At 65.3% G+C, this 57,671-nt stretch carries 48 protein-coding genes (2 of these 48 cut by a window edge); 31 read left to right on the forward strand and 17 right to left on the reverse strand.

What is annotated here, in order from left to right; genetic code table 11:
• From ABC383_RS00770 to ABC383_RS00785, 4 genes are all read right to left on the reverse strand, one after another.
• A protein-coding gene (locus ABC383_RS00770) for a VirK/YbjX family protein (RefSeq protein ID WP_413011083.1) crosses the window boundary here: on the reverse strand, window positions 1-535 show its 5' portion. Its footprint begins 503 nt before the window's first position; 535 of the gene's 1,038 nt are visible here — the first part of the coding sequence; its start codon is at window positions 533-535; the stop codon falls past the left edge of the window.
• A 65-nt stretch (window positions 536-600) separates the two neighbouring features.
• Window positions 601-3,681, reverse strand: coding sequence for an efflux RND transporter permease subunit (locus ABC383_RS00775; protein ID WP_413011085.1), 3,081 nt, complete (start codon window positions 3,679-3,681; stop codon window positions 601-603).
• The gene (locus ABC383_RS00780) at window positions 3,671-4,843 is read right to left on the reverse strand and encodes an efflux RND transporter periplasmic adaptor subunit (protein ID WP_413011087.1); all 1,173 of its coding nucleotides are present in this window, start codon (window positions 4,841-4,843) and stop codon (window positions 3,671-3,673) included. Before ABC383_RS00780 ends, ABC383_RS00775 begins: the two co-directional genes overlap by 11 nt.
• Entirely contained in the window at window positions 4,840-6,132 is a 1,293-nt protein-coding gene (locus ABC383_RS00785; protein ID WP_413011089.1) for a TolC family protein, read from the reverse strand. Before ABC383_RS00785 ends, ABC383_RS00780 begins: the two co-directional genes overlap by 4 nt.
• A 208-nt stretch (window positions 6,133-6,340) precedes the next feature.
• On the opposite strand from ABC383_RS00785, the gene ABC383_RS00790 reads away from it, so the two are divergent.
• The 3 genes from ABC383_RS00790 (at window position 6,341) to ABC383_RS00800 (ending at window position 10,242) form a co-directional block, all read left to right on the forward strand.
• Window positions 6,341-7,006, forward strand: coding sequence for a response regulator transcription factor (locus ABC383_RS00790; RefSeq protein ID WP_194712780.1), 666 nt, complete (start codon window positions 6,341-6,343; stop codon window positions 7,004-7,006).
• Between the two features lies 1 nt (window position 7,007).
• Complete coding sequence (locus ABC383_RS00795) at window positions 7,008-8,405, forward strand: sensor histidine kinase N-terminal domain-containing protein (protein WP_413011092.1); 1,398 nt, start codon at window positions 7,008-7,010, stop codon at window positions 8,403-8,405.
• A gap of 688 nt (window positions 8,406-9,093) precedes the next feature.
• On the forward strand, window positions 9,094-10,242 hold the full coding sequence (locus ABC383_RS00800) for an IS481 family transposase (protein ID WP_413011093.1): 1,149 nt from the start codon (window positions 9,094-9,096) through the stop codon (window positions 10,240-10,242).
• A 225-nt stretch (window positions 10,243-10,467) separates the two neighbouring features.
• Here ABC383_RS00800 and ABC383_RS00805 read toward each other — a convergent pair whose 3' ends face one another.
• Window positions 10,468-10,638 (reverse strand): hypothetical protein, encoded by a 171-nt coding sequence (locus ABC383_RS00805; protein ID WP_413011095.1) that lies wholly within the window; start codon window positions 10,636-10,638, stop codon window positions 10,468-10,470.
• A gap of 99 nt (window positions 10,639-10,737) precedes the next feature.
• On the opposite strand from ABC383_RS00805, the gene ABC383_RS00810 reads away from it, so the two are divergent.
• From ABC383_RS00810 to ABC383_RS00840, 7 genes are all read left to right on the forward strand, one after another.
• Window positions 10,738-11,610, forward strand: a complete 873-nt coding sequence (locus ABC383_RS00810; RefSeq protein WP_413011097.1) for a phosphate/phosphite/phosphonate ABC transporter substrate-binding protein — start codon at window positions 10,738-10,740, stop codon at window positions 11,608-11,610.
• A complete protein-coding gene (locus ABC383_RS00815; RefSeq protein ID WP_413011099.1) occupies window positions 11,607-12,482 on the forward strand; it encodes a PhnE/PtxC family ABC transporter permease in 876 nt (291 codons plus the stop codon). Before ABC383_RS00810 ends, ABC383_RS00815 begins: the two co-directional genes overlap by 4 nt.
• 80 nt (window positions 12,483-12,562) lie before the next feature.
• Entirely contained in the window at window positions 12,563-13,522 is a 960-nt protein-coding gene (gene arsS, locus ABC383_RS00820; RefSeq protein WP_413011101.1) for an arsenosugar biosynthesis radical SAM (seleno)protein ArsS, read from the forward strand.
• A complete protein-coding gene (locus tag ABC383_RS00825; protein WP_413011103.1) occupies window positions 13,468-14,502 on the forward strand; it encodes a metallophosphoesterase family protein in 1,035 nt (344 codons plus the stop codon). The genes arsS and ABC383_RS00825 overlap by 55 nt, the downstream gene beginning before the upstream one ends.
• Before the next feature lie 52 nt (window positions 14,503-14,554).
• On the forward strand, window positions 14,555-16,705 hold the full coding sequence (locus ABC383_RS00830) for a dihydrolipoyl dehydrogenase family protein (RefSeq protein WP_413011105.1): 2,151 nt from the start codon (window positions 14,555-14,557) through the stop codon (window positions 16,703-16,705).
• 17 nt (window positions 16,706-16,722) lie between these two features.
• Window positions 16,723-17,406 (forward strand): TIGR04283 family arsenosugar biosynthesis glycosyltransferase, encoded by a 684-nt coding sequence (locus ABC383_RS00835; RefSeq protein WP_413011106.1) that lies wholly within the window; start codon window positions 16,723-16,725, stop codon window positions 17,404-17,406.
• Complete coding sequence (locus tag ABC383_RS00840; protein ID WP_413011108.1) at window positions 17,403-18,035, forward strand: TIGR04282 family arsenosugar biosynthesis glycosyltransferase; 633 nt, start codon at window positions 17,403-17,405, stop codon at window positions 18,033-18,035. Before ABC383_RS00835 ends, ABC383_RS00840 begins: the two co-directional genes overlap by 4 nt.
• Window positions 18,036-18,077: 42 nt before the next feature.
• On the opposite strand, the gene ABC383_RS00845 is transcribed toward ABC383_RS00840, so the two are convergent.
• Window positions 18,078-19,502 (reverse strand): amidohydrolase family protein, encoded by a 1,425-nt coding sequence (locus ABC383_RS00845; RefSeq protein ID WP_413011109.1) that lies wholly within the window; start codon window positions 19,500-19,502, stop codon window positions 18,078-18,080.
• A 195-nt stretch (window positions 19,503-19,697) separates the two neighbouring features.
• On the opposite strand from ABC383_RS00845, the gene ABC383_RS00850 reads away from it, so the two are divergent.
• The 3 genes from ABC383_RS00850 (at window position 19,698) to ABC383_RS00860 (ending at window position 22,357) form a co-directional block, all read left to right on the forward strand.
• Window positions 19,698-20,729, forward strand: a complete 1,032-nt coding sequence (locus ABC383_RS00850) for an ABC transporter substrate-binding protein (protein ID WP_413011110.1) — start codon at window positions 19,698-19,700, stop codon at window positions 20,727-20,729.
• Window positions 20,730-20,798: 69 nt separating this feature from the next.
• Window positions 20,799-21,584: an ABC transporter ATP-binding protein gene (locus ABC383_RS00855; RefSeq protein WP_413011112.1), complete on the forward strand. Its 786-nt coding sequence runs from the start codon at window positions 20,799-20,801 to the stop codon at window positions 21,582-21,584.
• Between the two features lie 11 nt (window positions 21,585-21,595).
• A complete protein-coding gene (locus ABC383_RS00860) occupies window positions 21,596-22,357 on the forward strand; it encodes an ABC transporter permease (RefSeq protein WP_413011114.1) in 762 nt (253 codons plus the stop codon).
• A gap of 230 nt (window positions 22,358-22,587) precedes the next feature.
• On the opposite strand, the gene ABC383_RS00865 is transcribed toward ABC383_RS00860, so the two are convergent.
• Complete coding sequence (locus ABC383_RS00865; protein WP_413011116.1) at window positions 22,588-22,824, reverse strand: hypothetical protein; 237 nt, start codon at window positions 22,822-22,824, stop codon at window positions 22,588-22,590.
• 623 nt (window positions 22,825-23,447) lie between these two features.
• On the opposite strand from ABC383_RS00865, the gene ABC383_RS00870 reads away from it, so the two are divergent.
• From ABC383_RS00870 to ABC383_RS00925, 12 genes are all read left to right on the forward strand, one after another.
• A complete protein-coding gene (locus ABC383_RS00870; protein WP_413011117.1) occupies window positions 23,448-24,992 on the forward strand; it encodes a glucan biosynthesis protein G in 1,545 nt (514 codons plus the stop codon).
• Entirely contained in the window at window positions 24,992-27,514 is a 2,523-nt protein-coding gene (gene mdoH / locus ABC383_RS00875; protein ID WP_413011119.1) for a glucans biosynthesis glucosyltransferase MdoH, read from the forward strand. The genes ABC383_RS00870 and mdoH overlap by 1 nt, the downstream gene beginning before the upstream one ends.
• A gap of 633 nt (window positions 27,515-28,147) precedes the next feature.
• Complete coding sequence (locus ABC383_RS00880; protein ID WP_413011121.1) at window positions 28,148-28,516, forward strand: hypothetical protein; 369 nt, start codon at window positions 28,148-28,150, stop codon at window positions 28,514-28,516.
• The gene (gene atzD, locus ABC383_RS00885; RefSeq protein ID WP_413011123.1) at window positions 28,450-29,571 is read left to right on the forward strand and encodes a cyanuric acid amidohydrolase; all 1,122 of its coding nucleotides are present in this window, start codon (window positions 28,450-28,452) and stop codon (window positions 29,569-29,571) included. The genes ABC383_RS00880 and atzD overlap by 67 nt, the downstream gene beginning before the upstream one ends.
• Window positions 29,568-31,058 (forward strand): amidase, encoded by a 1,491-nt coding sequence (locus ABC383_RS00890; protein ID WP_413011125.1) that lies wholly within the window; start codon window positions 29,568-29,570, stop codon window positions 31,056-31,058. Before atzD ends, ABC383_RS00890 begins: the two co-directional genes overlap by 4 nt.
• Window positions 31,055-32,287, forward strand: a complete 1,233-nt coding sequence (locus ABC383_RS00895; RefSeq protein ID WP_413011127.1) for an FAD-dependent monooxygenase — start codon at window positions 31,055-31,057, stop codon at window positions 32,285-32,287. Before ABC383_RS00890 ends, ABC383_RS00895 begins: the two co-directional genes overlap by 4 nt.
• On the forward strand, window positions 32,284-32,790 hold the full coding sequence (locus tag ABC383_RS00900; RefSeq protein WP_413011129.1) for a VOC family protein: 507 nt from the start codon (window positions 32,284-32,286) through the stop codon (window positions 32,788-32,790). Before ABC383_RS00895 ends, ABC383_RS00900 begins: the two co-directional genes overlap by 4 nt.
• Window positions 32,791-32,799: 9 nt before the next feature.
• Complete coding sequence (locus ABC383_RS00905; protein WP_413011130.1) at window positions 32,800-33,771, forward strand: ABC transporter substrate-binding protein; 972 nt, start codon at window positions 32,800-32,802, stop codon at window positions 33,769-33,771.
• Window positions 33,772-33,839: 68 nt separating this feature from the next.
• On the forward strand, window positions 33,840-34,622 hold the full coding sequence (locus ABC383_RS00910; protein ID WP_228527193.1) for an ABC transporter ATP-binding protein: 783 nt from the start codon (window positions 33,840-33,842) through the stop codon (window positions 34,620-34,622).
• The gene (locus ABC383_RS00915; protein WP_413011132.1) at window positions 34,619-35,386 is read left to right on the forward strand and encodes an ABC transporter permease; all 768 of its coding nucleotides are present in this window, start codon (window positions 34,619-34,621) and stop codon (window positions 35,384-35,386) included. Before ABC383_RS00910 ends, ABC383_RS00915 begins: the two co-directional genes overlap by 4 nt.
• 34 nt (window positions 35,387-35,420) lie before the next feature.
• Window positions 35,421-35,795: an oxalurate catabolism protein HpxZ gene (gene hpxZ, locus ABC383_RS00920; RefSeq protein WP_413011134.1), complete on the forward strand. Its 375-nt coding sequence runs from the start codon at window positions 35,421-35,423 to the stop codon at window positions 35,793-35,795.
• Window positions 35,796-36,001: 206 nt separating this feature from the next.
• Window positions 36,002-39,103: a hypothetical protein gene (locus ABC383_RS00925; RefSeq protein WP_413011136.1), complete on the forward strand. Its 3,102-nt coding sequence runs from the start codon at window positions 36,002-36,004 to the stop codon at window positions 39,101-39,103.
• A gap of 59 nt (window positions 39,104-39,162) precedes the next feature.
• Here ABC383_RS00925 and ABC383_RS00930 read toward each other — a convergent pair whose 3' ends face one another.
• Window positions 39,163-39,585 carry a hypothetical protein gene (locus ABC383_RS00930; protein ID WP_413011137.1) on the reverse strand — a complete coding sequence of 141 codons (423 nt, stop codon included), beginning with the start codon at window positions 39,583-39,585 and terminating at the stop codon, window positions 39,163-39,165.
• Between the two features lie 36 nt (window positions 39,586-39,621).
• A complete protein-coding gene (locus tag ABC383_RS00935) occupies window positions 39,622-39,900 on the reverse strand; it encodes a hypothetical protein (protein WP_413011139.1) in 279 nt (92 codons plus the stop codon).
• A 165-nt stretch (window positions 39,901-40,065) separates the two neighbouring features.
• Between ABC383_RS00935 and ABC383_RS00940 the strand changes: the two genes are divergently transcribed.
• The gene (locus ABC383_RS00940) at window positions 40,066-41,265 is read left to right on the forward strand and encodes a hypothetical protein (RefSeq protein ID WP_413011141.1); all 1,200 of its coding nucleotides are present in this window, start codon (window positions 40,066-40,068) and stop codon (window positions 41,263-41,265) included.
• Between the two features lie 29 nt (window positions 41,266-41,294).
• On the opposite strand, the gene ABC383_RS00945 is transcribed toward ABC383_RS00940, so the two are convergent.
• From ABC383_RS00945 to ABC383_RS00960, 4 genes are all read right to left on the reverse strand, one after another.
• Complete coding sequence (locus tag ABC383_RS00945) at window positions 41,295-41,768, reverse strand: hypothetical protein (RefSeq protein ID WP_413011143.1); 474 nt, start codon at window positions 41,766-41,768, stop codon at window positions 41,295-41,297.
• Between the two features lie 462 nt (window positions 41,769-42,230).
• Window positions 42,231-44,486, reverse strand: a complete 2,256-nt coding sequence (locus ABC383_RS00950; protein WP_413011145.1) for an Orn/Lys/Arg family decarboxylase — start codon at window positions 44,484-44,486, stop codon at window positions 42,231-42,233.
• A 219-nt stretch (window positions 44,487-44,705) separates the two neighbouring features.
• On the reverse strand, window positions 44,706-45,275 hold the full coding sequence (locus tag ABC383_RS00955) for a DUF4337 domain-containing protein (protein WP_413011147.1): 570 nt from the start codon (window positions 45,273-45,275) through the stop codon (window positions 44,706-44,708).
• A gap of 18 nt (window positions 45,276-45,293) precedes the next feature.
• Window positions 45,294-45,929, reverse strand: a complete 636-nt coding sequence (locus tag ABC383_RS00960) for a dihydrofolate reductase (protein WP_413011149.1) — start codon at window positions 45,927-45,929, stop codon at window positions 45,294-45,296.
• A 56-nt stretch (window positions 45,930-45,985) separates the two neighbouring features.
• Between ABC383_RS00960 and ABC383_RS00965 the strand changes: the two genes are divergently transcribed.
• Window positions 45,986-48,109 carry a putative bifunctional diguanylate cyclase/phosphodiesterase gene (locus ABC383_RS00965; protein ID WP_413011151.1) on the forward strand — a complete coding sequence of 708 codons (2,124 nt, stop codon included), beginning with the start codon at window positions 45,986-45,988 and terminating at the stop codon, window positions 48,107-48,109.
• A gap of 167 nt (window positions 48,110-48,276) precedes the next feature.
• Here the strand turns inward: ABC383_RS00965 and ABC383_RS00970 are convergent, their stop codons facing one another.
• Window positions 48,277-50,496: a YgiQ family radical SAM protein gene (locus ABC383_RS00970; RefSeq protein ID WP_413011153.1), complete on the reverse strand. Its 2,220-nt coding sequence runs from the start codon at window positions 50,494-50,496 to the stop codon at window positions 48,277-48,279.
• 219 nt (window positions 50,497-50,715) lie between these two features.
• Between ABC383_RS00970 and ABC383_RS00975 the strand changes: the two genes are divergently transcribed.
• Window positions 50,716-51,642, forward strand: coding sequence for a 3'-5' exonuclease (locus tag ABC383_RS00975; protein WP_413011155.1), 927 nt, complete (start codon window positions 50,716-50,718; stop codon window positions 51,640-51,642).
• A gap of 18 nt (window positions 51,643-51,660) precedes the next feature.
• Here the strand turns inward: ABC383_RS00975 and ABC383_RS00980 are convergent, their stop codons facing one another.
• Together ABC383_RS00980 and ABC383_RS00985 are read right to left on the reverse strand one after the other, a co-directional pair.
• Window positions 51,661-52,023, reverse strand: a complete 363-nt coding sequence (locus tag ABC383_RS00980; protein WP_413011156.1) for a hypothetical protein — start codon at window positions 52,021-52,023, stop codon at window positions 51,661-51,663.
• A 129-nt stretch (window positions 52,024-52,152) separates the two neighbouring features.
• Entirely contained in the window at window positions 52,153-52,470 is a 318-nt protein-coding gene (locus ABC383_RS00985; protein WP_413011158.1) for a hypothetical protein, read from the reverse strand.
• 16 nt (window positions 52,471-52,486) lie between these two features.
• Between ABC383_RS00985 and ABC383_RS00990 the strand changes: the two genes are divergently transcribed.
• Window positions 52,487-52,996 carry a hypothetical protein gene (locus ABC383_RS00990; protein WP_413011160.1) on the forward strand — a complete coding sequence of 170 codons (510 nt, stop codon included), beginning with the start codon at window positions 52,487-52,489 and terminating at the stop codon, window positions 52,994-52,996.
• A gap of 293 nt (window positions 52,997-53,289) precedes the next feature.
• Window positions 53,290-55,293: an acetoacetate--CoA ligase gene (locus ABC383_RS00995; protein ID WP_413011162.1), complete on the forward strand. Its 2,004-nt coding sequence runs from the start codon at window positions 53,290-53,292 to the stop codon at window positions 55,291-55,293.
• Window positions 55,294-55,326: 33 nt separating this feature from the next.
• Here ABC383_RS00995 and ABC383_RS01000 read toward each other — a convergent pair whose 3' ends face one another.
• Window positions 55,327-57,252, reverse strand: a complete 1,926-nt coding sequence (locus ABC383_RS01000; protein ID WP_413011164.1) for an AsmA family protein — start codon at window positions 57,250-57,252, stop codon at window positions 55,327-55,329.
• 247 nt (window positions 57,253-57,499) lie between these two features.
• On the opposite strand from ABC383_RS01000, the gene ABC383_RS01005 reads away from it, so the two are divergent.
• Window positions 57,500-57,671 carry the beginning of a hypothetical protein gene (locus ABC383_RS01005; RefSeq protein ID WP_413011165.1) on the forward strand. 1,331 nt of this gene lie beyond the right edge of the window, so only the first 172 of its 1,503 coding nucleotides appear in the window; its start codon is at window positions 57,500-57,502; the stop codon falls past the right edge of the window.

Raw genomic sequence — 57,671 nt, forward strand, 5'->3', positions numbered from 1 at the left:
TTCTGTCGCCGCAGGAAAATGCGGTCTTGAGCAGGGTGAAGCCGTCGCCTTCCAGGCGCAGCATCAACTCGCCTTCCTTGGGCAGGTCGCGCGCCGAGCACAGTACCAGCCGGTAGCTGGCCCCGCTCTTGCCGGCGAACTCGGCCAGAACGACATCGGCCTGCATGGCCGCGAGCAGCAGCCGGGCCCCGGGCTGGCGCAGCAGGAACTGGTAATGCGATATCAGCTGGCCGGCGCGGGCGCTGGCGCCGAGGCTTTTGTAGCCATAGGGACGGTGGATTTTCTCGGCAAGGTAGGGATGCTGCCGCAACAGTGCCAGCAGCGGCTTGCTGTTCCAGAGGCAATCCAGCACCCGCGTCGTCGGGCCGAGCTGGGCAAGCGAGCGCATCAGCATCTTGCTGCGCCGGTAACGCGCGGTGCCGGGGTCAGCCGCCGGGTAGAGCCATTCCGCGGCAGTGCCTATCCGCTGCGCGGCCGCGCCGCCCGCCAGAGCACGCACGGTCCACAGCAGCATCGTGTCAAGAAGGGCGTACATGTATCGTCTCTCATACACTTATCGATTTTTATTAGTGTTCCCAGCGCCGTTAATGCTCCAGCGGCTTATTCCTGCGGCGTGCGCGCGAAGTAGCCGTAGGCCAGCGGCAGCAGCAGGGTGAAGAAGGTGGCCGACACGATGCCGCCGACGATCACCACCGCGAACGGCCGCTGCGTTTCCGAACCGACGCCATGCGACAGCGCCGCCGGCAGCAGTCCCAGGCCGGCCATCAGCGCCGTCATCAGGATCGGACGCAGGCGCGCCACCGCGCCTTCGACCGCGCTTTGCAGCGAAGCCGCGCCATTGCCCGCCAGTTCCATGATCTGCTCGACCATGATCACGCCGTTCTGCACCGAGATGCCGGCCACGGCGATGAAGCCGACCGCCGCCGACACCGAGAAGTGCAGGCCGGCCGCGGCCAGGCCGGCAATGCCGCCGATCAGGGCGAACGGCACGATGGACAGCACCAGCGTGGCCTTGCCGACCGAGCGGAAGGCCCAGAACAGCAGCGAGAAGATCAGGAGCGCCGTCACCGGCACGATCACCGTCAGCCGGCGCACCGCGCGCTGCTGGTTCTCGAACTGGCCGCCCCAGGTCATGGTGTAGCCGGCAGGCAGCACCACCTGTTCCCTGACCTTGCGCTGTGCCTCGGCGACGAAGCTGCCCTGGTCGCGCCCGATCAGGTTGGCCTTGATCGAGGCATTGCGGCCGCCCGCCTCGCGGCTGATGCGCGCCGCGCCCTGGCGCGTCTGCACCTTGGCCACGTCGCCCAGGTTGATCGTGCCGCCGCCCGGCAGCGGCACCGGAATCGCCGCGATGTCGTCGACCGACTCGCGCGCCTCGGCGCGCAGGCGCACCGTGATGTCGAAGCGGCGGTCGCCCTCGTAGAACTGGTTGACCGCGTTGCCGGCCAGCGCGGTCTGGATCGCGGCGTTGACGTCGGAGACGTTCATGCCCAGGCGGGCGATACGGTCGCGGTCGATCACGATGTCGAGTTCACTCTGGCCGCCGATGCGGATGGCGGCGACGTCGGCCGAGCCCCGGATGCCGCTCAGGATGGACGCCACCTGCTCGCTCTTCTGCGTCAGCACTTCCAGGTCGGGCCCGAAGATCTTGACCGCGATCTCGCCCTTGACGCCGGACAGCGATTCCTCGACGTTGTCCTGGATCACCTGCGAGAAATTGGTGGGCACGCCCGGCAGGCGCCGGATGCGGGCCGACATGTCGGCGATCATGCTTTCCTTGCTTGCGAAGCGCCAGGCGTCGCGCGGCTTGAGGTCGGCCAGCACCTCGAGATTGTTGGGGCCCTTGGGATCGGTGCCGTCGTCCGGCCGGCCGACCTGGGTGATGATGTTGCCCACTTCCGGATAGGTCAGCAGGATGGCCCGCACCTGGCCCTCGATGCGCTTGGTCTGCTCCAGCGAGCTCGACGGCGCCAGCGTGATGGTGAGCCAGATGTTGCCTTCGTCGAGCTTGGGCAGGAACTCGCTGCCCAGGCGCGGCGCCAGCGCCAGCGTGACGGCCAGCGCGGCGGCGGAGACGCCGAAGACCGTGAAGCGGCGCGCATGGGCCTTGTGCAGGAAGCGGCGATAGCGTTCCTGCAGCGCATGCATCCACGGGCTGTGGCGCTCGGCCATGGTGTGGCGCTTCATCAGCAGCGCCAGCAGGGTCGGCACCAGCGTCATGGTCAGCAGGATCGCGCCCAGCATGGCGAAGCTCAGGGTCAGCGCCACCGGCGTGAAGATCTTGCCCTCGACCCGCTGGAACGTGAAGATCGGAATGAACGCCACGATGATGATGGCCTTGGCGAACAGGATTGGATGGCCCAGCTCGACCAGCGTGCCGCGCAGCACGTCCTTGCGCCAGAGGTAGTCGGCGTCGGCATGGGTCGGGTCGAACTTGTGCGCCGCCAGCCTGACCATCAGCGCCTCGACCAGCACCACGGCGCTGTCGATGATGATGCCGAAGTCGACCGCGCCGAGCGAGATCAGGTTGGCCGGCACGCCTTTCAGGTCCAGCATGATGAAGGCGAACAGCAGCGACAGCGGGATCACCGCCGCCACCACCAGCGCGGCGCGCCAGTCGCGCAGGAAGATGACCAGGATCGCGATCACCAGCGCCGCGCCCACCAGCAGGTTCTCGGCCACGGTGTGCACCGTATGGTCGATCAGCTTGGTGCGGTCGTAGATCGGGTGCAGCTTGACGCCCTTGGGCAGCCTGGTATGCACCTGCTCGATGCGCTCCTTGATGTCTTCCACGACCTTGGCGGCATTGCCGCCGCGAACCATCTGCACCACGCCCTGGACCACGCTGTCGCTGCGGTTGAAGGCGACGATGCCGGACTTGGGCCGGATGCCGATGGCCACTTCGGCCAGGTCGGACACCAGCACGGTCTTGCCGGCCTTGGCGCTGACGATCACGCGGCCGATGTCGTCGACGCTGGAAAACAGGCCGATGCCGCGCACGATCAGGCCCTCGTCGCCGCGCTTGACATAGCCGCCGCCGACGTTGGCGCTGTTGTTGGTCAGCGCCTGGCTGACCTGGTCCATCGTGATGCCGTAGCGCTTCAATGCCTGCGGGTCGATGCGGACCTGGTATTCCCGCACCGCGCCGCCGAAGCTGACCACGTCGGCCACGCCGGACACGCTGCGCAGCGCCGGGCGGATCACCCAGTCCTGCAGCGCCCGCACTTCGGATTCCGGCATCGAGGACGGCGCCTCGACGATATAGCGGTACACCTCGCCGACGGCGGTGGTCAGCGGCGCCAGCGTGGGCTGGAGGCCGGGCGGCAGGTTCACGCCCTGCAGCTTTTCCAGCACCTGCTGGCGGGCGAAATAGTCGTTGGTGCCATCCTCGAAGGTCAGGGTGACGATGGACAGGCCGCTGATGGTGACCGAGCGCAACTGGGTCTGGCGCGGCACGCCGCTCATCTCGCGCTCGATCGGCAGCGTGACGGTGCGCTCGATTTCCTCCGGCGCCTGGCCGGGGTACTGGGTGACGATCTGCACCTGCACGTCCTGCACGTCAGGGAAGGCCTCGATCGGCAGATTGGTCAGGGAGCGGTAGCCAAATACCGCCAGGGCGGCGGTGAGGACCAGCACGAATACCCGCTGGTTGAGGACGAAACGAATCAGCTTATCGAGCATGGGACGCCATTTCCGCATTCAGCAGCAGCGCACCTTCCACCACCACCTTTTCACCGGCCGACAGGCCGCTTTCAACAAAGCTGACATCGCGGCCGCGCAGCGCCAGGCTGACCTGCCGCTTCTCGAAGGCGCCGGGCGCCTTTTCGACGAAGGCGTAGGTATGGATGCCCTCGGTCACCAGGCCGCCGTTGGGCAGCGCGATCGCGCGCCGGTTGTTGTCGGCCAGGAAGGAGACGCGGGCAAACATTTCCGGCCGCAGGCGGCCGTCGGCATTGTCAACGGTGCAGCGCACCTGGACCCGGCGGGTTGCCGGGTCCAGTCCGAAGCCGACCTTCTCGACCGTGCCGGCGAACTGCACGCCGGGATACGCTTCGGTCTCGATGCCGACCTTCTGGCCGGGCTGGACCCGGCCCAGGCTGCGCTCGGGCACGTCCACCAGCAGCCACAAACGCGACGGATCGCTGACCACGAACAGCGGCGCGGCCTGGTCGGGCCGCAGTTCCATGCCGGGCGTGACCTGGCGGTCGACCACCACGCCCGCCAGCGGCGAACGCAGGTTGAACCGGCCGTTGTCGGCGCCGGAGGCATGCAGGTTCTTCATTCGCAATGCGCTGCGCCGGCTCTCGGCCACTGCCTGGCGGTAATCCGCCTCGGCGGCCTCGACTTCCTTCTGCGGCACCACTTCGTGCGACAGCAATGTGCGGGCGCGGTCGTAGGCCAGTTTCTTGCGGCGCTCGTCGGCCACGGCCTTCTGGTTGTCGGCATCGGCGGCGGCCAGTTCCGGTGCATCGGCCTGGAGCAGCACGGCGTCGCGCGCGACGCGGTCGCCCACCTCGGCACGCACCGCCAGCACCCGGCCGGCGATCGGGCTGGAGATGCGGGCAGTGCGGTTTTCATCCAGCGCCAGGCGGCCGTTGAGCGGCTCCGACACCGGCAGCGGCAGGGCGGCGGCGGTTTCGGTGCGCAGCGTCGACAGTTGCGGCGCATTGGCGGGATACTGCAGCACGCCGTTCTGGTTGACCGGGCTGGCGACCTGCTCCGGCTCGGCGACGACCGGCTGGTTGGCGGCCTGCAGATGGCGGGTGAGGCTGATGGCGCCCAGCGCCAGCGCGGCCGCCACGGCGACGACCAGGGCGGTCTGGATGGGTTTTTTGAAAGTCATGGCTGGTCTCCGGAGGCGTTGGATTTGGCGGCTTCCCAGGCGGCCAGTGCTTTTGCGTGGTCTGCGCGGGCGGCGGCCGCTTCGAGCAGCGTGGCGCGGCGGGTGCGGCGCGCATCGAGCACATCCATCACGCCGGCCGCGCCATTGCGGAATGCGTATTCAGCAGCATCCGCCGACTTGGCGGACGCTGCAAGGAGTTCGGTGTCGTAGCGGCGCAGGCGGATGGCGGCCTGGCGCGCGTCGCTGGCGCTGACGATGAGTTCGCCGCGCGCCGCGGCCCGGATCCTTTCCAGCGCCACCGCGGCATTGTCGGCCGCCGCCTGGGCGCTGCGGATCTCGCCCGTGAACTGGTTCTGCAGGAACAGCGGAATCTGGATCGAGATGCCGACGCTATTGCCGCTGCCCTGGTTATTGGCGCCGTTCTGCGGCCAGTGTTCAGCCTGCACGCCGACCGTCACGTCGCGGGTGCGCAGGGACAGGGCCAGACGCAGCGCGGCATCGGCGGCACGGACCCGGGCTTCGGCGGCGCGGATGTCGGCGCGGTTGCCGATGGCCGCGTCGGCCATTGCCTCGTAGGCGAGGTCGGGGTCCGCCACCGGCCAGGCATCGGTGGCGCGCAGGTCGGTCGTGCCGGCCAGGCCGCCCAGCGCCAGGGACAGCGTCTGCTGCGCCCGCCGCACCTCGGCTTCGACCTGGTTCACATCGTTGGCGGCGCGCAGCGCATCGACTTCGACGCGGGCTACGTCGGCGCCGGCGATGTCGCCGGCCTTGCGGCGCTGCACGGCCGCTTCCCGGGTCCTGTCGTACAGGCTCGCGGTCTCGCGCACGATGTCGCGCCGCTCCTGCGCTTCCAGCAGGTCGTAGTAGGCCTGCGCCACCGCCAGCCGCATCTGGCGCCGCACGTCGCCGAGGTCGTTGCGCGCGGCCTGTTCCAGCAATTGCGCGTTTTCAACCCGCAGCGCACGCTTGCCGCCGCGTTCGATCTGCTGGTCGATGCGCACCGTGGTGTCGACCGCCTTGTTGCGCAGCGACCCGCTGCCCACGCCCTGGGACGGATTGATGTTGATGGTCTGCAGGGTCAGCAGCGGATTGGGGCCGACGTCGGCGGAGCGCACGCCAGCCTGCGCATTGCGCAATGCCGTCAGCGCCAGCCTGAGGTCGTGGTTACTGTCCAGGGCAATGCGTTGCGCATCGTCCAGCCTCAGGGCCATGCCGCTGTCCTGGGCCGCGGCGGTGCTCGGACCCGGCAATGACAATGCGCAGGCGAGCAGCAAAATAAACTTCTTCATGTACAGTTACGTGATCAGTGAAACAACGTCCTATCCCGCGGGTGGCGGACGGTCATTGCAAAACAGGCGCAAGACCTCGCCGGCGGAGTCATCCTAGAGTTTCTTCCTGTCAGGTAACTGAGGATTTGCTGACAAAACGCTGACGGCCGGCCATTGCGGATTTCCCCTACAATGGGCCTCCCGAATCACGCCGCTTTTTCCCTACGCAATGCATGTGCTTTTAGTCGAAGACGACGCCGTCCTGTCCGATGGCATCGCCCGCAACCTGACCAACCATGGGATGGTGGTGGACGTGGTGTCCAACGGCCGCGATGCCGACCTGGCGCTGCAGCGGCGAGACATCGCCGTGGTGGTGCTCGACATCGGCCTGCCCGGCATCGACGGTTTCGAGGTGGTGCGCCGGCTGCGTGCCCGCGGCAGCACCACCCCGGTGTTGCTCCTGACCGCGCGCGACGCGGTGGAAGACCGGGTATTCGGCCTGGAGCTGGGCGCCGACGACTATCTGGCCAAGCCGTTCGCCACGCCGGAACTGGTGGCCAGGGTCAGGGCGCTGCTGCGCCGGGCCAGCCCGGCCCAGACCAGCGTCAAGATGGGCGAACTGACGCTGGACACCGCCGCGCGCCGGGCCATGGTTCGCGGCCGGCCGATCGAGTTGTCGGTGCGCGAATGGGGCATCCTGGAGTACCTGATCCGGCACAGCGGCCGGGTTGTCTCGAAGCAGCAGATCATCGATGCCATCCTGCCATGGGGCGAGGAACTGACGCTCAACGCGGTGGAAGTCTATGTCTCGCGCATCCGCATCAAGCTCGGCGACGCCGGCCTGGCGCTGCGCACGATACGCGGCTTCGGCTACATGCTGGAATCCGAGCGCTAGGATGCGCAGCATACGGCTGAGCCTGCTCAAGTGGCTGCTGTTGCCGCTGCTCCTGCTTAACCTGATCGGCGCGGCCGGCACCTACCTGCTGGCCTGGCGCCCGACCCAGATCGCCTTCGACCAGAGCCTGGCCGACGTGGCCTGGGCGCTCTTGCCTTATGTGACGCAGCGCGACGGCGGCATCGTGGTCGACCTGTCGCGGCAAGCCGAGCAGGTATTGCGGCTGGACCATGTCGATGCGGTGTATTTCGTCGTGCGCAACCACAAGGGCGAGATCGTCGCCGGCGATGCCGATTTTCCGGAAATGCCGGAGCCCAAGGCGATGAACGAGCCCGAGGCGCGCGACGGCCGCATGCGCGGCGTGGCCATCCGCGTGATCACCTTGTCCACGCTGGTCGGCAGCGAGCCCGTGACGATTTGCGTCGCCGAAACCTTGTGGAAGCGCATCAGCGTGCGCTCGGGCTCGAACTTCGCCGGCCTGCTGGTCCATGAACTGCTGCTGACGCTGCTGTCTGTTGCGATCGTCTGGATTGCCGTGACGCGCGGCCTGGCGCCGTTGCGGGCGATGCAGTCCAACCTGCACGGCCGCGCCGACGACGACCTGGCCAACCTGCCGGACGACCCGATGGCGCTGGAACTCAAGCCGGTGGCCGCCGCCTTCAATGGCCTGCTGGAAAGGGTGCGCCGGGCGGCCCGCAGCCAGCAGGATTTTCTGGCCAACGCCGCGCACCAGCTGCGTACGCCGCTGGCCGGGCTCAAGACCCAGCTGGAATGGATGGACCGGCGCCATGCCAGCGACCCCGACAGCGCCCGTTCGGTGGCGATGATGCTGGCCTCCACCGAGCGCATGATCCGACAGACCAACCAGTTGCTGGCGCTGGCGCGGGCCGAGCCCAGCCAGTTCCAGAAAACCCGGCTATACCCGGTGCAGCTCGACCGGCTGGTGCAGGACTCGATCCAGCATTTCGTCGAGGAAGCCGACAAGAAGCAGATCGACCTCGGCTTCGAACTGGCGCCGCTGACCATCGCCGGCGACCGTTTCCTGCTGCGCGACCTGATCGATAACCTGGTCGACAATGCGATCCGCTATACCCAGCCGGGCGGCCGGGTCACGGTGAGCTGCCACGAGGCCGACGGCCGCGGCCTGCTGCAGGTGGAGGACGACGGGCCGGGCATACCGGGGGGCGAACTCGACCTGATCTTCAGCCGGTTTTATCGGCTCAACAATGACGTCGCCGGCAGCGGCTTGGGACTGGCCATCGTGCGCGACATTGTCACTGACCATAATGCCGAACTGAAGGTGTCACCGGGCGGCGGCGGTCGCGGCACCGTGTTCTCGGTCAGCTTTGCGCTGGCGCAGGAGGAGCAGGAGGCGGGGGCTGTGCATCCCGTGGGGTAGGGGGCTAGCGTTGCGCCGGGCGCTTGATTGCGGGAAGGCTTTTTGCTGCTGGGAATTGAGGGTGATGGTTATGAGAGGCGTGGCGGTATTGTGCCGTTGCAGTTGCTTTTGACGTGGCCATTGCCGTTGCGGTTGCCGTTGCAGTTAGGGTCCCCGTCTGTGTACCGCCGTGACGGCGATGCCCGGAGCGGGAAAAGGTGCGGCGTCTGTCTGAGCGCCGCGCAGCGGAGCGAGTTTAGCCGCGCCCCGCTCCGGGCATCGACGGCGCGGGAACCCCGCGCAGCGGGGCGGCACAGTCGGGGTCGCCTTTTTTGGTTACTTTTTTGGCGAAGCAAAAAAGTGACTCGCCCGCCGGGGCGAACACCCGGCCTGGTCATGACGACAGTGCAGTGGAGTTGTTTCACCCGACGTAAAGACGTCACTGCGAAGCAGCAGTTGCTTTTGAATTTAAAGAAGTTAAAGGTTTAGGCTTCAAAACCTGTTGAACAGCAACTACGACAGTGCTGCCCGTGCCTTGCCGGGTGACGCAATGCGGCTGCACTGCCGTGGAGACAAGCCGGGAATCCGTCCCGGCGGCCGGGTCACTTTTTTTGCTTCGCTGTATAGACCGGGGACATGGGTAACAACTGTGCCGGGACATGGGTAACACTTTGGCGTATTCCATATCAAGCCAAAGGATTCTCTAACCATGCCCTGGAAAGACGTTGACATGATGACCCTTCGACAAGAATTTACGGCGCTAGCGCAGCAGGATGGCGTGAACTTCAGTGCCCTATGCACGCGTTTTGGAATCAGTCGCAAGACAGGATACAAATGGCGTGAACGCAGCATGACGCAGGGCCCTGCTGGCCTGCAGGACTGCTCGCGCAGACCCTGCAATACGCCACTGCGTACCAGCCAGGCAAACGAAGAGCTGGTAGTGAAGGTGCGTCTGAAACATCCCACCTGGGGCGGCCGCAAGATTCATCGCAGCCTGCTCAATCAGGGTCACATCCAGGTGCCAACCCCCAGCACCATTACCCGGATTCTGCATCGACATGGCTTGATCTCAGAAAAGGCAAGCGCAAACAGCACCGCCTGGCAGCGCTTCGAGCATGCCCAGCCCAATGATCTCTGGCAGATCGACTTCAAGGGCCATTTCCAGACCGGCCAGGCCACGTGTCATCCACTGACCGTGCTGGATGATCATTCACGCTACAACATCGTCCTGCAGGCTTGCCTGAACCCGGACACTGCCACTGTGCAGGCAGCTCTGGAAACTGCCTTTCGCCATCACGGCATGCCAGTACGGATCAACGCTGACAACGGTTCTCCATGGGGCAGTCCGTCGCAGCACGAACACGGCATCACCAAGCTCACCATCTGGTTGATTCAGTTGGGCATTCGCATCAGTCACAGTCGTCCGGCTCATCCACAGACCAATGGCAAGGACGAACGTTTCCATCGCACGCTCAAGGCAGATGTGCTGCACGGGCGTCACTTCGTTGACCTTGAGGAGGTCCAGAACGCATTCGACCGCTGGCGAATGATCTACAACAACGAGCGGCCGCATGAAGCCATCGGCATGGCCACGCCGGTAACCCGGTTCCGGCAAAGCCGTCTGGCCTATCCCGAGCGATTGCCAGAGATTGTTTATCCGCAGGAAGACCTGGTGGAGACCGTCGGGTGGAACGGGCATGTGAAGTTCCACAAGCGCAGCTTTCGCGTCTCCAGCGCCTTGCACAGGCATCGTATTGCGGCCCGCGCCCTGTCAGGCCAGGACGGCATCTATGACCTGTACTTTGCGCATCAGCGATTTGGCCAAATCGACTTGCGCGATGCCGAAAAGCACGATTAAATCTGTTACCCATGTCCCGGCACATGTGTAACCTATGTCCCCGGTCTATACACTTCGCCAAAAAAAGTAACCAAAAAAAGGCGACCCGGTGATCGCGCCCTCGCTGCGCGAGGGTCCCCGTGCCAGCGGTACCCGGAGCGGGGCGCGGCTAAACTCGCCAAGCTGCGCTTGGCTCAGACAGACGCCGCACCTTTTCCCGCTCCGCGCACCGCTGACACGGCGCGCTCAACGGGATTTCACTGCCACTTCAAAAGCAACGGCAACCGCAGAAGCAACTGCTACGTCAAAAGCAACTGCTACGTCAAAAGCAACTGCTACGTCAAAAGCAACTGCTACGTCAAAAGCAACTGCAACTGTCGCTGCGCGTGCGTCAAAGACAGCGGCAATCACCGCCAATAGCCTTGTTTCCTCCCGACTCCGGCAAGACCCAGTACGGCATACCTCCATCACGATTACAATGCCGCCTCCCGCCCACCGACCTGATGGAGCTACTCCATGTCCCTGTCCACACTGCGCCGCGCTGTTCTTGTCATGCTGCTGGCATCGTCGCTCCCCGCGCTGGCCGACGATACGCTGCGCTTCGGCGTCGGCCTGTTCCAGCCGGACAGGGAAAAGAATGACGCCACCTACCGGCCGCTGGCCGACTACCTGGCAACGAAGCTGGGCCGTAAGGTGCAGCTGCGTACCGTGGATAGCTGGGAAGGACTGGCCAAGTCACTGGCCAGCGGCGAGACCGACATCGCGCTGCTGGGGCCGTGGGGGTATGTGCTGGCCAACCGCAATGCCGGCGCGCAGGCGGTGGCTACCATCCTCTACGACGGCAAGCCAACCTACCATGCGCTGATCGTGACGCGGCCCGACAGCGGCATCCAGACCCTGGCCGACCTCAAGGGCAAGCACTTCGCCTTCGGCGACAAGGGCTCCACCTCGGGCTACCTGATCCCGACCTACCAGTTCCTGACCATGGGCATCCCGGACCCGGAGAAGTTCTTCGGCAAGGTGGTCTACACCAGGCATCAGGCGATCGAAACACAAGTGACCCGCGGCGAACTCGATGCCGGCGCGGACTACGACCGCAACCGCAACGCCATGATCGAGCAGGGCCTGATCAGGGCCGCCGACAGCAAGATCATCTGGACCTCGGCGCCGCTGCCCAATGACGCCTTTGCCGTCAGCGCCGACCTGGCGCGCGACAAGGCCCTGGTGGACAGGCTGAAGGCGGCGCTGGAACAGGCCGGCGCGGCGGCGAAGGCCAGCCCCGGGCTGCTGCCGGCGCATTACACCGGTTTCGTGGCCAGCGACGATGCGCTGTACAAGCCGATCCGCGACGCCGGCCTGGCCACCGGCAAGCTGCAGCCGCGCCCATGACCCTGGCCAGCCGCCGTCCGGCGCGCTTGTGGCTGTTCGCGCTGCTGTACGGTCTGCTGATCGCTGCCAGCGTGGCCAGCTTCGTACGCGCCGGCGACTTCCAGTTCGGCCGCAAGCCGTGGCAAAACCTGACGCGCACGCTGCACGAACTGTCGCGGCCCAGCCTGGTCGACGCCTGGCTGGGCGAGCGTGCGTTCGTCTACCGCGATGACGCCGGGCAGGTGGTGCGCACCGAGGACAGGCGGGCGCTGGAACGGGCTTATCTGCTGGGCCTGCTGGAAGCGGTATGGACTACGATCAAGGTGGCCACGCTCGGCTCGCTGGCCGCCGCGCTGGCCGCGCTGCCGTTCGGCGTGCTGGCTGCCCGCAACATGCTGGCGCCGCGCTGGCTTGCGGCGCCGGCGCGGCTGCTGCTGGATGCGGCGCGGGCGATCCATGCATTGGTGTTCGGCCTGCTGCTGGTGGGCATCATCGGGCTCGGACCGATGGCCGGCATCCTGGCGATCGCCTTTCATTCCTTCGGCAGCTACGGCAAGCTGTATGCGGATGCGATCGAGACCATCGACCGGCGCCTGATCGACGCCGGCCTGGTGCTCGGCATGACGCCGCTGCAGACGCTGGTCCATGCGCTGCCGCGCACCATGCTGCCGCAGGCGCTGGCGATCCACCTGTATATCTGGGAATTCAACGTGCGCGACTCCACCGTGCTGGGCCTGATCGGCGTCGGCGGCCTCGGGCTGCTGGTGTCGGAAGCGGTCTCGCTGTTCCAGTGGGGACGGCTGGCGACGCTGCTGCTGGCCATCGTGCTGCTGGTCACCGTGTTCGACCGGGTCAGCCGGCGGGTCAGGGCCGAACTGGCGCTGCGTCACTGAGCTTATCCGCCGCCGGGCCGGCAACGTGCAAGCCGGTTTCGGTTTATGCTTTGCACTCGTTTTTCTCCGGACAACTTTCCATGCGCGCTACCTTTCCCCTGCTGGTCGATACCGACTTCCCCGCCATCCAGCGCCGGCAGCCGGACACGCTCCAGGTCAACCTGGGCTACACCTGCAACCAGACCTGCGTGCATTGCCACGTCAACGCCGGCCCCAACCGCACCGAGCAGATGGACCGCGCCACCGTGGAGCAGGTGCTGGACGTGCTGCGCCGCGGCGGCATCGCCACGCTCGACCTGACCGGCGGCGCGCCGGAGATGAATCCGCATTTCCGCTACCTGGTCGAGTCGGCGCGCGCGCTCGGCGTGACGGTGATGGACCGCTGCAACCTGACCATCCTCGACGAGCCGGGCTACAAAGATACGGCTCGCTTCCTGGCCGACCAGCAGGTGCAGATCGTGGCCTCGCTGCCCTGCTACCTGGAAGACAATGTCGACCGCCAGCGCGGACGCGGCACCTTCGAAACCAGCATCCGCATGCTGCAGCTGCTCAATACGCTGGGCTATGGCATCAACCCGGCGCTGCAGCTGCACCTGGTCTACAACCCGCAGGGTCCGTCGCTGCCGCCGCCGCAGGCGCGCCTGAAAGCCGATTACGACCGCTTCCTCGGCGAGCAGTTCGGCATCCGCTTCAACCAGCTCTTCACCATCACCAACATGCCGATCCAGCGCTTCGGCAGCATGCTGCTGTCCAAGGGCCAGTTCAACGGCTACATGCAACTGCTGCGCGAGTCCCACCAGGACGCCAATCTGAAGCAGGTGATGTGCCGCTCGCTGGTGTCGGTGGACTACCAGGGCTACCTGTACGACTGCGACTTCAACCAGATGCTGGGCATGCCGATGCGGCATGACGGCAGCCGCCGCATGCACCTGGCCGACATGCTCGAAGGCGGCCTGCAGGGCAAGCGGGTGGCGGTGGCGGACCATTGCTGGGCCTGCACCGCCGGCGCTGGCAGCAGCTGCGGCGGCGCGCTGGCGTGAACGCGCCGGAAGAATTCGCCAGTGTCGCGGGCCGCAGCTGCCCGGCCAGTTATGGCTATGGCGCCGGCGTGTTCCGGCGCGCGCCGGACTTCGCCTGCGACACGCTGTACGTAATCGGCGGCCTGTACGGCAACCCCGAGGCGCTGGATGCAGTAGAGGCGATGGCGGCGCTGGAAGCAGGGCAGGCGCAGGCGCCGCCAACACTGGCCTTCAATGGCGACTTCCACTGGTTCGACGCCAGCGATGCCGCGTTCGCCGACATCCAGCGCCGGGTGCTGCGCCATATCGCGCTGCGCGGCAACGTCGAGACCGAGCTGGCCGCCGATGACGCGGGCTTTGGCTGCGGCTGCGGCTATCCGGACGATGTCGGCGACGACGAGGTCGAGCGCTCCAACCAGATCCTGCTGCGCCTGCGCGCTACCGCGATGCGCCATCCGCATCAGCGCCTGCTGATGGGCGCCTTGCCCATGCACGCCGTGGCGCTTGTTGCGGGCGCGCGCATCGGCATCGTGCATGGCGATGCGCAGGCGCTGGCCGGCTGGGGCTTTGCGCAGTCCAGCCTCGACGATCGCGGCCAGCGCGAGGCGCTGCTGCGCCAGTTCAGCCAGTCCGGCATTGACGTCTTCGCAAGCAGCCATACCTGCCTGCCGGCATTGCGCCGCTTCGATGCCGGCGGCCGCACGCATGCCGTGATCAACAACGGCGCGGCCGGCATGCCCAACTTCGAGGGTGCGCGGCATGGCGTGATCAGCCGCATCGCCTCAACGCCGGCGCCGGCCTCGCTGCCCGTGCTGCATGAAGCGGCCTGGCCGGTGGCGGGCCGCATGCTGCATGTGGCCGCGCTGGCGGTGCGCTACGACCATGAGGGCTGGCGCGCCCGTTTCCTGGCCGACTGGCCACCTGGCTCGCCGGCCCATCGTTCCTATTTCCGGCGCATCGAGCAGGGACCCGCGTACACTCCGCGCGATGCCTACCGATGAGCCACACCGCCCTGCCGCAGCAGGGCAGGCCGCCAACTTCACCCGGACCCCGATGAAAACCAGACGCCTGTTGCTGCTCCTGCTGGTCGCCGCCGCGATCGCCGCCTTCTTTGCCTTTGACCTGGGCCGCTACCTGAGCCTGGAAGCGCTGAAGGCGCGGCAGGAAGCGCTGACGGCCTATGCCGCGCTGCATCCGGGGCGCAGCGCGGCGCTGTTCTTTGCCATCTATACCGCGGCCACCGCGCTGTCGATTCCCGGCGCGGCCATCCTGACCCTGGGCGCGGGGGCAGTGTTCGGCTTCTGGCTGGGCCTCTTGATCGTCTCCTTCGCCTCCACTATCGGCGCCACGCTGGCCTTTCTCGCGTCGCGCTTCCTGCTGCGCGACGTCGTCAAGCGCCGCTTCGGCGAGCGCGCAAAGGCCATCGACCAAGGCATTGCCCGCGACGGCGCCTTCTACCTGTTCACGCTGCGCCTGGTGCCGCTGTTTCCGTTCTTCCTGATCAACCTGCTGATGGGCCTGACCGCGCTGCCGGCGCGCACCTTCTACTGGGTCAGCCAGATCGGCATGCTGGCCGGCACCGCGGTCTATGTGAACGCCGGCACACAGCTGGCGCAGCTCTCCTCGCTGCGCGGCATCCTGTCGCCCGGACTGCTGCTCTCATTTACGCTGCTGGGCATCTTCCCGCTGCTGGCGAAGAAGGCAATCTCGGCGTACAAGGCGCGCCGCGTGTATGCCCGCTGGCCAAGGCCGCGCCGCGTCGACTACAACATGGTGGTGATCGGCGCCGGCTCGGCCGGGCTGGTGTCGGCCTATATCGCCAGCGCGGTCAAGGCCAAAGTCGCGCTGGTGGAAAAGCACCGCATGGGCGGCGACTGCCTGAACACCGGCTGCGTGCCGTCCAAGGCATTGATCAAGAGCGCCCGCCTGATGTCGCAGATCCGGCATGCCGGCGACTACGGCCTGGCCGGCGCCGATGCCCGTGTCGATTTCGCCGCAGTGATGGCGCGGGTGCGGCGGGTGATCGCGGACATCGAGCCGCATGACTCGGTCGAGCGCTATACCGGGCTGGGGGTGGAGCCCGTGATCGGCGAAGCGCGCATCGTCTCGCCATTCGAAGTCGAGGTGAGGCAGGCGGACGGCGCGACGCGGCGCCTCACCACGCGCAGCATCGTGATTGCCGCCGGCGCCCGTCCGTTCGTGCCGCCCATCCCCGGCCTGGACCAGGTCGGCTGCCTGACGTCGGACACGCTGTGGGAACTGAACGAACTGCCGCGCCGCCTGCTGGTGCTGGGCGGCGGGCCGATAGGCTGCGAACTGGCGCAGGCCTTTGCCCGGCTGGGGTCGGAAGTGACGCAGGTTGAAATGGCCGAACGCCTGATGGCGCGCGAAGACGCCGATGTGTCCGAGCTGGTAGCCAATCGCTTTCGTGCCGAAGGCATACGGGTGCTGACCGGGCACAAGGCCGAACGTTTCCTGGCCGAGGGCGGGGAGAAGATGCTGGTCGCCCGCCATGCCGGCGGCGAGCTGCGCATCGGCTTCGACGTTGTGATCTGCGCGCTCGGCCGCGTGGCCAATACCGCCGGCTATGGCCTGGAGGAACTGGGCATCCCGGTGACGGCCGCGCGCACCGTCGAGACCGACGACTACCTGCAGACGCTGTATCCCAACATCCTCGCCGCCGGCGACGTCGCCGGGCCTTACCAGTTCACCCATGTGGCCGCGCATCAGGCCTGGTATGCCGCGGTCAATGGCCTGTTCGGCCGCTTCCGGCGCTTCCGCGCCGACTATTCGGTGATTCCCTGGGCCACGTTCATCGAACCCGAGGTGGCGCGGGTCGGCCTGAACGAACAGGAGGCGAAGGAGAAGGGCATCGCCTTCGAAGTCACGCGCTACGGCATCGATGATCTCGACCGCGCCATCGCCGATGGCATCGCCCATGGCTGGGTCAAGGTGCTGACGGTGCCGGGCAAGGACAGGATACTGGGCGCCACCATCGTCGGAGAACATGCCGGCGACCTGATCGCCGAATTCGTGCTGGCGATGAAGCATGGCCTGGGCATGAACAAGCTGCTGGGCACCATCCATATCTATCCCACCCTGGCCGAAGCCAACAAGTATGCCGCCGGCAACTGGAAGCGCGCCCATGCGCCCGAGAAGCTGCTGGACTGGGTGCAGCGCTTCCATGCGTGGCAGCGCGGCTGACGGGGAGGAAACAGACGATGCGCCTGTCCATCATCATCCCGGTGCTGAATGAAGCAGCCGGCATCGAGCCGCTGCTGTTGCGCCTGGCGCCCCTGCGCGCGCGCGGCGCGCAGCTAGTGGTGGTCGATGGCGGCAGCAGCGATGCCACCCTGGCGCTGGCTCGTCCGCATGCGGACCAGCTCATCACGGCGCCGCGCGGACGGGCCAGCCAGATGCATGCCGGCGCGCTGGCGGCGGTCGGCGATGCGCTGCTGTTCCTGCATGCCGATACGCTGCTGCCGCCCGACGTTGATGAGCTGATCGGGGCGGCATTGCGCAGCCGGCCGTGGGGCCGCTTCGATGTGGCCCTGGACGGCGCGCATCCGATGTTCCGGGTGATTGCAGCCATGATGAATTGGCGTTCCAGAGTGACGTCGATCGCCACTGGCGACCAGGCGCTTTTCATGCACCGCGCCTTCTATCTGCAGGCCGGCGGTTTCCCCCAGATCGCGCTGATGGAAGACATCGCCTTCTGCAAGCGCGCGCGGCGGCTGGCCCGGCCCGCCTGTCTGCGCCAGCGGGTGCTGACCTCGTCGCGCCGATGGGAAAAGCATGGCATCTGGCGCACGATATGGCTGATGTGGCGGCTGCGCCTGGCTTACTTCCTGGGTGCGGACCCGCGGCGGCTGGCGCAGCAGTACGGCTACCGCAAGCAGGCATGAACGATCTGCATATCGCCATCTTCACCCGCGCGCCGGCGCCGGGCACGGCCAAGACCCGGCTGATTCCCCTGCTGGGCGCGGAGGGCGCGGCCCGCGTGCAGCGGCAGATGACCTGGCGCACGCTGGGCACGGCCTGCGCGCTGCCGGACGCGCAGGTTTCCCTCTGGTGCGCCGGTGATATCGCGCATCCCTTTCTACGTGAATGCGCCAGCAATTTCGGTGTGCCCTGCCTGCCGCAGTCGGACGGCGATCTTGGCCTGCGCATGGCGCACTGCCTGCAGACCGTTCTTGCCACGCATCGCAAGGCGCTGCTGATCGGCACCGACTGCCCGGCTTTCGATGTCGAAGCGTTGCAGTCGGCAGCATTGGCGCTGGATACGGCGCGCATGGTGTTCACGCCAGCCGAGGACGGCGGCTATGTGCTGGTCGGTGCGCGCCGTGGCGGGCTGGAGGAACGCTGTTTTAGCGAGATGGCGTGGAGCACCGCGCAGGTGATGGCGCAAACGCGTGAGCGGCTGCGGGAAAATGGCTGGCGCATTGGTCTGGACTGGATCGAGATGCCGGCATTGTGGGATGTGGATACGCCGGCGGATTATCTGCGGGCGCGGCCGCTGCTTGAGGCGCCCTAGCCGAATTGCCGGATCCCGGCAGAGTCGCCTGCCGGATCAGGCCTACGCCAGCAGCGCCTTCACCGCCGCTCGCGCTTCGCGCCCCAGCTGCACCAGATCCACGCCTGGCAGGCTGTCGTTGTCCACCACCGCGCGACCCTGGACCAGCAGCCACTTCAGGTGCGGCCGTCCGCCGCAGGCCACCGGCCCGATGGCCGGGTCATGCAGGCCGAAGTAGCGCGGGTCGTCCAGTGCATAGACGGCGATGTCGGCGCAGCCGCCCACCGCGATGCCCTGCAGTCCGTCGATGCCGAGTACGCGGGCGCCGCCGGTGCTGCCCCAGCGCACCACGTCCTCGATGCTGGCGGCGTCGGCGCCGCCCTCGGACGTGCCGCCGGCATAGCCGGGCAGGGCGTCCTGTCCGCCGCGGGCGCGCTGCATCAGCCAGGCCGCATGGGTTTCCGAGATCATGTCGGCTGCTTCATTCGATGCGGCGCCGTCGACGCCGATCGACACCGTCACACCGGCCGCTTCCAGCTGGCGCACCGGCGCGATGCCGCTGCCCAGGCGTCCATTGCTTTGCGGGCAGTGGGCTATGCCGGTGCCGGTCTGGCCCAGCAATGCGATTTCCTCCGCATCGAGCTTGACCAGGTGGGCGTACCAGACATCCGGCCCCAGCCAGTCATGCTCGGCGACGAATGCCACCGGCGAGCAGCCGAACTTGCCGCGCGCGGCCTGCTGGTATTCCACCGTCTCCGACAGGTGGCTGTGCAGGCGCAGGCCCAGGCTGCGGCCAAAGGCGGCCAGTTCGCGCAGCTCGGCCGGCTGCACCGAATACAGCGGCGTGGTGGGGGCCATCACGATGCGCCGCATCGCGTCCGGCGCGACATCGTGATAGCGCGCAGCCAGCCGCGCCACGTCGTCCTGGTAGGCCTGCAGCGACTCGGGCCGCAATGCGCTCGGCAGGTCGGCTTCCAGCTGGCGGGTCTGGGTGGCGCCGCCGCGGCACAGCACGAAGCGCAGGCCCAGCGCCTCGGCTTCCTCGAACAGGATGGCCGAGCTGTCATAGGGCATGCCGGGGTAATACAGATAATGATGATCAGCCACAGTGGCGCAACCGGAGCGCGCCAGCTCCACCAGGCCTATGCGCGCCGCCAGCCGGAACAGCTTCTCGTCGAAACTGGCGCGGTAGCGGTAGGGCGTGGCGGCCAGCCATTCGGTCAGGGACAGGTTCAGGCCGCCGGGGTCGCCCTTGAGCAGCGACTGGAACAGGTGGTGATGGGTATTCACCCAGGCCGGGTAGACCACGCAGTCGGTCGCGTCGAGCACGCGTTCGCCGGGCAGGGCGGTCAGCTTGCCGATGGCCTGGATGCGGCCGTCGACGATGCGGATATCGGGGCCGGCCGCGCGGCCGCCGTCGTCGGCGCGGCCGGTCAGGATGCTGTGGGCGTTGGAGATCAGCAGGGATGTCTGGGAAGCCTGGGTCATGAAATAAGCCGTTATCAAAGGGCAAGCGCCGAAGCAGGCGCTGTTGCAAGTTTCCTGCCACGCGGTTTTTGCACCATATGGAATACATCGAACGGGTACGGATATTGCTGATTGATGGAAAGACGCGGATTCGATGATGCACTGCTCGAATCAGGTGCGCACCATTTTGAGTCATGCAACATTAATAGGACAACCATGCCCCGTTTCAAGCCATTTCATTTGAGCGCCGCACTGATACTGTGCGCCGCGTCGGTCGCCGCCACCGCGCAAGAGACCAAGATCAAGTTCCAGCTCGACTGGCGCTTCGAAGGACCGTCCGCGCTGTTCCTGGTCGCCAAGAGCAAGGGCTACTTCGCGCAGGAAAAGCTGGATGTCACCATCGATGCCGGCAATGGCTCCGGCAATGCGGTCAACCGGGTGGCGTCGGGCAGCTATGACATGGGCTTTGCCGACATGGCCGCGCTGATGGAGTTCAGCGCCAACAACCCGACCGCGCCATCCAAGCCGGTGGCGGTGATGATGGTCTACAACGATACGCCGGCCGCTGTGATGGCCCTGAAGAAGTCCGGCATCAGGAGCCCGGCCGACCTCGGCGGCAAGAAGCTGGGCGCGCCGGTGTTCGACGCCGGCCGCCGCGCCTACCCGATCTTCGCCAAGGCCAATGGCCTGGACGTGAGCAAGGCGACCTGGGTCAGCATGGACCCGCAGCTGCGCGAAACCATGCTGGCGCGCGGCGACATCGATGCCATCACCGGCTTTTACTTCACCTCGCTGCTTAACTTGAATGCGCGCGGCGTGAAGGACGAGGACATCGTGGTGCTGTCCTATCCGAACCATGGCGTGAAACTGTACGGCAATGCCATCATCGCCTCCGACAACCTGGTCAAGCAGAACCCGGAAGCGATCAGGGCCTTCCTGCGCGCCTTTGCCAAGGCGTCGAAGGATGTGATGGCCAATCCGGATGCGGCGGTCGCCGCGATCAAGGCGCGCGATGCGCTGGTGGATGAAAAGCTGGAAGCGCGCCGCCTGAAGCTTGCCATCGCCAGTTCGATCGCCACGCCCAATGCAAGGGCGGAAGGCTATGGCCAGGTGTCGGCGCCGCGCCTGTCGCTGATGGCGTCGCAGGTGTCGGACGCCTATGGCACCAAGACCCGGGTCGATCCGAACGCGGTCTGGAATGCGTCCTTCCTGCCGTCGAAGGCAGAGCTCAACGTCTTCCCGAAATAAGCCGCAAGCAAGTTCTCATCCGTTGCCACCGGCCCTCGCCGATTCCGGCGAGGGCGTATCCGAGCCGTCATGTCCGCCACCTTCGTCAATTTCAAGAACGTCTTCCTCGCCTACAACGACAGCGGCGACTTCGCCGTGGAAGATATTTCCCTTACCACCCGCCAGGGCGAATTCATCGCCATCGTCGGCCCGTCCGGCTGCGGCAAATCGACCTTCATGAAGCTGGCCACCGGCCTGAAGGCGCCGACCCGCGGCAGCGTCACCATCGATGGCGTGCCCGTCACCGGCCCGTTGAAGATCGTCGGCATGGCCTTCCAGGCGCCGACCCTGCTGCCATGGCGCACCACGCTGGACAATGTGCTGCTGCCGCTGGAAATCGTCGAGCCGCACCGCAGCCGCTTCCGCCAGCATCGCGCCGAATATGAGGAACGCGCGCTGAAGCTGCTGAAGGCGGTCGGCCTCGACGGCTACGCGCGGCAGTACCCGTGGCAGCTGTCCGGCGGCATGCAGCAGCGCGCCTCGATCTGCCGCGCGCTGATCCATGAGCCCAAGATGCTGCTGCTCGACGAGCCGTTCGGCGCGCTCGACGCCTTCACCCGCGAAGAGCTGTGGTGCATCCTGCGCGACCTGCAGGCGGCGCAGAAATTCAATGTGATCCTGGTCACGCACGACCTGCGGGAAGCCGCCTTCCTGGCCGACACCATCTACGTGATGAGCCGCCGCCCGGGACGCATCGTCGCCCGTCGCGAAAACCCGCTGCCCGGCCCACGCGATCTGGAGCTGACCTATACCGAGGCCTTCAGCGCGCTGGTGCATGAGCTGCGCGAGCATATCGGCCGCGTGCGCACTGCCTGAAAGGAATGACGATGAAGAAATCCCTGTTGCAAAAGAGCGCGCCGTGGCTGCTGCTGGCGCTGGTGCTGGTCGTCTGGCAGGCCATCTGCAGCCTGTTCGATGTGTCGGAATTCATCTTCCCCAGCCCGGCCGCGATCGTGCAGTCGCTGGTGGAATTCGCCGGCGCCATAGCGCTGCATGCCTGGCGCACCTTCTGGGTCACGATGGCGGGCTTCGCGATTGCCGTGGTGGTGGGCGTGGTGCTGGGCATGATCGTCGGCTCGTCGCCTTTCCTGTATTCGGCGGCCTACCCGCTGATGACGGCGTTCAATGCGCTGCCCAAGGCGGCCTTCGTGCCCATCCTGGTGGTGTGGTTCGGCATCGGCGCCGGCCCGGCCATCCTGACCGCCTTCCTGATTTCCTTCTTCCCGATCATGGTCAATATCGCCACTGGTCTGGCGACACTGGAGCCGGAGATGGAGGATGTGCTGCGGGTGCTGGGCGCGCGCCGGCTGGATGTGCTGCTCAAGGTCGGCCTGCCGCGCTCGCTGCCGTATTTCTTCGCGTCGCTGAAGGTGGCGATCACGCTGGCCTTCGTCGGCACCACGGTGTCGGAAATGACGGCGTCCAACGAAGGTATCGGCTATCTGCTCGTGTCGGCCGGCTCGTCGATGCGCATGCCGCTGGCCTTTGCCGGCCTGGTAGTGATCGGCGCAATGGCGATGACGATGTATGAATTGTTCTCGGTGGTGGAAAAGCGCACCACGGGCTGGGCGCACCGCGGCGCGCACTGACCTGCCTTCCGCGTGCCGTTGCGCGAGCGAGGGCGACGGTCAATAAAAAAACGCCCCGAGGGGCGTTTTTTTATTGCTGCGGCCAGGCTCAGGCGCGTTCGTGTCCGCCGTGGCGCCGGCTCATCGCCAGCACCATCGACACCGCTGCGATCAGCGTGAAGATGGCAACGCCGCCGGCGAGCAGCAGCCTGATGTCCATGGCGGTCATGATGCGCTCCTTGCGGCAGGGTTCAGCCGCGCGCGGCGATGAAGCGCAGTTCCGCGGCCAGGTTGGGCGACAGCGCCTCGTAGTCGCGCGCCATGCGAAACAGCGCCAGCTGGTCGCGCAGCTTCGCAGCCGGCGCCGCCTGCTCGGACGGCTTCACAGCCAGCAGGGCGGCCAGCAGGGAACGGAAAGCGCGGCCGACATTGGCGCCATAGCTCAGGCCGTTGTTGCCGGAATGTTGGGGAAGGGCGATCGAAGACATGATTTACTCCTGAAAATTTCTGTATGGAAGGAGTATATGGACGGTAATAGTGGTATTCCAATTTCAAGTGACCATAACTACTATCAGGGATCGTTATGTCTGAGTCGGATTATTGTCGAGTTTGCCAGCTTTGAAAGACATTGCTGATAACAGATATCACAAATGAAAATGAGCTTGCAAAACTTGCATGTTTTGTGATTTATCTCACAGTCAATGTTTCAGTGCGGGCTACGATGCAGGTTCCGACAGCGGAGGTTTCCTCCGCTTCCCGTAGCCTGAACCTGTACGGGATTTGAGCCCGGCGCCTTTGGCCGCCGGGCTGTTTTTTCCCGCCAGGCAACCACGTGGTCAGACGGTGCCGAAGCGGGAGCCGGATGGCGGCTGACGTCGGGGCGCCGCGATGATGCCATCGCATGGCGCCGCGGCGCGGCCGGCGCGGATGGAACTGTCGAGCTCTGCCTGGGTCTTAAGAATCCATTAGCATGAAGCACCGCGATTCTTCCCTCCCGTCCCGGCTCGACAAATTCCCTCCAGATTGGCAAAGTACTGCCCGTTCTGAATTTAACAATATTGCGCGCTGGTTATGAGAACCGGCGTGCTGGGCAACATCAGATAGGAGCGCCATGCCTGGCAACAAGCTGTTTTCCCTTTTTTCACCGATTGCTTCGCTGCTGCCGGCAGCCGTCGCGGCATGCGCGCTGGCCATGCCGGGCAGCGTCTGGGCATTCAATTTCGAGGACGTCGCGGCCCAGGCCAAGACGCTGGCCGCGTCGCCCTACAAGCGACCCAAGAGCGAACTGCCAAAGTCGCTGCAGGACCTGACCTACGACCAGTACCGCGACATCCGCTTCAATCCCGACAAGGCCTACTGGCGCGACGCCAAGCTGCCGTTCGAACTGGCCTTCTTTCACCCCGGCCGCATTTTCGACACGCCGGTGCGCATCAATGAAGTCGCCGGCAAGGCGGTGCGGCCGATCAAGTTCGACCCGCAGCTTTTCAACTATGGCGCCAACAAGATCAATCCCAAGGACCTGAACGGTCTGGATTTCGCCGGCTTCCGGGTCCATTACCCGGTCAATACGCCGAAGTACAAGGACGAGGTGCTGGTGTTTCTCGGCGCCAGCTATTTCAGGGCAGTCGGCAAGGACCAGCGCTACGGCCTGTCGGCGCGCGCCCTGGCGCTGGACACCGCGCTCAATTCGGGCGAGGAATTCCCCTTGTTCACCGAGTTCTGGATCGAGCGCCCCGAGCCGGGCGCGAAGGAACTGGTGATCTATGCGCTACTCAACTCGCGCCGCATGACCGGCGCCTACCGCTTCCTGCTGCGTCCCGGCGTCGATACCGCCATCGATGTGAAGTCGCGCCTGTTCGCGCGCGAAAACATCACCAAGGTCGGCCTGGCGCCATTGACCTCGATGTTCTTCTCCGGTGAAAACCAGCGTTCGCCGCAGGAAGATTTCCGGCCGGAAGTGCATGACTCCGACGGCCTGTCGGTGCAGTCCGGCACGGGCGAATGGATCTGGCGGCCGCTGACGAATCCGAAGAAGCTGCTGGTGACCTCCTATGCGCTGTCCAACCCGGGCGGTTTCGGCCTGATGCAGCGCGACCGCGAATACACCAGCTACGAAGACCTGGAGTCGCGCTTTGAACTGCGGCCCAGCGGCTGGGTCGAACCGAAGGGCAAGTGGGGATCGGGCCGGGTGGAACTGGTGCAGATTCCCACCCCCGACGAAACCAATGACAACATCGTGGCGTACTGGGTGCCGGACGCGCCGCCCAAGCCCGGCACGCCGTTCGACTTCGAATACCGCCTGCTATGGCAGAAGGAAAAGGAACGCAAGCCACCCATGGCCTGGGTGACGCAGACCCGGCGCGGCCAGGGCTATCCGCGTCGCACCGACGACAGCATCACCCTGGCGGTCGACTTCGAAGGCCCGGGCCTGTCCAAGCTGCCGGCCGATGCCAAGCCGGAAGCGGTGATCAGCGTCGACAGCAATGGCAAGCTGCTGGAAACCAATACCATCCACAACGATGTCACTGGCGGATGGCGCATGACGATGAGAATGAGCCGCAACGACACGTCCAAGCCGGTCGAGCTGCGCGGCTTCCTGCGTAACAACAACCTCACTCTGTCGGAAACGTGGAGCTACATACTGAGCCCGGACTGATGCGCGCAAACGAAGGATTGCCCGTCTCCCCCATGCCGCAGGCGGCGGCCACGGTCGCGCAGTACCTCGACCGCCTCGGCCTGACGCCCGAGCAGCGCGCCGCGGTCGAAGCGCGCATGGCGCTGGACCCCGGCGCGACCGAGAAGGACGCGATGGCCAGCCTGCATCACGCGCTGGCGGCTGAGGCCGCGCAGCCGGCCGAGCCGGCCTATGGCTCGGTGGCGGCGCGCCTGGCGCTGGCCGATGCCGCGCCCGACGCCGCGCCGGCCGACAACGGCCATGCCCGCCTGCACAGCATGCCGCCGCTGAACCGCGTCTCGATGACGCCGCACCCGTGGGGCACCCTGAATGCCATCACCCGCTGGAGCGAGTCGGTGCTGCGCCGGCCGCGCGACTGGATCGAGCGTCGCCCCACCCGCACCCGCGAACCGTGGCCGGCAGATTCGCCGCAGGCCGGCGGCAACGCGCCGGACGCCAGCGCGGAACGGCAGCCGCACGGCAGCCTGCGGCGCGGCGTGCTGCTGCTCCTGATGCTGTCGCAGACGGCGATCGCCACCTGGTTCATGTCGCGGGTATTGCCCTACCAGGGCACGCGGCCGATGGAAATGGTGACGATGGCGTTTTTCGCGGTGCTGTTCTGCTGGGTCTCGGCCGGCTTCTGGACCGCGATGACCGGCTTCCTGGTGCTGCTGCGCGGCAGCGACCGCTACCTGATTTCGCGCAACGCTGCGGACCGCACGCCGATCGCGGCCAATGCCCGCACCGCCATCGTAATGCCGATCTGCAATGAGGACGTGACGGCAGTATTCGCCGGCCTGCGCGCCACCTTCGAATCGGTGCAGCGCACCGGCGAACTGGACCGTTTCGACTTCTTTGTGTTGAGCGACAGCTACCAGAGCGACATCTGCGCCGCCGAGGTGGCGGCCTGGTCGCGGCTGTGCAAGGCGGTCGGCGGCTTCGGCAAGATCTTCTATCGCCGGCGCTTTCGCCGCGTCAAGCGCAAGAGCGGCAACATCGACGACTTCTGCCGCCGCTGGGCCAAGGATTATCGCTACATGATCGTGCTCGACGCCGACAGCGTGATGAGCGGCGAATGCCTGACCACGCTGGTGCGCCTGATGGAAAGCCAGCCCAGCGCCGGCATCATCCAGACCGCGCCGCGCGCGGCCGGACGCGACACGCTGTATGCCCGCATCCAGCAGTTCTCCACCCGCGTCTATGGCCCGCTGTTTACCGCCGGCCTGCATTACTGGCAGCTCGGCGAGTCGCATTACTGGGGCCACAACGCCATCATCCGGCTCGATCCCTTCGTGCGCCACTGCGCGCTGGCGCCGCTGCCGGGCGAAGGCTCGCTGGCCGGCGAGATCCTGTCGCACGACTTCGTCGAGGCGGCGCTGATGCGGCGCGCCGGCTGGGGCGTCTGGATCGCCTACGACCTCGACGGCAGCTACGAGGAAATGCCGCCCAACCTGCTGGATGAGCTCAAGCGCGACCGTCGCTGGTGCCACGGCAACCTGATGAACTTCCGGCTGTTCGCCGCGCGCGGCATGCATCCGGTGCACCGGGCCGTGTTCGTCACCGGCGTGATGGCCTACATCTCCGCGCCGCTGTGGTTCATGTTCCTGGTGCTTTCCACGGGCCTCCTGGCCTGGCATGCGCTGACCGAGCCGCAATACTTCGTCGAGCCGCGCCAGCTGTTTCCGATCTGGCCGCAATGGCATCCGGAAAAGGCGCTGGCGCTGTTCGGCGCCACCGCGCTGCTGCTGTTCCTGCCCAAGATCCTGAGCGTCTTGCTGATCTGGCTGCAGGGCGCGCGCGGCTATGGCGGACGCATCCGCGTGGCCATCAGCATGTTGATCGAGCTGATCTTCTCGATGCTGCTGGCGCCGGTGCGCATGCTGTTCCACAGCCGCTTCGTGACGGCCGCCTTCCTGGGCCTGGAAATGACCTGGAAGTCGCCGCCGCGGCAGGACTCCGAAACCCACTGGGACGAGGGCGTCAGGAAGCATGGCATGCATACGCTGCTGGGCCTGGTGTGGGGCGGCGGCGTCTACCTGCTGGACCCGTCCTATCTGCCCTGGCTGCTGCCAATTGCGGGCGCGCTGGTGCTGTCGATCCCGATCTCGGTGCTGTCCTCAAGGGTGTCGCTGGGCCGGCTGCTGCGCCGCATGAAGCTGTTCGTCATTCCGGAAGAGGCGCAGCCGCCCCGCGAGCTGGTGGACGCCAGGGCGCATGCGGCGGCGACGCCCGAGCAGCCCGGCTTCATCGAGGCGGCGGTGGACCCGCTGGTCAATGCGCTGGCCTGCGCCAGCGTGCGGCCGCGCGATGCGGTCCGCCGGCTTTCCGAAAAGCGCGAGCGCATGCTGCAGAAGGTATTGCATACCGACCCGGCGCAGTTGTCCGAGGTCGAGAAGTGGTCCCTGCTGAACGATCCGCGGCTGCTGTCGCGGCTGCACCTGGCCTTGTGGAGCGGCGATGGCGTGCATCCCGGATGGCGCGCCGTGATGACAGGGGCTGAATAAAGGCGTGGCTGCGGCTGATGGCCTTTGAGGCGGCAGCGGCAGTTGACGTTGCCGTTGCCGTTGCCGTTGATGTTGTTTTTGCCGTTGCCGTTGTTTTTGCAGTTGCCGTGAAGTCCCGTTGAGCGCGCCGTGTCAGCGGTGCCCGGAGCGGGAAAAGGTGCGGCGTCTGTCTGAGCCAAGCTTTAGCTTGGCGAGTTTAGCCGCGCCCCGCTCCGGGTACCGCTGACACGGGCACCCCGCGCAGCGGGGCGCGATCATCGGGTCGCCTTTTTTGGTTACTTTTTTGGCGAAGCAAAAAAGTGACCCGGCCGCCGGGACGGACTCCCGGCTTGTCTCCACGGCAGTGCAATCGCATTGCGTCACCCGGCAACGCCCGGGCAGCACTGTCGGTGTTGTTGTTGACGTTCGTATTGAGACATCAAACGTCAAACTTCAAACGTCAAAAGCAACTGCTGCTTCGCAGTCACGCCTTTACGCCAGGTAAAACAAGCCGACTGCACTGTCGTCATGACCAGGCCGGGAGTTCGCCCCGGCAGGCGACCTACTTCTTTTGCTTCGCCAAAAGAAGTAGGCAAGAGAAGGCGACCCGGTGATCGCGCCCTCGCTGCGCGAGGGTTCCCGTGCCGTCGATGCATGGAGCGGGGCGCGGCTAAACTCGCCAAGCTGCGCTTGGCTCAGACAGACGCCGCACCTTTTCCCGCTCCACGCACCGACGTCACGGCGCGCTCAACGGGATTTAAAAGCAACGGCAACTTCAAAAGCCACTGCAACGGCAACGGCAACGGCAACGACAACGGCCACGGCCACGGCCACGGCCACGGCAACTGCAACCGCAACCGCAACCACCACTGCTCCCAGACCGCACACAATTTGCGCTCGCCCCGGTCGAAATTAAGCGCTACCGCATCGCGCTTTGGCTGCCGCAAGATGCAGCCATGCAAACCCAAGTTCACCTCCTCACCATGGCGCATCCGGGCGACGTTTCCGCCCTCGATGCTCTGATCAACAGCGGCGCCGTCGACGCCGGCCGGATCGTCGCCGTGATCGGCAAGACCGAAGGCAATGGCGGCGTCAACGATTTCACCCGCGGTTACTTCACCCAGTCGCTGATGCAGATGCTGTCCGGACACCTGCAAGCTAGCCCGGCCGAACTGGCGGCGCGCATTCCCTGCATCCTGTCCGGCGGCACCGAAGGCGTGCTCAGTCCGCATTACGTGGTGTTCTGCCGCGCGCCGGCGCAGGCGGCAAACGGGAATGAGGGCAAGGGCGGCGCGCTGGCGATCGGGCTGGCGTTCTCGGCGCCGACCGCAGTCGAGCAGATCGGCCGCGCCAGCCATGCGCACCAGGTTGCCCGGGCGGTCAGGGCCGCGATGGACGACGCCGGCCTGGACGATCCCGCCGATGTGCATTTCGTGCAGATCAAGACGCCCTGCATCACCGTGGCCCGGGCCGAGCAGGCGCGCGCCTGTGGCCTGGAGCCTGTCAGCGGCGACCCCAACAAGGCCATGGCCCATGCCCGCGCCGCCGGCGCGCTCGGCGTGGCGCTGGCGCTGGGCGAGATCGACGAGGCGGCATTGACGGACGCGGCGCTGCTGTCGGACATGGCGCTGTATTCGGAACGCGCCAGCGTGTCGTCGGGTGTGGAGATCAGCTGCAATGAAGTCATCGTGCTGGGCAACAGCCCGCGCTGGCGCGGACCGTACCGCATCGCGCACCGGCCGATGCGCGATGCGCTCGACATCGGCGCGGTGGCGGGCGCGCTGTCCGACCTCGGGCTGGCAGCTTCGCCGCAGCTGGGCCAGGACGCGCTGGGCCGCATCGCCGGCGTATTCGTCAAATGCGAGCCGCAGCGCAACGGCAGGGTGCGCGCCAGCCGCCACACCATGCTGGACGACACCGACATCAACGCCCAGCGCCATATCCGCGGCGCGGTGGGCGGCATGGTGGCCGGCGTGATCGGCGACGGCCGCATCTTCGTCTCCGGCGGCGCCGAGCACCAGGGGCCGGACGGCGGCGGACTGATCGCGGTGATCGCGTCCGGTGCGCAGGACGCATGATGCAAGCCCACCCCTGGATGCTGTCGGCCCGCTCGCTGGCGCAGGCTTACCGGCGCGGCACGCTCGACCCGGTCGAAGCGCTGGCATCGGTGCTGGCGCGCATGGACCAGGTTAATCCGCGCATCAACGCCGTCGTCAGCAGCGACCGTCAGGCCGCCCATGCGGCGGCCGAGGCCAGCGCCCGGCGCTGGCGCTCGGGCTGCGCGCTGTCGGCGCTGGACGGCGTGCCCTTCACCGTCAAGGACAACCTTTTGACCGGCGGCCTGCGCTCGACCTTCGGCAGCGCGCTGTATGCCGATTACATTCCGGACGCCGACGAACTGCCGGTGGCGCGGCTGCGCCAGGGCGGCGCGGTCCTGATCGGCAAGACCAATGTGCCGGAGCTGACCGTTTCCGGCACCACCGACAACGCGCTGTTCGGCCTCACCCGCAACCCGTGGAACCCGGCATTGACGCCGGGCGGCTCCAGCGGCGGCGCGGTAGCCGCGGTGGCGTCCGGCATCGCGCCGCTGGCGCTGGCCACCGACGGCGGCGGCTCGATCCGCCGGCCGTGCGCCCATACCGGCTGCTTCGGCCTGAGGCCTTCCACGGGCCGCGTGCCGCGCAGCCGCGGCTTTCCGGTCTTCCTGCATGACTTCGAAGTGGCCGGGCCGATTGCCCGCAGCGTGGACGACCTGGTGCTGGCCATGCGCGAACTCTCGCCCTGGTCGGCCGCCGACAGCCGCTCCGCGCCATTCCAGGCGCTGCCGTTCTGCGTCCCGGAACAGCCGGCGCCGGCACGCATCGCGCTGCTTGCCGGCCTGGGCGAAGCGCCGGTCGATGCCGACAGCGCCGATGCCGCCGAGGCGTCGTGGGAGGCGCTGTCCAGGCTGGGGCATGCGCCGGTGGCGCTCAGTCCGGCTCAGCGCGCCACGCTGGTGCAGGCACTGGCCGACATCAACGATGTCGCCTGGCCGGTGCTGAGCGGCAGCGGGCTGGCCTGGCTGATGGCCACCCATCATGCAGGCCGGGAACAGGACTTGTCGCCGCCGCTGGCGGCCATGCTGGAGCAGGGCAGGCAGCGCAGCGGCGCTGACCTGATGGGCGCGCTGCACGCCGTTGCGCGGCTGCGCGATGCGCTCTCGCTGCTGATGCAGGACATCGACTTCCTGCTGCTGCCCTCGGCCGCCGCCCAGCCCTGGCCGGTGCATCAGCCGCATCCGCCCCTGATAGCCGGCCGCCCGGCCGGCCCGCGCGGCCACGCGGTCTTCACCGCATTCGCCAATGCCGCCGGCCTGCCGGCGCTGGCCCTGCCGGCTGGGCTGGGCGCCACCGGCATGCCGCTGGGCATACAGCTGGTGGGCCGCCATGGCGCCGACGGCTGGCTGTGCGCCATCGGCCAGCAACTGGAAAGGGCGCATCCGTTCGCGCCGCTTTGGGAACGCCAGACCATGCACGATGCCGGTGCATGCGGGACTGGCATGCAATCCGCTAGGGAGGAAACATGAGCCATCAACACACCAATGACCAGACCCGCAAGCTGCGCATCGCCATCGTCGGCGCCGGCGTGGCCGGCTGCATCGTCGCGCGCCACCTGGCGCAGCGGCAGGATGTCGAACTGACCTGCCTGGAGCGGGTTGCGCGCGATGACCACAGCGAAGCCGGCACCGGCCTGAACATCGGGCCCAACGCCATCAAGCTGCTGCGTGCGCACGACCCGGCGCTGGCCGATGCGGTGCAGGCCGCGAGCCTGCCCTGGAAAAGCTGGCGCACCTCGCTCACCGACGGCACCGAGCTGTTCTCGCTGCCACTGTCGCAGGTGGCCGACAACGACGGCGTGCGCATCCGCTGGTCCGAGCTGTACCGCGTGCTGCGCGAGGGCGCCGGCGATGCGGTGCGCTATGGCGTGACGATCAAGGACGTGGCGCGCCAGGCGGATGGCCGCTGCCGCCTGCGCTACGAGGCCGATGGCCAAACGCGTGTGCTGGACGACATCGACCTGCTGATCGGCGCCGACGGCCGCTATTCCGACACCCGCCGCGCGCTGTCCGGCGCGCCGGCGATGCGCCAGGTCGGCGTGGCGATCTTCCGCCTGCTGGTGCCGGATACCTCGGGCGGGCTGATCGACGACTACGAGCAGTGGTTCAACGGCCCGCACCGGCTGCTGGCCTTCCGCGTGCCGCCCGGCCACATCTACATGGCGGGCACCTTCCCGCTGGAAGCCGGCAACGAGATCGCCGCGCAGCACAAGTCGGCCGCGGCGCTGCGCCGCTATTACACGCCGGCCCATGGCCCGGCCGGCGCGCAGGCCGCCTGGCTGACCGACACCCTGTGCAGCCATGTCGACCAGATCCACTGGGCGCGCCTGCAGGAAACCGAGGCCGGCTATCTGGATGCCGACGCACCCATTCTCTATCTGGGCGACGCCGCCCACGGCATGGTGCCGACGCTGGGGCAGGGCGCCACCCAGGCGATCGAGGATGGCTGCGTGGCGGCCGGGCTGATCGCGCAGCGGCTGGCGGCGGGCAGCGCCAACGTGCGGGAATGGCTGGCCGCCTTCGACACGGCGCGCCACGAGCGCATCCGCTTCGTGATGGACTTCTCGCTGGAAGCCAGCGACACCCTGTTCGCCGGGGCCGATCCCGTAGCCGGCTCGCTGAAGAAGATGCAGCCGCCGTTCCAGGAAAAGCTGCGCCGCCTGTACCGCGACGTGGCGCCGGCCGGAGCGGCATCGTGACGGCCGCGGTGGTGCATGGCCTGTTCCATGCGGCGATCAAGACCGCCGACCTGAATGCGACGCGGCGCTTCTATGTCGACGTACTGGGACTGCTTGAAATAGCGCGTCCCGACTTCGGCTATCCCGGCGCCTGGCTGGCCTGCCCGCATCCGGGCGGCGCCGCCATCATCCATATCTATGCCGGCGGGCCGGCGCTGGGCGCCGACGGCCACGCGCCCAAGGGCAGCGCCGCGATCGATCACCTGTCGCTGGCGTGCAGCGGCTATGCCGCCTTCAAGGCCCGCTTCATCGCGCATGGCCTGGACTGGCGCGAGTTCGTGGTGCCGGGCACCGCGCTGTGGCAGCTGTTCGTCTACGACCCCAGCGGCGTGCAGCTGGAACTGACCTTCAACGGCGAGGCCGAGGCCGAGGCCGGACCGCCGCCCGACCTGTCCGACGCGCGCCGCTATATCGCCGGCGCCGGCTTCTTCGATCCCTCCACCTATTCCCTGATCCAACCCTGAAGGACTGTTATGACCCTCTCCACACTCTGCAAGATCGCCTTCACCGTTGCCGCCGGCCTTGCCACCGTCGCCGTCGCCCATGCCGAGGACAAGGTGCGCGTCGGCGTATTCGCCTCCAGTTCCGCGCTGCCGTATTTCGTCGGCGTCGAGCGCGGCTATTTCAAGGAAGCCGGCATCGCGGTCGAAACCGTCACGCTGGCGTCGGCTCCGCTGATCGTGCAGTCCATGGTCAGCGGCGACATCGACGCCGCGTCCAACCTGGTCACGCTGGAAGGCGCCAACATCAGCCAGCGCCGTCCCAACACGCTGACCTATATCTCGCTCAACGGTCAGAACGCGCAGTACATCACCGAGCAGTTCGTGGTCAAGGCCGGCTCGCAGGCCAAGACCCTGAAGGACCTGAAGGGCGCCAAGCTGTTTTCCGCGCCCGGCCCGGCCAATGTCGGTACCGCCAAGGCCGTGCTCAAGGCCATCGGCCTGGAAGAGAACAAGGACTACACGATGCAGGAACAGCAGCTGTCGGTGCACCTGGGCGCGCTGCAGGCCGGCACCTTCGACGCCGGCTATACGCTGGAGCCGGTGGCTTCCACCATGATCAAGCAGGGCGTGGCGCGCCGGCTCGAAGCCGGCGTGATCTCCACCCACCTGCTGGGCAATCCGTCCGCCCAGGCTTTCGCCGCCGGCGGCGCGCTGTCCAACAAGCTCCTCGCCGAGCGGCCCGATGTCGCTGCCCGTTTCGCCAGGGCCTGGGCCAAGGCGGTCGCCGCCGCCAACAGCGACGCCAGCACGCGCGAGCTGCTGGCCAAGGACATGAACGTGCCGGCCGCGCTCGCCGCCACCGTGCCGCTGGCGAACTTCGTGATGGTCAAGGACATGACGCCGGCGCAGAAGACCGACTTCCAGAAATTCGTCGACATCGGCGTTGGCCTTGGCGTGGTCAAGGGCGCGGTCGACACCGGCGCGATGATCAGGGGGATGTGATGCAGGCGCTCAAGCACATGGAAGCACCGCAGGCGGCGCGTCCGCCCGGCGCCGGCGAGATCGCCGGCATGGATCTCGGCCACCGCTGGTACGCGCCGGGCACCCATATCACGATACGCGGCCTGCACAAGACCTTCGGCGCCCACACGCTGTACGACGGCTTCGACCTCGACATCCCGAAAGGCAAGATCATTTCCATCTTCGGCCCCAACGGCTGCGGCAAGAGCACGCTGATCAACATGATCGCCGGCATCCTGCCGTATGACAAAGGGCAGATCCTGTTCGACGGCAAGGACGTGCACGACACCCGCATCGGCTACGTGTTCCAGAACTACCGCGAGGCGGTGTTCCCGTGGATGCGGGCGATCGACAACATCCGCTATCCGCTGAAATACCTCGACCTGTCCAAAGGCGAGAAGGAAGCCCGCATCGACCGGCTGGTGGAGAGCTTCGACGTGAAGATCGACCTGAACAAGTACCCGTACCAGATGTCGGGCGGCCAGCAGCAGATGGTGTCCATCATGCGCGCGCTGGTGGTCGACCCGGAAGTGCTGTTCCTGGACGAGCCGTTCTCGGCCCTGGATTACGAGATGACCCAGTTCCTGCGCGACCGGCTGCAGAAGGTCTTCATCGAGCGCCCGGTCACCACGCTGCTGGTGTCGCACGACCTCGACGAGGCGGTCTACCTGGCCGACTACGTGCTGCTGCTGTCGCGCAATCCGACCCGCATCGCCGACTTCGTGCCGTTCGACGCGCCGCGTCCGCGCAGCGCCGAAACCACGCTGACGCCGGACTTCCTGCGGGTCAAGGGCCACAGCCTGGAAATCTTTCAACGGGAGGTAAGGAAATGAAAAGCAGCGAGGAACTGATGAGCAAGCTGCAGCCGGTGCTGGGCCTGTTTCTGCTGGTGGTGTTCTGGGAGCTGGCCTTCGAGATGCGCCTGGTCGACCCGGTGCTGCTGCCTTCGCCCGCGCAGTCGTTCCAGGCCTTCTGGCATGGCCTGGAAGAGGGCTCGCTGTGGGCCGACCTGCGGCGCACGGTGGCGCGCACCGGCATCTCCTTTGCCATCGCGCTGGTGATCGCGGTGCCGCTGGGCATTTTGCTGGGTTCGTCCGACAAGGTCTATCGCGCGCTGGAATTCCCGATCGACTTCTTCCGCTCGACGCCGGCCTCGGCCATGTTCCCGCTGTTCTTGATCCTGTTCGGCAGCGGCGAAAGCACCAAGATCGCGGTGGCCGCCTTCGGCGCGGCGCTGGCCATCCTGTTCGCCACCGCCTACGGCGTGATGAATGCGCGCAAGCAGCGCCAGCTGGCGGCGCGGGTGATGGGCGCATCGCGGCTGCAGGTGCTGTCGGACGTGACGATCTGGGAGAGCCTGCCGCAGACCTTCGTCGGCATGCGCTCGGGCGTGTCGCTGGCGCTGGTGATCGTGATCGTCGCCGAAATGTTCATCGGCTCCACTGACGGCCTCGGCCAGCGTATTCTGAAGTCGCAGATGGTGTTCGACATGCCCGACATGTATGCCTCCATCTTCGCCGCCGGCGCGCTGGGCTATCTGTTCAACCTGCTGTTCATCGTGGCGGAGCGGCGCTTCGTGCACTGGGGCGGCAAATGAGCCATCGACCAATCAACAAGAAGGAAGCTGCCGCATGCTGATCAATGACCCTGAAACCCTGGCCCAGTTGCAGAAGGCCTTTGCCGAATACGAACAGGCGCTGGTCAGCAATGACGTGCCGACACTGGACCGGCTGTTCTGGAACTCGCCGCATACGCTGCGCTACGGCGCCGGCGAAAACCTGTATGGCTTTGACGAGATACAGGCCTTCCGCAACAGCCGGCCGGCGAAGAACCTGGAGCGCAGCGTGCTGCGCACCGCCATCACCACCTTCGGCACCGATCACGGCGTGGCCAACATCGAGTTCAGCCGTCCCGGCAGCGACCGCATCGGTCGGCAGTCGCAAACCTGGGTGCGCTTCGCCGATGGCTGGAAGGTGGTGGCTGCGCATGTGAGCCTGATGACGTAAGGAAAGGCGCCTGCTGCACCCGTCCCCTGCGGCAGCAGGCGCTCGTGATTGACCGCGACAGGCCTGTTGTCGGCTCCGCTGCTGAAGGCGCCGACAGCGTGAACAGCCGAACTGTTACTGTTACCCAGAAACCCGCATCACATTTCACGATCCGGTGGCTTACGCGCAAGCGTAGGCCGCTATTTCTTTGATACGGCGGAAAATTCATGGCTGAGCAGACAAGTTCGACGAGTGTGTCGGGCGGCAACAAACATCAGGTTGGCAAGACCTTCAACAACGCAAACCAACAGGACGAACCAGATAAAACCGGCAACACTGGCAATACGGCTGTCGTACTGGCTGCGCGCAGCGGGCCGTCCCAATTCCAGCAGGGCCAGCAGGCCCAGCAGACCGGTATGCCATCGGTAAGCTATCGTCCTCCACCGCCTTCCACGCCGCCGCCATTCCTGCCCAACCTTGCGCTTTCCGGCAATACTTCCAGTGCATTGCTTCACACCCCTTCGGCAAAAGGCAATGCCGGGGCAAGTATCCCGCCGGTCACGCCGCCTGCGCTGGCCTTGCTGGCCACGCTGGCCCCACTCGGCTCGCCGGCTTCATCAATGTCTTCGCCTGGCGGCAGTACAGCAAGCTATCCCTCCTTGACTTCACTCGGGCCGTTAACGCCTTCCCTTGGCAACAGTTCTGCGCTACACACTTCGCCTCGTCCTTCATCCGGCAGCAATTCAACATCGCTTTCGGGGAACGGGCTGCCTGTATCGAGGGCAAGCGGAAGTGCGAATAGCAATCCAACAAACGCGGGCCGAACGACAAGAAGGGCGTCGAGCATGGTTTCGGGCATGGTTGCATTGCCATCGCAAACGTCGGGCCAGGCTTCTGGTTCATCCAGCGCCAGCTTGGGCTTCATGAGGGATTTGCCGCCTTTGCCGTCGCGTCCGTCAGCGCCAGCCATGGTCATTACAGCGTTGTCCGGCCAGCCAGGCCCACCTCCGCCAGCCGACCAGCCAGGACCGCCGCCGCCAACCGATGCGCCGCCATTGTCGCCGCGCCAACAGCAGGCCTTGCCGAGCCAGGCGCCGCTATCGCCGCGGGCAAGCGCGTCCATCTACGTTCCGCCGGAGGTCCTGCTGCCGCTAGGGGTGCAGAAAGGTGGCATCGAGGAAACCGCGCGCCGGTGCATATTGGCGGAGGCTACGCAGGGTTTTGTTCTTGCCACGATAGGGCGCACGATGAATCCTACATACGGCGGGGAGAAGGTATATGTCAACCTGGCCGATTACTTCATGAAGCAGATAGAAGGCCAGGAATTCTCGAAGACCATCGATGAGGTTCGGGAAACCATATTGGCCGACCCCGCCAGGCATCTCAGAAAGCTTAGCAAGACCACGGGCGCGGTGGATGACGCAACCGGACAATCCAAATCAGTCGATTGCGACTACGGGATGACGCTCCTGCAGCCACTATTCAACCTGATCTGTGGCGACAGGCAAGCTTATGAGGACTGCGGCTTGCCCGGATCGCTCAAGTCGCTGTTCCTCGCCCTGGACCGGAATCTGGTCAAGGCCATGCTTCACTGGCACGAAGGCCAGAAACTGGTGCGCAATGGAATGAAGGGCGAAATTGAAAAGCTGAAGTCGAACAAAAGTAACTGTGACGATAAAGGAAATCTCAAACCCGGGAAGTTCAGTGAACTCCGCAAGCGCTATGGCTGGATGGTCGAATTCTATTCCACGCTTCTGACGAGCAAGGGGATCACGGCCAGTTACATCAGGGAGTGCCGCCTGAATTTTTTCAAGGGCATACTCTTCACGCGTTGCATCAGTCCTTTCCTGGTGCCCGGAGATGGCATCGCGCCGGAAAGCGATGCCTATAAGGCGTTGGTAAAAGCGAGCGCTGCGGCCAACAAGATATTCGCGCAACGTTACAAGGTGTTCCGCGAAGACTTCATTGACTATTCCGACCGTTTCCTGCCCGAGCAGGAAGCTACGGAATTACGTTCGCTCGAAGCCAGGGAAAAGCGGCTCGAAAGTAAGGAGCAGTGGCTCGAAAAGGCCAGCAAGACGAAAAAGGCCAGTGGTGCGAGCGACAAGAAGCTTGCGCCCAAAAGGGTGCGCGCAAGCGCTCCCACGCTGTTGCAGGGTAAAGACTTTGCCGAGTTGATGGAAAAGGAAAAAAGTCTGGCCGAACAGGACGCAGGGAAGGACCCATTCGCCGCAAGCGCCAGAAGCAGGGCCGCCCAGAGACGTTGGATCGAGGGCTTCCGAAAGGAGCATGGAGACTCTTTCAAGGCGATGCCGGCCCTTGATCTGGAGTTCACGAAACGCCTGCGCAAATGGCGCAAGAAGGAAGAGCAGCTTGATGAGCCCGCGTTCAAGGAAAAACTGGCGGCGCTTTACAAGCAGGCCCGGAAGGAAGTCGAGCGCAATGCGACCGCTTCATCGAAGACTGCCGCGCCAAACATTGTTGATTCCGGCAAGGCTCAACAGACTGTTTCATCGCCGCATGCAAGCCAGGCACGGGAGACGGCAGAAACTGACTTGACTCCGAAAAAGAAAAAGAAGGTCGCCAAAGCCGCGAAGGGATTGACGGCGCTGAACGAGGTGCAGTCAAAGTCAGTGGAAACCTTGCTGCGTGACAGGCGGCGCCGCGCCTATCTTGAGCGCTTTCCTGCGCTGGAGGCACCACTGAAACAGGAGTTCCTCGCATGGTGCAACGAAGGAACAGGTGGAAATCCGGCGCTCGCCCTGCAGAAAATATTCGACGACCTGGTCGTGCGACTCTTTTTCGATGCCATGCGGTTACGGCAGGCAGTGACCGATGCCGATTTTGAAAAACTGAAGAAGGCCTGCGAGGAATGGCCTTCCAAGACGAATGGCTGGGAAAGCCCCAAGCCTGAGGAAATGTCCTTCATCTGGCGCACCATGGTTTGCGCAAAGCCGGCGCTGGCGATCGTCTCCAATATCAATATCCGTATGGCGGAAGCCATGATCGACCGGGTGCTGAGCGATCCGGCAACCCAGGTGGACCTCGCCGACGACACTCTGAAGAATGAATTTCTGAACAAGGCCCAGTTATGGCTCGATAGCGGCGCAACGGGAATGGGGCCGGAACAGATTATTCGCGGCTATTACGAGGATATGTTGATCAAGCATTTCATCAAGGCGCAACAGCCTGCCCTGTCGGCTATTGCTGTGGTGAAGCTCAATGAATCCGCGAAAAGGGCAGGGCGGAGCGACCCCGACAGGATGCTGACGACCCCCACCTTGCGCACGCTGCTTCAAGCATTGCAGGATGGCGCCAAACAGACCTGAATGTGACGTGACGTGCTTGCATGGCCGCAGACAGCGGCCATGGGGTCGCCAGCGACCTTTCAGTCGAACAAGCTGCCCTGGCCCGCTTCCGCCCCGGGCTTCCTGTCCCGGCTCGGGCGCGGATAGCCGGCTTCCCGCATCGCGCGCACCAGGTCGGCCATCGCGTCCCAGATCTCGTCGCTCTGCTGCGGCGTCAACGCGGCATTGTTGTCCAGGCTGTCGCAGGCGCCGCGGATATTGCCGGCCAGGGAATTGATGTAATGCTGGCGGTTCAATGCCAGCGCGGCATGGCGGCGCCGGTTGCATTCTGCGTCGAGCTCATCGCGCTGCTCGAGCGAGAGCTTGTCGAGGAGGCCGGGCGAAGGCTTGTAGGTGTACTTGTCGAATGAGCCGACGATGCGCACGATGGGCGCATTCTTGGCCTCGTCGAAACCGGTGTACAGCAGCACCTGCACCTTGCCGCCCTGTTCCTTGAATTGCACTGCCGAAGTCCTTTAAAGAGAAATGGCCGTCGGGGCTCAGGAAACCAGCGTCCGGCCCTGTTGCCGATGGCGTTGCGCGATGTCCTTCAACGCCGCGATGCCGGCTTCCAGACTGTCGATCGGCCAGCTCTTGCCGCTGCAGCGGCCGCGCCTGCCGGCCCGTCCGGCCCAGCCCTGGATGATGACCCATTGCTCGAACAGGTCCTGCATCAGCACCACGGTATGGAGCCGGTCGGGCTCGGCGAACTGCATGCGGATCGGGCAGGCGGTGTCCACTGGAAGCGGGCGGGTGAGGTCGTCTACGGGATCGATCATGGGGCAGCATCATACCAGCAGCGCCCGGGGTTTTGAATGGAGGCCGCTGCCGTACGCCCTGCCTATCCTGGCTGCCGCTGGACAGGCGCGGGCGGCTCTGCTAAAAGTGGCCGCCAATGCGCGGCCGCGGCTTAGCCGGCGCGGCCTTCCAGGAAGAGCATTCAATTGACCAGACCACACCACCATCTCATCGTCATTGCCTCCGTGCTGCTGTCGGCCTGCGCCGGCCCGGCGCCGACCTTGTCCTACCATGCGGTGGTGGACGCCGGCAGCAGCGGCTCGCGGATTCACCTCTATCGGATAGGCCGCCCCGACGAGGACATCACCATCACCGATGTCGCGCAACTGGCGTCGGCCGGCGGAGATGGGCTATCGAGCTACCAGGCGCAATCGGAACAGGCCGGACAGCGGGGCATGCAGCCCTTGCTGCAGGCACTGAACGGCTGGCTGCAGGCGCGGCAGATCGGGCGCGACTCGGTACAGGTCGACGTGCTCGCCACGGCCGGCATGCGACTGCTCGAGCAGGACGATGCGCCGGCGGCCCAGGCCATCTACCGCAGCGTGCGCCGCGCCATCCAGGACAATGGTTACCCGGCTGGCGAACTGCGCACCATTTCCGGCGACGAGGAAGGTTTGTATGCCTGGGCCGACGTGAACTACCTGCATGGCAATTTCCGTCAGGGTTACAGGACTGCCGGCCTGGTCGAAGTCGGCGGCGCATCGGCGCAAGTGGCCTATGAAACCAGCCAGCGCGACCATACCCAGGCCCATGCGGTCAAGATCGGCGGCACGTCCTACACCGTGTTGAGCGTAAGCTTCCTGGGGCTGGGCCAGAATGAGGCGCGCAAGGCGATGGTGCTGGCCTCCGGTCCGAAGGACAACCCCTGCTATCCCAACAACGAGAAGAACAGCCCGCCCGGCGGCTTCGATGCCGGCGCCATCGTGTCTGGCAACTACCGTTACGACCGCTGCGAGGATCTCTACCAGACCGTGCTATCGGCATTCCGGGTGCGCGACAAGGCGATTGCCGTCGACTTCGACACCCGTGACTTCATCGGCATCTCGTCCGTCTACCATGCGTTGAACAACTGGCATGTGTTGGAGCGTCCGTCCATGCTGTCGCAAGAACTGCAGCGACAATGCGGCGGCAGCGATGCCTGGAGCCTGAAGGTCGCGCCGGCGCAGGGCGGCACATCGGGCTTCGCCCAGGACGCCTGCGCCAACGGGACCTTTATCAACACGCTGCTGTTCGATCCGCGCTATGGGTTGGGGCTATCGGGGGAGCGCGTTCATGGTGTCGGACAGATCAATGGGCAGTCGCCGAGCTGGACCAGGGGGTATCTGCTGATCAGCGGCAGCAGGTAGGGTGCATTGGAAGACAGCCTGGTGTTATATCAGGCAGGGGCAAGGGGACAGACAGTGGAGTTGCAGTTGCGGTTGCTTTTAACGTACGCGCAGCGACAGTTGTAGTTGTAGTTGTAGTTGTAGTTGCAGTGGCCGTTGCCGTTGCCGTTGCCGTTGCCGTTGCCGTTGCAGTGAAATCCCGTTGAGCGCGCCGTGTCAGCGGTGCCCGGAGCGGGAAAAGGTGCGGCGTCTGTCTGAGCCAAGCGCAGCTTGGCGAGTTTAGCCGCGCCCCGCTCCGGGTACCGCTGACACGGGAACCCCGCGCAGCGGGGCGCGATCATCGGGTCGCCTTTTTTGGTTACTTTTTTGGCGAAGCAAAAAAGTAACCCGGCCGCCGGGACGGACTCCCGGCTTGTCTCCACGGCAGTGCAGCCACCTTGCGTCACCCGGCAAGGCACGGGCAGCACTGTCGTCTTTGCTTTTGACGTTTGTCGGCAAACTTCAACTTCAACTTCAAAAGCCAACTGCTGCTTCGCGGTGACGTCTTTACGGCTGGTGAAGCAACACGATCACTCTGTCGTCATGACCAGGCCGGGAGTTCGCCCCGGCAGGCGACCTACTTTTTTTGCTTCGCCAAAAAAAGTAGGCAAAAAAAGGCGACCCGGTGATCGCGCCCTCGCTGCGCGAGGGTTCCCGTGCCGTCGGTGCATGGAGCGGGGCGCGGCTAAACTCGCCAAGCTGCGCTTGGCTCAGACAGACGCCGCACCTTTTCCCGCTCCACGCACCGACGTCACGGCGCGCTCAACGGGACTTAAAAACAACTGCAACTGCAACTGCAACTGCACCAGCACCCCACTCCGCAACGCCCCCTAACCCCAACCAAAGCCTACCCAATCCAGGCCGGCTCAAATCAACCCATAGATGCCCATGAAAAAAGCCTGGCCTGCTTCCGCAGACCAGGCTTTAACGCAGGCACAGCAGCGCGCTCAGTCCTGCCGCACGCAGTCGACGAAGTAGCCGCGCTTGCCATCCACCTCACGCGTCACCAGGCCATGCACGTCGGTCTCGAAACCCGGGAAGCGCTCGTTGAAGTCGCGTGCGAATTTCAGGTAGTCGACGATGGTCTTGTTGAAGCGCTCGCCCGGAATCAGCAGCGGAATGCCGGGCGGGTAGGGCGTCAGCAGAATGGATGTCACGCGGCCTTCCAGTTCATCGATGGGCACACGGTCGATCTCGCGGTGCGCCATGCGCGAGAACGCGTCCGACGGCTTCATCGCCGGCTGCATGTCCGACAGGTACATCTCGGTGGTCAGGCGCGCCACGTCGTACAGCTTGTAGAAGCCATGGATCTGCTGGCACAGGTCGCGCAGGCCAACCCGCTCGTAGCGCATGTTGGCCGCCGCGAACTCGGGCAGGATGCGCCACATCGGCTGGTTCTTGTCGTAGTCGTCCTTGAACTGCTGCAGCGCGGTCAGCAGCGTGTTCCAGCGGCCCTTGGTGATGCCGATGGTGAACATGATGAAGAAGGAATACAGGCCCGCCTTTTCCACAATCACGCCATGCTCGGCCAGGTACTTGGTGACGATGGAGGCCGGGATGCCGGTCTCGCCGAACTGGCCGTCCAGCGACAGGCCGGGCGTGACGATGGTGGCCTTGATCGGGTCCAGCATGTTGAAGCCGGGCGCGAGCTTGCCGAAGCCGTGCCAGTCGTCCTCGGCGCGGATCATCCAGTCCTCGCGCGAGCCGATGCCGTTCTCGGCGAAGTCGTCCGGACCCCAGACCTGGAACCACCAGTCCTGGCCCCACTCCTGGTCGATCTTGCGCATCGCGCGGCGGAAGTCCAGCGCTTCCAGGATGCTTTCCTCAACCAGCGCAGTGCCGCCCGGCGGCTCCATCATCGCAGCGGCCACGTCGCAGGACGCGATGATCGCGTACTGCGGCGAGGTGGACGTGTGCATCAGGTAGGCTTCATTGAAGGCGTCCTGGTCCAGCTTCACCGATTCGGATTCCCGCACCAGGATCTGCGACGCTTGCGACAGGCCGGCCAGCAGCTTGTGCGTGGATTGGGTCGAGAAGATCATCGACTCCTTCGCGCGCGGCCGGTCCTTGCCGATCGCATGCATGTTGCGATAGAAGTCGTGGAAGGTCGCATGCGGCAGCCAGGCCTCGTCGAAGTGCAGGGTGTCGATCTCGCCGTCGAGCATGCTCTTCAAGGTCTCGACGTTGTACAGCACGCCGTCATAGGTCGACTGGGTGATGGTCAGGATGCGCGGCTTCTTGTTGACCGCCTCGCGGGCGAACGGGTTGGCCTCCACCTTCTTCATGATGTTTTCCATCTTGAATTCTTCCAGCGGGATCGGGCCGATGATGCCGAGGTGATTGCGGGTCGGCATCAGGAACACCGGGATCGCGCCGGTCATGATGATGGAGTGCAGGATGGACTTGTGGCAGTTGCGGTCCACCACCACGATGTCGCCCGGCGCCACGGTCGAATGCCAGACCATCTTGTTGGAGGTGGAGGTGCCGTTGGTGACGAAGTAGCAGTGGTCGGCATTGAAGATGCGCGCCGCATTGCGCTCCGACGCCGCCACCGGGCCGGTATGGTCGAGCAGCTGGCCCAGTTCCTCGACCGCGTTGCAGACGTCGGCGCGCAGCATGTTCTCGCCGAAGAACTGGTGGAACATCTGGCCGATCGGGGACTTCAGGAAGGCCACGCCGCCGGAGTGGCCGGGGCAGTGCCAGGAATAGGAGCCGTCCTGCGCATAATGCACCAGCGCCCGGAAGAAGGGCGGCGACAGGCCGTCCAGATAGGACTTGGCTTCGCGGATGATGTGGCGCGCGACGAATTCCGGCGTGTCCTCGAACATGTGGATGAAGCCGTGCAGCTCGCGTAGGATGTCGTTGGGGATGTGGCGCGAGGTGCGGGTTTCGCCGTACAGATAGATCGGGATGTCGGCGTTCTTGTAGCGGATCTCCTCGACGAAGGCGCGCAGCGCCTTGAGCGCGCTGTCGGTTTCCTCGGTGGAGCCGCCGCCGAATTCCTCGTCGTCGATGGACAGGATGAAGGCCGAGGCGCGCGACTGCTGCTGCGCGAACTGTGACAGGTCGCCATAGCTGGTAACGCCGACGACTTCCATGCCTTCCTTTTCCATCGCGTCGGCCAGTGCGCGTATGCCCAGGCCGGAGGTGTTTTCGGAGCGGAAGTCTTCGTCGATGATGACGATGGGGAAGCGGAATTTCATGAAATCTCCTGGCGGGCGGGGCGCCGTATGCGCCCGGCAAAGGCCGCGCTAAAAATGCGAAAGCCGAATTTTCTCAGATATGGCTGGCACGCGGGGTAAATGCCGGTGACAGGACTTGTGATTTTCGCGATCTCGCGTAAGGGCAGTGCCGATTCGTCAAGCAGCGGCACGAGGCCGGCCGCCAGTAACAGCCGGCTGCATGATAAACAGGATGACTGCCTACAGGTGCAGCCAGGCCATGCCGCCCACGGCGATGCCGGCCAGCGCCACGCCATAGGACGCAATTTCCAGCCAGCGCCTGCGCGTGAGCAGCGTGATTGCCGCCAGCGAGATGGCTACCTGCTCGGTGGTGGTGGCCAGCGCCCAGCGATGATGCTGGTGCATGGACTCCGCCGAACGCTTGTCGAATTCGGTCGACTGCGTTTCCAGCTTCTCGGCGTCGCGCTTGATCTCTTCCTTCTCCGCCTTGTAACGCTCGACCTCGGCCTTGTAACGCTGCTGGTCGACGCCGGGCAGCGACATGGCCAGTTCCGCCAGGTTTTGCTTGTTCGACTTGGCCTGGTAGTAATTCCACTGGTTCGACGCGGCGGTTTTCTTGATGGCCGCATCGTTCTTGTACATCGCGGCGTCATTCTGGGTTGCGCCGCCGAGGTAGCCGAAGGTGGCGCCGATGGTGGCCAGCACCGCGGTCACCACGGCGATCCGGCTTGAAAAGCTGTCGCCGCCATGCGCCGCATGTTCGACCGCATGGTCATGCGGTCCGTGGACATGAAACCCGCCTCCTGACATTGCTGCTCCTGAAAAAATTTACCGTGTGCGGGTATAAGTGACGATGGCATACCCCAGCCCGCTTGCGGCCGAATGATACGCCTGCCTGTCAGTTACTTTCCAGTCGCCATTATTGATTTCCGGAAAAAAAGTGTCGCAGGGGTAGTCGGCATCGATTTCCGTGACGATCAGGCAGTCCGCCAGGGGAAACGTTTGCGCAAACAGTTCGGCGCCGCCAATGATGAACGCCTGTTCGCCTTCCGGGATGAGCGCGCAGGCAGCGTCCGGGGAAATGGCAGTTTCGACGCCTGCCGCCTGCCAGGCGGGATTGCGGGTCACCACGATGTTGCGGCGGTTCGGCAGGGGCCGGCCGATCGATTCGTAGGTCTTGCGACCCATGATGATGGGATGGCCGGTCGTGGTGCGCTTGAAATGCGCCAAGTCTTCCGGCAGGCGCCACGGCAGCTGGTTGTTGATGCCAATGCCGCGCTGGCGGTCCATGGCGACAATAAAAGTGATCCTGGGCAATGGCATGAGCAGTGAAGAGGCCGAAACGCGCAATGTTAATCCGATTTTGTTGATCTGGCAGAAATTGTCGACACTTGAATCCGGAACTTTGCATTTCGATATCGATCGATTGAAACCGTAACCTCGAAAATGAATAAAAAACCGCATCGAACGATGCAGCGCGCAAGTCGTTATGCGCCACTCACGCCGCTATGGATTCCTTATTGACCAAACCGAACGATTCCTCCAACAGCCAGATCGTACTGCTGGTGGATCCGCAAACCCAGACCGAGGCGCACCTGGCGCCGCTGATGGGGGCAGAGCAGGTGCGCCTGCTGCGGGCAGAAAGTGCGGAGGAAGCGCTGGAACTGCTGCTCACCCATGACGTGGCACTGGCGCTGGTAGATACCGAACAGCCGGCAATGAACGGTTTCGAGCTTACCCGCTGGATACGCGAAAACTCCCGCACGCGGCACATTCCGGTGATCATGCTTGCCAACGGCGTATGGGATGAGGCGGCAATCGCAACCGCCTACGACGCCGGCGCGATCGACTACCTCGGCAAGCCGGTGGGCAGCAACGTGCTGGCGAGCAAGATCACGGTGCTTCTGGAACTGGACCGCAACCGCCGCAGGCTCAGGGAAGCGGTGGCGCATATCGACAGCACCAAGGCGTATTACGAATCCATGCTCAACGCCGCCGGCGACGGCGTGATCGGCATGGACCGGGCCGGACGGGTCCGTTTCGCCAACCCTGCCGCCCGGGCAATGCTGGGCGCCGAGCGCGACCAGATCGTCGGCGCCGACTTCATGTCCTTTTATCCGATGCCCGCTTCATCCGGCGCCTGCTGGGAGGAGTCGCCGTTTTTCCATAGCCTGCGCCAGGGCATCGAAAGCACGATGGATGAAGCCAGTTTCATGCGACGCGACGGCAGCCGCTTCCCGGTCAGCCTGCATATTTCGCCCCTGTCCGGACACGCCGACGGCCTGGTGCTGGTGTTCCAGGACATCACCGGCCGCAAGGCGCTGGAAGAGCAGCTGCGGCGCCAGGCCGTGACCGACAGCCTGACGGGCCTGCACAACCGCAGCGGTTTCAAGGCGGCTTTCCGCACCGTGCTGGAACGCGCCCGTCGCGCCAGGAAAAGCGTGGCGCTGATGTTCATCGACCTCGACCATTTCAAGCGCATCAACGACACGCTGGGCCATGGCGCGGGCGATCACCTGCTGGCCGCTACCGCGCAGCGGCTGCGCGAATGCGTGCGTTCCTATGACATCGTCTCGCGCATTGGCGGCGATGAGTTCTCGGTGGTGCTCGACGAGCTCGACCATGGCGCCAGCGCCGCCCATGTCGCAGCCAAGATCCTGACGGCGCTGCGCCAGCCTTTCCGGCTGGAGGACGGCATGCAGGTGGCCATCAGCGCCAGCATAGGCATCGCTACCTTTCCGGAATGCGCGGAGGATGTCGACCTGCTGATGCAGGCTGCCGGCGTCGCGATGTACCAGGCCAAGAGCGACGGCCGCAACCTCTACCACTTCTACATGCCCGAAATGAATGCCAAGGCGCGCCAGCGGCTGATGCTGGAACAGGCGCTGCGGCTGGCAGTCAAGGACGATGAATTCTCGCTGCACTACCAGCCGCAGGTCGATATTGCCAGCGGCAACGTGGTGGGATACGAGGCGCTGCTGCGCTGGCAGCATGAGCAGATAGGGCGCGTGGCGCCGAGCACCTTCGTGCCCATGCTGGAAGAGACCGGGCTGATCATACCGATGGGGCAGTGGGTGTTTTCCACCGGCTGCCGCCAGCGGCATGCCTGGGATGGCGTGCTGCCGGAACAGTGCGTGCTGTCGGTCAACCTGTCGCCGCGGCAGTTCGTCGACAAGAAGCTGGTGTCGCAGATCCAGCAGGTTCTGGAGACGAACGAACTGCCCGCCTATCAGCTGGAAATCGAGCTCACCGAAAGCATGCTCATGTCCAATACCGAGCATACGCGGGACGTTCTTCGCTCATTGAAGCGGCTCGGGCTGAAGCTGTCCGTGGACGATTTCGGCACCGGTTATTCGTCGCTGGCCTATCTGAAGCAGTTTTCGCTGGACGCGCTGAAGATCGACAAGCAGTTCATCGATCATTTGACCACCTCGAAGAAGGACGAAGCCATTGCCCGGTCCATCATCCAGCTTGGCCACAACCTGGGCATGCAGGTGATTGCCGAAGGCGTGGAGACCGGCGAGCAGGTGGAAGCGCTGCAGGAACTCGGCTGCGACGTGGTGCAGGGCTTCTATTTCGGGCGGCCGGTGCCGGCGGGCGAAGTGGTCGGCCTGCCGCATGCGATGGCGGTCAACGAGCGCTGACCGCTGGCGTATGGGGGAGAGTGGGTTCCCATTCGCCTGATTCCGCAGCAAAACACTTCTGCCTATCGGGTCGGCATCATGCCATCGGCAATACCAGACCGGCAGCGCGGGCCCAGCAGCGCCGCCGGCATTGCCTGGCCACTGCCGGCATTTCCGCACAATCCTGATTACACGGTCCGCCCCGACTTGCGCGCCCCCTTGGCCGCGACGCCGGCGCGCACCGGCTGCCGCTGCACGGCCGCGCCCGGACGGGGCCGGTTCTGGCCGAACTTGCGCGCCAGCTTGTCCGGTCCCGGCGTTTCGCGCTTGCGTTCGATGGCTTGCAGGCCAAGCGTCGGGGCGCTGCGCGGCACCAGGTGCTGCGGACCGTTGCCGATCAGGTCGGAACGGCCCATGCGATGCAGGCCTTCCCGCAGGATTTCCCAGTTGGCCGGGTCGTGATAGCGCAGGAAAGCCTTGTGCAGCTTGCGGACCTTGCCGGCCCGCACCGTCTCCACGATTTCCGACTCGTCCGTCACCTTGTGCAGCGGGTTCTTGCGGGTGTGGTACATCGCGGTGGCCAGCGCCATCGGCGTGGGCAGGAAGGTCTGCACCTGGTCCAGGCGGAAATCGTTCTTCTTCAGCCATAGCGCCAGGTTTAGCATGTCCTCGTCCGTCGTGCCCGGGTGGGCGGCGATGAAGTAGGGGATCAGGTATTGCTCCTTGCCTGCTTCCTTGGAGAAGCGCTCGAACATTTCCTTGAACGCATGGTAGGCGCCCATGCCGGGCTTCATCATCTTCGACAGCGGGCCGGTTTCCGAATGCTCGGGCGCGATCTTCAGCAGGCCGCCCACATGATGGGTGACCAGTTCCTTCACATATTCGGGCGAGCGCACCGCCAGGTCGTAGCGCAGGCCGGAACTCACCAGAATCTTCTTGATGCCCGGAATGGCGCGCGCCTTTCGGTACAGCTGGATCAGCTTGCCGTGGTCAGTGCCGAGGTTGGAGCAGATGGTCGGATACACGCAGGACAGGCGCCGGCAGGATTCCTCGATCTTCTTGTCCTTGCAGGCCAGACGGTACATGTTGGCGGTGGGGCCGCCGAGGTCGGAAATGGTGCCGGTGAAGCCCTTGGTCTTGTCGCGTATCAGTTCGATCTCGCGCAGGATGGACGGCTCCGACCGGCTCTGGATGATGCGTCCCTCATGCTCCGTGATCGAGCAGAAGGTGCAACCGCCAAAGCAGCCGCGCATGATGTTGACCGAGAAGCGGATCATTTCCCAGGCCGGAATGCGGGCCTTGCCGTAACGCGGATGCGGCGAGCGCGCATAGGGCATGTCGAAGACGAAGTCCATTTCATCCATGGCCAGCGGCAGCGGCGGCGCATTCAGCCAGACGTCGCGCTCGCCATGCTGCTGCACCAGGGCGCGGGCATTGCCGGGATTCGATTCCAGGTGAAACACCCGCGATGCATGGGCATACATCACCGCGTCATCCTTGACCTGCTCGAAGGAGGGCAGGCGCACCACGGTCTTGCTGCGCACTTCCTTCAGCGCCGCCATGCGCTCCTCGCGCGACAGGATCAGCACCGGCTTGGGCGCTTCCGGCGCCGCCTCGGTCTTGCAGGACGCGTCTTCCTTGGATTTCATTTCGTACGGGTCCGGATGCGCATCGACTCGGCCCGGCGTGTCGATGCGGGTCGAGTTCGCCTCGCTCCAGTCCGGCGCCGGCTTCCAGCCATGCGGCACCATGAAGGCGGTGCCGCGCAGGTCGCGGATGGACTTGAGGCTTTCGCCGGCGGCGACGCGGTGCGTCAATGCGATCAGCGCCCGTTCGGCATTGCCGAAGATCAGGATGTCGGCCTTGGAGTCCGGCAGCACCGAGCGCTTGACCTTGTCCGACCAGTAGTCGTAATGGGCGATCCGGCGCAGGCTGGCCTCGATGCTGCCGATCACCACGCCGACTTCCGGATAAGCTTCGCGCACCCGCTGTGCGTAGACCACCACCGCACGGTCCGGGCGCTTGTCCGGTTCGCCATTGGGCGTGTAGGCATCCTCGGAGCGGATCTTCCGGTCGGAGGTGTAGCGGTTGATCATCGAGTCCATATTGCCGGCGGTGATGCCGAAATACAGATTAGGCCGGCCCAGCGCCCGGAAGTCGTCCACCGACAGCCAGTTTGGCTGGGTGATGATGCCGACGCGGAAGCCCTGCGCTTCCAGCAGCCGCCCGACCAGCGCCATGCCGAAGCTGGGATGGTCGATGTAGGCGTCGCCGGTGACCAGGATCACGTCGCAGCTGTCCCAGCCCAGCGCATCCATTTCCGCCCGGGTGGTGGGCAGGAAAGCCGCCGGCTTGACATAGTCGGGACGATAACGCGGATAGGAACGGATGTTTTTCGGTGCTTCCATGGGGCCAATGAAGGTAAGCGCATGCGCCGCGGCTGGCGATGCGGGTAGGTGGAATTTCGGGGAAGGCGAGAGTATGACAGCTTTATCGAAAACTGGCCGGATACCGCCAAAAAGCCGGGAAGTCAAGCCGGCGAAATGGCGCACAGTGTTGCCTTCCTGCCTCGTTGGCGAAGATAAAACATCTTATACTCGCCGCCTGTTCTATCACCGCCCAACCGTATGTCCGAATCCGATTTTCTCCCCGCCATCGATGTCGAGCGCCTGGCGCAACAGCTGGAAGGCCATGCCGATTACCGCGTCTTGCGCAGGCTGGCCGAGCGCCGCTGCTATGCCGAGCCGGACGGCAGGCCGCTGGCCCGTGGCGTGGTGGTGGATACGGAAACCACCGGATTGTCGCTGGAAGTGGATGCGATCATTGAATTTGCCATGGTGGTGTTCGAATTCGACCGGGAAAGCGGGCAGGTCTACCGGATATTGGACATCCTCGACGAACTGGAAGATCCGGGCCGGCCGATACCGCCGGCGTCGACCGCGGTGCATGGCATTACCGATGACATGGTGGCTGGCAAGCGCATCGACGATGCGCGGGTGGCTGCCTTGTTGGACGGGGTGGAACTGGTGATTGCGCACAATGCGCGCTTCGACCGTCCGTTCCTGGAAGCGCGCCTGCCTGTCTTCGAAACCCTGCCGTGGGCCTGCTCGCTGCAGCAGGTGTCCTGGGCGGAGGAAAGCATGGCCTCGGCCAAGCTCGAATATCTGGCTTACCGCCTCGGCTTCTTCTTCGACGCTCACCGGGCGCAGGCGGACTGCCTGGCCTTGCTGGAATTGCTGCAAAAACCTCTGCCGGTGTCCGGCCGCCTCGGCCTGGCCTGCATGCTGGAACAGGCCCATGTGCGCGATTTCCGTGTCTATGCGCTGCGTGCGCCGTTCGACAGCAAGGACATGCTCAAGGCGCGTTCCTACCGTTGGGATGGCGAACGCCGCTGCTGGCACCGCACGCTGGCGGGGGAGTTGATGGCGGACGAGATCGCCTGGCTCAAGACGCATGTGTACGGCGGCCGGGCTACCAGCCTGGATTTTGAAGCCATGGATGCGCTGTGCCGCTTTTCGCTGCGTCCCGGCAGGGTGTTCAGCCGGGACATCTGATATCCCCAGGAGCCGTGCTTATTTGGGCGGCGCGCCAGGCTTGTCGATAGACTCGGGCGTGGAATGATTGTTGACCTGTCCGGGCATGGGCATCGCGGTTGATTCCTGCTGCTTGTCCAGCGTCTGCGGATTGGCTTGCGACGGGCTGGCGGAGTCGGGAATGGTGGCGGCGGCCGATGGCGCCTGCGGCGCCATGGCGGCATCCTGCTGCGGTAGCGCGGATGGCGGCAAGGCGACGGAGCTGCCCTTGCTTTCTACGGTGGCAGCACCGGGCTGGCTCACCGCCGTTGCCGTGGTCGTCGGCTTGGGCGCATCGCTGCGGTTGCAGCCGGTAAGCACCAGCGCCATCAGGCAAGCCGTCAGGGTCAGCGTTCTTGTCATGTGTGTTTCTCCTGTGTGGCGTGCGGGCAGACGCCTTGCGTCGCATGAGTACGCAAGGATGCAACTATCGAGAGATTTGGAAGCGAAGGAAACAGGGCGGACGCTGGGTCCGCCCTGGTCGGGCAGGGATTAACGACGCAGCAGTCGGCTGATGATGTAGCCGGCGCCGGCGGCGATCGCCAGTGCCGTCATCGGCTTCTCACGCACGCGCACGCGGGTGTCGGCAATGACCTGGTCCTGCAGGTCCTTCATCTGGCCTGCCTTTTCCGTCATCTTGCTGGCCGCCTGCGATGCAGCGGTCGACATCTTGTCGACGGCAACATGAGCCGTGCTGGACAGCTTTTCAACGGTCGGACGGGCGGCTTCAGCTGCCTTGTCTATCGTGTCATGGGCCGTGGTCTTGACCTCGTCCACACGCTCCTTCACCGCGGTGGCGGAACCGCCCATCGAACCCGGCGCCGGCGTGGTGCTGGAAGCGGTGCCGGTTGACGGGGTGCTGGACGACGATGTGCCGGTGGAGCCGGTCGAACCGGTCGAACCGGTCGAACCGGTAGAACCCGTGGAGCCCGTCGATCCGCTGGAGCCCGTCGATCCGGTCGAACTGGTCGCGGGTTTGGCAGTGGTCGAGCCGGCGACGCCGCTGCCGGTGGTGGAACCCGTCGATCCGGTCGTGCCGCTGGAGCCGGTGGATGCGGTGGAACCGGTCGAACCCATCGAGGTGCCCGAGCCGGAGGTGCCTGCCGAACCCGGCGTCGACGTGCCGCTGGTGCTGGCGCCGGAAGTCGGGAAGCTGCTGCCGCTCGTGGTCGACGGCTTCTGCGTCGTGCTGCCGCTGGTGGAACTGGACGAGCCGCCCGTGGAGCCGGAGGTCGAACCGGTGCTGCTGCCTGGCATATTCTTGCTGGTATCCACCATGATGCTTTCCTTTATAAAATTCGACGATCAAACATCCGCTATGCGGACCGGGGTATAAGGCAAGGCGAGCCGACGCACCGTTTGCTGAAATGCCGGCACGCCGAAGCATACAGCTTTGCCATTCATTGAAATAAAGATAAAACATTTACGCCTGTGGATTCGGTTCGCTACCGAACACAATCCTGACGTTTATTGAAATGGCAAGGCCATCTCACTATCTATCATCCACACGCCGGCATGGCATTGCGCCGAATTAAAGCGCCACCCCGTCGGGCGATAGCCGCCTACCTGCCATTTTTGCGTTACTCTTTCGCAAACCTTTCACGACAATAACGAGACGGAGCACACCTGATGTCCATCGAGCAGCCAACACCCCTCTGGTCGCCATCCCCCGAACGCATTGCCGGCAGCCGGCTCAATGATTACCTGCAGTGGCTGGCGCGCGAAAAGCAGCTGCCGTTTTCCAGTTACGACGCCTGCTGGCAGTGGTCGGTCAGCCATCTCGAAGATTTCTGGGAATCGATCTGGCAGTACTTCGACCTCAGGAGTTCGGCCCCCTACACCCGGGTGCTGGGCGAGCGCAGGATGCCCGGCGCGACATGGTTCGAAGGCGTCCGGCTCAATTTCGCCGAGCAGGTATTTCGCTTCCACACCGACGACGCGGCAGCCGATGCGCCCGCCATCATTTCCCGTTCCGAACTGCGCGGCTTGTCGCAGCTGTCCTGGCGCGAGCTGCGCAACCAGATTACGGCGGTCGCCAATGCACTGCGCGCGCTCGGCATCGGCCCGGGCGACCGGGTGGTGGCGTATCTGCCCAACATCCCGGAAACGGCGATCGCCTTCTATGCCTGCGCCAGCATCGGCGCCATCTGGTCCAGCTGCTCGCCCGACATGGGCCATGCCAGCGTGCTCGACCGCTTTCGCCAGATCGACCCCAAGCTGCTGCTGGCGGTCGATGGCTACCGCTACGGCGGCCGCGACTTCGACCGCATGGAAGTCGTGGGCACGCTGCGCGAGGCGCTGCCGACACTGGAACATACCGTGCTGCTGCCTTACCTGAACCAAAGCGCCGCGCTGGAAGGCGCCATGCCGTGGCAGGCGCTGCTGGACCATCCGGCTGCCCGGTCGCAGCCTATCCGTTTCGAACAGCTGCCGTTCGATCATCCGCTGTGGATCCTGTATTCCTCCGGCACCACCGGCATGCCCAAGCCCATCGTGCATGGCCATGGCGGCGCGCTGATCGAGAGCGTCAAGGGCCATGCGCTCCAGCTCGACCTGGGCGAGCGCGACCGCTTCCTGTGGTTTTCCACCACCGGCTGGATCATGTGGAATTCCCAGGTCACGGGCCTGCTGGTGGGAGCCACGATCTGCATCTACGACGGCAATCCCGGCTATCCGGACCTGGGTACGCTGTGGCGCTTCGCCGGCGAGACCGGCCTGACCTTCATCGGCGCCGGCGCCGCCTATTTCGCCAACTGCATGAAGGCCGGCCTGGAGCCGGCGCAGATCGCCGACCTGACGCCGCTGCGCGCGGTCGGCGTCACCGGCTCGCCGCTGTCGGTCGAAGGCTATGAATGGATCTACCGCCATGTGAAGGACGACCTGCTGCTGGCCGTGATCAGCGGCGGCACCGATATCGCCGCTTCCTTCGTCGGCGCCTGCCCGATCCTGCCGGTGTATGCCGGCGAGATGCAGGCGCGCAGCCTCGGCATCGCCGTCTACGCCCTGGACGATCAGGGCAACAAGCTCGACGATGCGGTCGGCGAGCTGGTGGTCACCGAGCCGATGCCGTCGATGCCGCTCTACTTCTGGAACGATGCCGGCAACAAGCGCTACCTGGAAAGCTACTTCGAAACCTATCCGGGCCTGTGGCGCCATGGCGACTGGCTGCGCATCACGCCGCGCGGCGGCGCCATCATCTATGGCCGCTCCGACACCACCATCAACCGCCATGGCATACGGATGGGCACGGCCGAGATCTACCGCGTGGTGGAGGACCTGCCGGACGTGCTGGACAGCCTGGTGGTGGACCTGGAATACCTGGGCCGCGACTCCTGGATGCCGCTGTTCGTGGTGCTGCGCGAGGGCGTGAGGCTGGACGCGGCGCTGGAACAGCGCATCCGCGAGCGCATCCGCACCGAACTGTCGGCGCGCCATGTGCCCAACGACATCTACCAGGTCGAGCAGGTGCCGCGCACCCTGACCGGCAAGAAGATGGAGCTGCCGGTCAAGAAACTGTTCCTGGGCATGCCGGTGGAGCAGGTCGCCAACCGCGATGCAATGGCCAACCCGGACAGCCTGGACTACTACATGGCGCTGGCCCGGCAGCGCAGTGCCGGCGCTGCCGGCGCATAGGCTGACGGCCTGGCGTGAAGGCTGGCGCCCGCGTTACCTGGCCGCGGCGCGCCGTTCCTGCAGCGCCGCCTCGCATGGATTGGCCGCCGGATTGACCGCATCCCAGGCGGCGGTGGCGACCACGCTCAGGCCGCCGGTCAGCACCGCTGCGCCGAGCCGCGCCAGCGCTCCCGGGCTGGAAGGATCGAGCGCCATTTTCGGCTTGGCCAGCGGGCCGGCGATCGCCACATCGCCGCTGACCAGCGCCACGCCCAGGCTGATGCCGTTGCGGGCGCGCACCCTGCCGCGCAGGTCCACATCCTGCTGCCGCAGATCGACGCTGCCTCGCGTGAGCAGCTGGCTGGCATCGCTGCGGGCGCCCACCAGAGCGCCATCCGCCTGGCCATGGCGCAGCGGCAGCCGGGCGGAGAAGCACTGCAGCCGCAGCTGGCTGGCGTCGCGCTCGGAAAACAGCGGAAACAGATCGGTCAGCAGGCTTTCCGCGTTGCCTGCCTTTTCCGAGCGGATCAGCGCGGCGCCGCCGCGCACGGTGACCAGGCCGTCGGCGCTGGCGGCGAGGTCGCGCTGGGTATCGCCCCTGGCCTGAAGGGCGGCGTGGATGCGCATCGGGCCGCCGGTGACGGGCACCTTGCGTCCGCGTTCGCCGAACCAGCGTTCCAGCGTCACGCCGCTGGCGTCCAGCGTCAGGTCGGCGCCATGCCGCGTTGCATCCAGCTTGAGCTTGCCGCTGGCGCTGCCGCCCAGCAGGGCCATGGAGAAGGGCGCCACATCGATGCGGCCGCCGCCGCCGCGCAGGCTGGCTTCCAGCTGGTCCATGCGTATGCCCGAAGGCAGGCGCAGTTTGTCTACCTTAAGCGTCACTTTGCTGTCAACGCCGGCCAGCGTCTCCAGCGTTTTCCAGGGCAGGGGCGCGCGTCGGAATATCTCGCCCTGAACAAGCGGCGCTGGCGGCGGCCTGCCGGCATCGCGCCGCAATGTCGCCCAGTCAAGGTTGGGTAGCGCGAGATGGCCTTCCAGCCGCGGCTTGCCATTCTCGTGGCGCAATGCGAGGTTGCCGCTGGCTTCGGTGGTGCCCAGCTTCAGTTCCCGGATCTCGAACAGAAGCGCCTGATCGGCGCCGCGCAGCCGCGCCTGCAGCGAGAGCGCCGCCGGGGGCGTATCGGCTGGATCGTCGGCGCTGAAGAAGCCGACGGCCTGCGCCACCGAATCCGCCTGCACCGACAGGTCGGCCGCCGTGGCGGCACTGCCCTGTGCCGACAGCGGCAAGATGCCGGCCAGGGTCGCCGAGGCGGCCGGCAGGCGCAGCACGATGCGCCCCTTGCTCGATGCGCCGGCCTGGCCGGCTTGCGACAGGTCCGCCATCTCCGCCTCCAGGCGCATTTGCTGCGATCCCCGCAGCAGTTCGGCGTGCAGCTGCGCATTGCGCCAGCCCGGCGCCGAACGGGCGTCCAGCGACTGGATGGTCCATGGATGTTCGCCAGCCGGACTGCGGTAGACAAGGTCGACCTTGTCGGCGCGCAGTTCTCCCAGGTCCTTCCAGTGCGCGCCGGAGGCGTTGCCATCGGGGCTGATGTGCCAGCTGTGTTTGCCGTCGTCGGCGGTTTCGAGATGGATGGCTGCCTGTCGTACCAGGATCGCGCCGGGCGCCAGCCTGGCTGACAGCAGTGCCCGCCACGACAGTCGCACATCGACCTGATCAGCCTGGACCATGTCGCGGTGTTGCGCCCAGTCCGGATTAGATAGGGCAACACCGGTGGCGCGCAGGGACGGCACCGGCAGCCAGCGCACCGATAGCGTGTCGATGCGCAGCTGGCGCCCGGTAGCGGCATGTACCCGGTCCTGCGCCATCACGATGAGGGCCTGCTGATCCAACAGCAGGTGGGCGGCAAGGATTGCGCTGCCCAGCACTGCCGCTGCCAGCATTGCGATTCCGAACGCCTTGCCGCGCCAGCCAGCCATACAGATTCCTTAGGGTCGATTGATCAGGGCACGCTGCAAGCCTGCATTGTAGGCACATAGCGCTCTTGTTCAGTTGACAACGGCCGTCACATCGGCAATCCGTCAACAGTCGTGTTCAGCCAGATTCTGGAGGACTGCGCGAAGACGAGCGCCATGAAGCGGGCTGCGGCAAGGAACAAGACCGGCCTGACTTGGACAAAGAGGGCGGCTTTGAAAGCCTTCCCACACTTCTTATGGAGGAAAGAAAATGGCCATCAATTTCACGGAGCAGGTGCGCGACAAGTCCCGCGTCGAAAACCCTGCAACAAACACCGAAGCCAGCCGGCCGGCATCGCAGCCGCCTGCTTCCGGCATCGCCATCAGGTCGCTATCGGAACGTCAGCCAGCGCCGCCGCTGCTGTGTAACGCCGCGGCCAATC

Source organism: Noviherbaspirillum phoenicis (assembly GCF_047237965.1).
Classification (GTDB): Bacteria; Pseudomonadota; Gammaproteobacteria; order Burkholderiales; family Burkholderiaceae_D; genus Noviherbaspirillum_A.

Bases quoted from the DNA above. Each gene is read 5' to 3' on its own strand.
- hpxZ (WP_413011134.1), top strand. From the start codon at position 35,421: ATGCTGATCAATGACCCTGAAACCCTGGCCCAGTTGCAGAAGGCCTTT.
- ABC383_RS00790 (WP_194712780.1), top strand. From the start codon at position 6,341: ATGCATGTGCTTTTAGTCGAAGACGACGCCGTCCTGTCCGATGGCATC.
- ABC383_RS00960 (WP_413011149.1), bottom strand. From the start codon at position 45,929: ATGCGGTTTTTTATTCATTTTCGAGGTTACGGTTTCAATCGATCGATA.
- ABC383_RS00860 (WP_413011114.1), top strand. From the start codon at position 21,596: ATGAAGAAATCCCTGTTGCAAAAGAGCGCGCCGTGGCTGCTGCTGGCG.
- arsS (WP_413011101.1), top strand. From the start codon at position 12,563: ATGCGCGCTACCTTTCCCCTGCTGGTCGATACCGACTTCCCCGCCATC.
- ABC383_RS00910 (WP_228527193.1), top strand. From the start codon at position 33,840: ATGGATCTCGGCCACCGCTGGTACGCGCCGGGCACCCATATCACGATA.
- ABC383_RS00980 (WP_413011156.1), bottom strand. From the start codon at position 52,023: ATGACAAGAACGCTGACCCTGACGGCTTGCCTGATGGCGCTGGTGCTT.
- ABC383_RS00785 (WP_413011089.1), bottom strand. From the start codon at position 6,132: ATGAAGAAGTTTATTTTGCTGCTCGCCTGCGCATTGTCATTGCCGGGT.
- ABC383_RS00870 (WP_413011117.1), top strand. From the start codon at position 23,448: ATGCCTGGCAACAAGCTGTTTTCCCTTTTTTCACCGATTGCTTCGCTG.
- ABC383_RS00950 (WP_413011145.1), bottom strand. From the start codon at position 44,486: ATGAAATTCCGCTTCCCCATCGTCATCATCGACGAAGACTTCCGCTCC.
- ABC383_RS00865 (WP_413011116.1), bottom strand. From the start codon at position 22,824: ATGTCTTCGATCGCCCTTCCCCAACATTCCGGCAACAACGGCCTGAGC.
- ABC383_RS00850 (WP_413011110.1), top strand. From the start codon at position 19,698: ATGCCCCGTTTCAAGCCATTTCATTTGAGCGCCGCACTGATACTGTGC.
- ABC383_RS00975 (WP_413011155.1), top strand. From the start codon at position 50,716: ATGTCCGAATCCGATTTTCTCCCCGCCATCGATGTCGAGCGCCTGGCG.
- ABC383_RS00880 (WP_413011121.1), top strand. From the start codon at position 28,148: ATGGAGCGGGGCGCGGCTAAACTCGCCAAGCTGCGCTTGGCTCAGACA.
- ABC383_RS00800 (WP_413011093.1), top strand. From the start codon at position 9,094: ATGCCCTGGAAAGACGTTGACATGATGACCCTTCGACAAGAATTTACG.
- ABC383_RS00995 (WP_413011162.1), top strand. From the start codon at position 53,290: ATGTCCATCGAGCAGCCAACACCCCTCTGGTCGCCATCCCCCGAACGC.
- ABC383_RS00905 (WP_413011130.1), top strand. From the start codon at position 32,800: ATGACCCTCTCCACACTCTGCAAGATCGCCTTCACCGTTGCCGCCGGC.
- ABC383_RS00810 (WP_413011097.1), top strand. From the start codon at position 10,738: ATGTCCCTGTCCACACTGCGCCGCGCTGTTCTTGTCATGCTGCTGGCA.
- ABC383_RS00895 (WP_413011127.1), top strand. From the start codon at position 31,055: ATGAGCCATCAACACACCAATGACCAGACCCGCAAGCTGCGCATCGCC.
- ABC383_RS00925 (WP_413011136.1), top strand. From the start codon at position 36,002: ATGGCTGAGCAGACAAGTTCGACGAGTGTGTCGGGCGGCAACAAACAT.
- ABC383_RS00935 (WP_413011139.1), bottom strand. From the start codon at position 39,900: ATGATCGATCCCGTAGACGACCTCACCCGCCCGCTTCCAGTGGACACC.
- ABC383_RS01000 (WP_413011164.1), bottom strand. From the start codon at position 57,252: ATGGCTGGCTGGCGCGGCAAGGCGTTCGGAATCGCAATGCTGGCAGCG.
- ABC383_RS00915 (WP_413011132.1), top strand. From the start codon at position 34,619: ATGAAAAGCAGCGAGGAACTGATGAGCAAGCTGCAGCCGGTGCTGGGC.
- ABC383_RS00845 (WP_413011109.1), bottom strand. From the start codon at position 19,502: ATGACCCAGGCTTCCCAGACATCCCTGCTGATCTCCAACGCCCACAGC.
- ABC383_RS00970 (WP_413011153.1), bottom strand. From the start codon at position 50,496: ATGGAAGCACCGAAAAACATCCGTTCCTATCCGCGTTATCGTCCCGAC.
- ABC383_RS00830 (WP_413011105.1), top strand. From the start codon at position 14,555: ATGAAAACCAGACGCCTGTTGCTGCTCCTGCTGGTCGCCGCCGCGATC.
- atzD (WP_413011123.1), top strand. From the start codon at position 28,450: ATGCAAACCCAAGTTCACCTCCTCACCATGGCGCATCCGGGCGACGTT.
- ABC383_RS00775 (WP_413011085.1), bottom strand. From the start codon at position 3,681: ATGCTCGATAAGCTGATTCGTTTCGTCCTCAACCAGCGGGTATTCGTG.
- ABC383_RS00780 (WP_413011087.1), bottom strand. From the start codon at position 4,843: ATGACTTTCAAAAAACCCATCCAGACCGCCCTGGTCGTCGCCGTGGCG.
- ABC383_RS00840 (WP_413011108.1), top strand. From the start codon at position 17,403: ATGAACGATCTGCATATCGCCATCTTCACCCGCGCGCCGGCGCCGGGC.
- ABC383_RS00955 (WP_413011147.1), bottom strand. From the start codon at position 45,275: ATGTCAGGAGGCGGGTTTCATGTCCACGGACCGCATGACCATGCGGTC.
- ABC383_RS00795 (WP_413011092.1), top strand. From the start codon at position 7,008: ATGCGCAGCATACGGCTGAGCCTGCTCAAGTGGCTGCTGTTGCCGCTG.
- ABC383_RS00985 (WP_413011158.1), bottom strand. From the start codon at position 52,470: ATGGGCGGTTCCGCCACCGCGGTGAAGGAGCGTGTGGACGAGGTCAAG.
- ABC383_RS00890 (WP_413011125.1), top strand. From the start codon at position 29,568: ATGATGCAAGCCCACCCCTGGATGCTGTCGGCCCGCTCGCTGGCGCAG.
- ABC383_RS00835 (WP_413011106.1), top strand. From the start codon at position 16,723: ATGCGCCTGTCCATCATCATCCCGGTGCTGAATGAAGCAGCCGGCATC.
- ABC383_RS00815 (WP_413011099.1), top strand. From the start codon at position 11,607: ATGACCCTGGCCAGCCGCCGTCCGGCGCGCTTGTGGCTGTTCGCGCTG.
- ABC383_RS00855 (WP_413011112.1), top strand. From the start codon at position 20,799: ATGTCCGCCACCTTCGTCAATTTCAAGAACGTCTTCCTCGCCTACAAC.
- mdoH (WP_413011119.1), top strand. From the start codon at position 24,992: ATGCGCGCAAACGAAGGATTGCCCGTCTCCCCCATGCCGCAGGCGGCG.